Origin of the sequence: Bartonella sp. AS69XJJH, assembly GCF_042195585.1 — a bacterium.
Lineage (GTDB): Bacteria > Pseudomonadota > Alphaproteobacteria > Rhizobiales > Rhizobiaceae > Bartonella.
Genome location: NZ_JBHIOO010000002.1, coordinates 57,672 through 115,342, shown reverse-complemented (window position 1 = coordinate 115,342; position 57,671 = coordinate 57,672). Strand labels below are relative to the sequence as shown.

At 37.5% G+C, this 57,671-nt stretch carries 44 protein-coding genes and 5 pseudogenes (1 of these 49 only partly in view); 24 read left to right on the top strand and 25 right to left on the bottom strand.

Features of this window, described 5'->3' with window-relative positions; genetic code table 11:
* Window positions 1-521 precede the first annotated feature (521 nt).
* The 4 genes from ACFIK6_RS01785 (at window position 522) to ACFIK6_RS01770 (ending at window position 3,775) form a co-directional block, all read left to right on the top strand.
* Window positions 522-1,349 carry an MFS transporter gene (locus tag ACFIK6_RS01785; RefSeq protein ID WP_375677304.1) on the top strand — a complete coding sequence of 276 codons (828 nt, stop codon included), beginning with the start codon at window positions 522-524 and terminating at the stop codon, window positions 1,347-1,349.
* An 11-nt stretch (window positions 1,350-1,360) separates the two neighbouring features.
* Window positions 1,361-2,224, top strand: coding sequence for a phosphotransferase (locus ACFIK6_RS01780; protein ID WP_375677303.1), 864 nt, complete (start codon window positions 1,361-1,363; stop codon window positions 2,222-2,224).
* Between the two features lie 71 nt (window positions 2,225-2,295).
* On the top strand, window positions 2,296-2,910 hold the full coding sequence (locus ACFIK6_RS01775; protein ID WP_375677302.1) for a radical SAM protein: 615 nt from the start codon (window positions 2,296-2,298) through the stop codon (window positions 2,908-2,910).
* Window positions 2,879-3,775: a hypothetical protein gene (locus ACFIK6_RS01770; RefSeq protein WP_375677301.1), complete on the top strand. Its 897-nt coding sequence runs from the start codon at window positions 2,879-2,881 to the stop codon at window positions 3,773-3,775. Before ACFIK6_RS01775 ends, ACFIK6_RS01770 begins: the two co-directional genes overlap by 32 nt.
* Before the next feature lie 683 nt (window positions 3,776-4,458).
* Here ACFIK6_RS01770 and ACFIK6_RS01765 read toward each other — a convergent pair.
* The 7 genes and pseudogenes from ACFIK6_RS01765 to ACFIK6_RS01735 form a co-directional block, all read right to left on the bottom strand.
* Window positions 4,459-4,893 (bottom strand): DUF3987 domain-containing protein, encoded by a 435-nt coding sequence (locus ACFIK6_RS01765; protein WP_375677300.1) that lies wholly within the window; start codon window positions 4,891-4,893, stop codon window positions 4,459-4,461.
* Window positions 4,844-4,993, bottom strand: a complete 150-nt coding sequence (locus tag ACFIK6_RS01760; RefSeq protein WP_375677299.1) for a hypothetical protein — start codon at window positions 4,991-4,993, stop codon at window positions 4,844-4,846. The genes ACFIK6_RS01765 and ACFIK6_RS01760 overlap by 50 nt, the downstream gene beginning before the upstream one ends.
* 5 nt (window positions 4,994-4,998) lie before the next feature.
* A pseudogene (locus ACFIK6_RS01755) lies at window positions 4,999-5,887 on the bottom strand (toprim domain-containing protein).
* Window positions 5,888-5,989: 102 nt separating this feature from the next.
* Window positions 5,990-6,190, bottom strand: coding sequence for a helix-turn-helix transcriptional regulator (locus ACFIK6_RS01750; RefSeq protein ID WP_375677298.1), 201 nt, complete (start codon window positions 6,188-6,190; stop codon window positions 5,990-5,992).
* Window positions 6,191-6,395: 205 nt separating this feature from the next.
* Window positions 6,396-7,566 (bottom strand): annotated as a pseudogene (locus ACFIK6_RS01745) (tyrosine-type recombinase/integrase).
* Window positions 7,567-7,777: 211 nt separating this feature from the next.
* Window positions 7,778-8,395, bottom strand: a complete 618-nt coding sequence (locus ACFIK6_RS01740) for a YfbR-like 5'-deoxynucleotidase (protein WP_375641516.1) — start codon at window positions 8,393-8,395, stop codon at window positions 7,778-7,780.
* 19 nt (window positions 8,396-8,414) lie between these two features.
* On the bottom strand, window positions 8,415-9,260 hold the full coding sequence (locus ACFIK6_RS01735; protein WP_375641515.1) for a YgfZ/GcvT domain-containing protein: 846 nt from the start codon (window positions 9,258-9,260) through the stop codon (window positions 8,415-8,417).
* A 64-nt stretch (window positions 9,261-9,324) separates the two neighbouring features.
* Between ACFIK6_RS01735 and ACFIK6_RS01730 the strand changes: the two genes are divergently transcribed.
* Complete coding sequence (locus tag ACFIK6_RS01730) at window positions 9,325-10,653, top strand: dihydroorotase (protein ID WP_375677297.1); 1,329 nt, start codon at window positions 9,325-9,327, stop codon at window positions 10,651-10,653.
* Between the two features lie 417 nt (window positions 10,654-11,070).
* Here the strand turns inward: ACFIK6_RS01730 and ACFIK6_RS01725 are convergent, their stop codons facing one another.
* A complete protein-coding gene (locus ACFIK6_RS01725; protein WP_375677296.1) occupies window positions 11,071-11,439 on the bottom strand; it encodes a TIGR02301 family protein in 369 nt (122 codons plus the stop codon).
* A 489-nt stretch (window positions 11,440-11,928) separates the two neighbouring features.
* On the opposite strand from ACFIK6_RS01725, the gene cysS reads away from it, so the two are divergent.
* From cysS to pssA, 5 genes are all read left to right on the top strand, one after another.
* Complete coding sequence (gene cysS / locus ACFIK6_RS01720) at window positions 11,929-13,437, top strand: cysteine--tRNA ligase (protein WP_375677295.1); 1,509 nt, start codon at window positions 11,929-11,931, stop codon at window positions 13,435-13,437.
* A gap of 44 nt (window positions 13,438-13,481) precedes the next feature.
* A complete protein-coding gene (locus tag ACFIK6_RS01715; RefSeq protein ID WP_375677294.1) occupies window positions 13,482-14,153 on the top strand; it encodes a DUF421 domain-containing protein in 672 nt (223 codons plus the stop codon).
* A 115-nt stretch (window positions 14,154-14,268) separates the two neighbouring features.
* Window positions 14,269-16,152: an ABCB family ABC transporter ATP-binding protein/permease gene (locus tag ACFIK6_RS01710; RefSeq protein ID WP_375677293.1), complete on the top strand. Its 1,884-nt coding sequence runs from the start codon at window positions 14,269-14,271 to the stop codon at window positions 16,150-16,152.
* 117 nt (window positions 16,153-16,269) lie between these two features.
* Window positions 16,270-16,968 carry a phosphatidylserine decarboxylase gene (locus ACFIK6_RS01705; RefSeq protein ID WP_273723858.1) on the top strand — a complete coding sequence of 233 codons (699 nt, stop codon included), beginning with the start codon at window positions 16,270-16,272 and terminating at the stop codon, window positions 16,966-16,968.
* A gap of 8 nt (window positions 16,969-16,976) precedes the next feature.
* Window positions 16,977-17,816 carry a CDP-diacylglycerol--serine O-phosphatidyltransferase gene (gene pssA / locus ACFIK6_RS01700; protein ID WP_375677292.1) on the top strand — a complete coding sequence of 280 codons (840 nt, stop codon included), beginning with the start codon at window positions 16,977-16,979 and terminating at the stop codon, window positions 17,814-17,816.
* Between the two features lie 70 nt (window positions 17,817-17,886).
* On the opposite strand, the gene ACFIK6_RS01695 is transcribed toward pssA, so the two are convergent.
* From ACFIK6_RS01695 to rpsF, 10 genes and pseudogenes are all read right to left on the bottom strand, one after another.
* Window positions 17,887-18,636 (bottom strand): SDR family NAD(P)-dependent oxidoreductase, encoded by a 750-nt coding sequence (locus ACFIK6_RS01695; protein ID WP_375641507.1) that lies wholly within the window; start codon window positions 18,634-18,636, stop codon window positions 17,887-17,889.
* 2 nt (window positions 18,637-18,638) lie between these two features.
* Window positions 18,639-20,132, bottom strand: coding sequence for an amidophosphoribosyltransferase (gene purF, locus ACFIK6_RS01690; protein ID WP_375677291.1), 1,494 nt, complete (start codon window positions 20,130-20,132; stop codon window positions 18,639-18,641).
* Between the two features lie 75 nt (window positions 20,133-20,207).
* Window positions 20,208-20,789: a CvpA family protein gene (locus ACFIK6_RS01685; RefSeq protein WP_375641505.1), complete on the bottom strand. Its 582-nt coding sequence runs from the start codon at window positions 20,787-20,789 to the stop codon at window positions 20,208-20,210.
* A 142-nt stretch (window positions 20,790-20,931) separates the two neighbouring features.
* Window positions 20,932-22,308, bottom strand: coding sequence for a DNA repair protein RadA (radA, locus tag ACFIK6_RS01680; protein ID WP_375641504.1), 1,377 nt, complete (start codon window positions 22,306-22,308; stop codon window positions 20,932-20,934).
* A gap of 6 nt (window positions 22,309-22,314) precedes the next feature.
* Window positions 22,315-23,238, bottom strand: a pseudogene (locus ACFIK6_RS01675) (DnaB-like helicase C-terminal domain-containing protein); the annotation flags it as partial.
* Window positions 23,239-23,869: 631 nt separating this feature from the next.
* On the bottom strand, window positions 23,870-25,360 hold the full coding sequence (locus ACFIK6_RS01670) for a replicative DNA helicase (protein WP_375641503.1): 1,491 nt from the start codon (window positions 25,358-25,360) through the stop codon (window positions 23,870-23,872).
* 594 nt (window positions 25,361-25,954) lie between these two features.
* Window positions 25,955-26,551 carry a 50S ribosomal protein L9 gene (rplI, locus tag ACFIK6_RS01665; RefSeq protein WP_375677290.1) on the bottom strand — a complete coding sequence of 199 codons (597 nt, stop codon included), beginning with the start codon at window positions 26,549-26,551 and terminating at the stop codon, window positions 25,955-25,957.
* 25 nt (window positions 26,552-26,576) lie between these two features.
* A complete protein-coding gene (locus tag ACFIK6_RS01660; protein ID WP_375656779.1) occupies window positions 26,577-27,557 on the bottom strand; it encodes a hypothetical protein in 981 nt (326 codons plus the stop codon).
* A 148-nt stretch (window positions 27,558-27,705) separates the two neighbouring features.
* Window positions 27,706-27,954 carry a 30S ribosomal protein S18 gene (gene rpsR / locus ACFIK6_RS01655; protein WP_375641500.1) on the bottom strand — a complete coding sequence of 83 codons (249 nt, stop codon included), beginning with the start codon at window positions 27,952-27,954 and terminating at the stop codon, window positions 27,706-27,708.
* Window positions 27,954-28,361, bottom strand: a complete 408-nt coding sequence (rpsF, locus tag ACFIK6_RS01650; RefSeq protein ID WP_273723850.1) for a 30S ribosomal protein S6 — start codon at window positions 28,359-28,361, stop codon at window positions 27,954-27,956. The genes rpsR and rpsF overlap by 1 nt, the downstream gene beginning before the upstream one ends.
* A gap of 329 nt (window positions 28,362-28,690) precedes the next feature.
* Between rpsF and ACFIK6_RS01645 the strand changes: the two genes are divergently transcribed.
* The 7 genes and pseudogenes from ACFIK6_RS01645 (at window position 28,691) to gmk (ending at window position 35,095) form a co-directional block, all read left to right on the top strand.
* Window positions 28,691-29,278 (top strand): undecaprenyl-diphosphatase, encoded by a 588-nt coding sequence (locus tag ACFIK6_RS01645; protein WP_375641499.1) that lies wholly within the window; start codon window positions 28,691-28,693, stop codon window positions 29,276-29,278.
* Between the two features lie 77 nt (window positions 29,279-29,355).
* Window positions 29,356-30,300, top strand: coding sequence for an ACP S-malonyltransferase (gene fabD / locus ACFIK6_RS01640; protein WP_375641498.1), 945 nt, complete (start codon window positions 29,356-29,358; stop codon window positions 30,298-30,300).
* 17 nt (window positions 30,301-30,317) lie between these two features.
* Window positions 30,318-31,055: a 3-oxoacyl-[acyl-carrier-protein] reductase gene (fabG, locus tag ACFIK6_RS01635; RefSeq protein ID WP_375656778.1), complete on the top strand. Its 738-nt coding sequence runs from the start codon at window positions 30,318-30,320 to the stop codon at window positions 31,053-31,055.
* A 261-nt stretch (window positions 31,056-31,316) separates the two neighbouring features.
* Window positions 31,317-31,553: an acyl carrier protein gene (locus ACFIK6_RS01630; RefSeq protein ID WP_004860281.1), complete on the top strand. Its 237-nt coding sequence runs from the start codon at window positions 31,317-31,319 to the stop codon at window positions 31,551-31,553.
* Between the two features lie 101 nt (window positions 31,554-31,654).
* Window positions 31,655-32,917, top strand: a complete 1,263-nt coding sequence (fabF, locus tag ACFIK6_RS01625; RefSeq protein ID WP_375641557.1) for a beta-ketoacyl-ACP synthase II — start codon at window positions 31,655-31,657, stop codon at window positions 32,915-32,917.
* Window positions 32,918-33,003: 86 nt separating this feature from the next.
* Window positions 33,004-34,116 (top strand): annotated as a pseudogene (gene mltG / locus ACFIK6_RS01620) (endolytic transglycosylase MltG).
* A 301-nt stretch (window positions 34,117-34,417) separates the two neighbouring features.
* A complete protein-coding gene (gene gmk / locus ACFIK6_RS01615) occupies window positions 34,418-35,095 on the top strand; it encodes a guanylate kinase (protein WP_375641496.1) in 678 nt (225 codons plus the stop codon).
* A 30-nt stretch (window positions 35,096-35,125) separates the two neighbouring features.
* On the opposite strand, the gene rsmA is transcribed toward gmk, so the two are convergent.
* The 6 genes from rsmA to lptF form a co-directional block, all read right to left on the bottom strand.
* A complete protein-coding gene (rsmA, locus tag ACFIK6_RS01610; RefSeq protein ID WP_375641495.1) occupies window positions 35,126-35,956 on the bottom strand; it encodes a 16S rRNA (adenine(1518)-N(6)/adenine(1519)-N(6))-dimethyltransferase RsmA in 831 nt (276 codons plus the stop codon).
* Complete coding sequence (gene pdxA, locus ACFIK6_RS01605) at window positions 35,947-36,960, bottom strand: 4-hydroxythreonine-4-phosphate dehydrogenase PdxA (RefSeq protein WP_375641494.1); 1,014 nt, start codon at window positions 36,958-36,960, stop codon at window positions 35,947-35,949. Before pdxA ends, rsmA begins: the two co-directional genes overlap by 10 nt.
* Window positions 36,960-37,916, bottom strand: coding sequence for a SurA N-terminal domain-containing protein (locus ACFIK6_RS01600; protein ID WP_375677289.1), 957 nt, complete (start codon window positions 37,914-37,916; stop codon window positions 36,960-36,962). The genes pdxA and ACFIK6_RS01600 overlap by 1 nt, the downstream gene beginning before the upstream one ends.
* A 109-nt stretch (window positions 37,917-38,025) precedes the next feature.
* Window positions 38,026-40,386: an LPS-assembly protein LptD gene (locus ACFIK6_RS01595; protein ID WP_375656775.1), complete on the bottom strand. Its 2,361-nt coding sequence runs from the start codon at window positions 40,384-40,386 to the stop codon at window positions 38,026-38,028.
* Window positions 40,387-41,478, bottom strand: coding sequence for an LPS export ABC transporter permease LptG (lptG, locus tag ACFIK6_RS01590; RefSeq protein ID WP_375641491.1), 1,092 nt, complete (start codon window positions 41,476-41,478; stop codon window positions 40,387-40,389).
* A complete protein-coding gene (gene lptF / locus ACFIK6_RS01585; protein ID WP_375641490.1) occupies window positions 41,475-42,665 on the bottom strand; it encodes an LPS export ABC transporter permease LptF in 1,191 nt (396 codons plus the stop codon). The genes lptG and lptF overlap by 4 nt, the downstream gene beginning before the upstream one ends.
* 394 nt (window positions 42,666-43,059) lie before the next feature.
* Between lptF and ACFIK6_RS01580 the strand changes: the two genes are divergently transcribed.
* The 3 genes from ACFIK6_RS01580 to ACFIK6_RS01570 are packed head-to-tail and all read left to right on the top strand — an operon-like array spanning window position 43,060 to window position 43,941.
* Window positions 43,060-43,506 carry a DNA polymerase III subunit chi gene (locus tag ACFIK6_RS01580; protein ID WP_375641489.1) on the top strand — a complete coding sequence of 149 codons (447 nt, stop codon included), beginning with the start codon at window positions 43,060-43,062 and terminating at the stop codon, window positions 43,504-43,506.
* Window positions 43,506-43,688, top strand: coding sequence for a hypothetical protein (locus ACFIK6_RS01575; protein WP_375641488.1), 183 nt, complete (start codon window positions 43,506-43,508; stop codon window positions 43,686-43,688). Before ACFIK6_RS01580 ends, ACFIK6_RS01575 begins: the two co-directional genes overlap by 1 nt.
* Window positions 43,678-43,941, top strand: coding sequence for a hypothetical protein (locus ACFIK6_RS01570; protein WP_375641556.1), 264 nt, complete (start codon window positions 43,678-43,680; stop codon window positions 43,939-43,941). Before ACFIK6_RS01575 ends, ACFIK6_RS01570 begins: the two co-directional genes overlap by 11 nt.
* Here ACFIK6_RS01570 and ACFIK6_RS01565 read toward each other — a convergent pair.
* Entirely contained in the window at window positions 43,938-45,227 is a 1,290-nt protein-coding gene (locus ACFIK6_RS01565; RefSeq protein WP_375641487.1) for an MFS transporter, read from the bottom strand. The genes ACFIK6_RS01570 and ACFIK6_RS01565 overlap by 4 nt on opposite strands.
* A 570-nt stretch (window positions 45,228-45,797) precedes the next feature.
* On the opposite strand from ACFIK6_RS01565, the gene bafA (ACFIK6_RS01560) reads away from it, so the two are divergent.
* The 4 genes and pseudogenes from bafA (ACFIK6_RS01560) to bafA (ACFIK6_RS01545) all read left to right on the top strand — a co-directional run.
* The gene (gene bafA, locus ACFIK6_RS01560; protein ID WP_375677288.1) at window positions 45,798-51,362 is read left to right on the top strand and encodes a BafA family autotransporter; all 5,565 of its coding nucleotides are present in this window, start codon (window positions 45,798-45,800) and stop codon (window positions 51,360-51,362) included.
* A 362-nt stretch (window positions 51,363-51,724) separates the two neighbouring features.
* The gene (bafA, locus tag ACFIK6_RS01555; RefSeq protein ID WP_375641485.1) at window positions 51,725-54,289 is read left to right on the top strand and encodes a BafA family autotransporter; all 2,565 of its coding nucleotides are present in this window, start codon (window positions 51,725-51,727) and stop codon (window positions 54,287-54,289) included.
* 313 nt (window positions 54,290-54,602) lie between these two features.
* Window positions 54,603-54,860 (top strand): annotated as a pseudogene (locus ACFIK6_RS01550) (Arm DNA-binding domain-containing protein); the annotation flags it as partial.
* Window positions 54,861-55,116: 256 nt separating this feature from the next.
* Window positions 55,117-57,671 carry the 5' portion of a BafA family autotransporter gene (gene bafA, locus ACFIK6_RS01545; RefSeq protein WP_375641484.1) on the top strand. 16 nt of this gene lie beyond the right edge of the window, so only the first 2,555 of its 2,571 coding nucleotides appear in the window; the start codon lies at window positions 55,117-55,119; its stop codon lies beyond the right edge, outside the window.

The window sequence follows — 57,671 nt, the reverse complement described above, 5'->3', positions numbered from 1 at the left end:
GTTACCAAAGAGATTCTAAAAAATATTATTAATTTTATCGATTTTTGTATAAGCAAAAATGTCGATTATATCGGATGCAGCCCGCTCGATACGTCGTCATTTAGTTTTTCTAGAAAAAATAATACAAAGGATCGATCTAAGGCTTCAAGAAACAAAACTCTTCCGCCAAACGCTTCACTTTTTCATTTGAGAGCTGAATTATCAAGGAAAGAATCCCCCCCTCCAGATTTATATAGATAAAAAGTTCCAAGAAAGGAAAATCTCATAGACGTCACAAAATTTTGTAAATTGTATTAATTATTACTTAGGCGAGAATTCTACGTACGTTTCGTCGCCGTTAATGTGTTTATTTCCATTTTCATCCTTGGTATTGGACTATAATGGAGATTTAAAAAATTGCTTTTATTCAGAAGCTTTTGGGAATCTACAAAATTATGAGGCAATAGATTGGTCTGCTCAAAGCGTTTTAAAATCTTTGAAAGAGTCTGGCGCATGTAGCGGATGTCGTGGGAAGGTGTTTTGTGGATAAGGTTAAGCAATTTAAGATTTATAGTGTTAGCAAGTCTACTGCTCTAGTGGTTGCTGTTTTACCACTTTTTTTGTCTGAAAAATTGCATTTGTCGCAAGCGGATATTGTTTTAATCGGTAGTTATTTTTTATTGCTTCCTTTGATATTAGAAGTCCCCTTGGGTTTATTATCAGATGTTTATGGAAGTAAACGCGTTATTTATACTGGGCTGTTTTTCTTTCTTTGCGGTTTTTTAGCTCTTTTTATGAATTATGCATATTTTGCTTACGCCACTTATTTGTTGTGTATTACATTAGCAGCCGCTTGTTTCTCAGGTGCGGAAGATAGTTTACTCTTTTCTGTAGTACCAAAGCATCGCACACTGTTTTCCGTTAAGTCCGAAGTGGCTGCTGTTACCTATAGTGTAACAACGGTACTTATTTTTTTAGGGGGAATACTTTATTATGTGCATCCTGCATTGCCTGTGATTTTTCAAGTCCTTTCATTAATTTTTGCTATTTTTATGTTTTCAAAACTGACGAAGGGATTAGATAGTTTTCATATCAACGCTCATCCGAATATTTTCACAGTTATGTGCGCCAGCCGTAAAGAAGTCAAAAATCCTTATCGCTTCACTCTTATTTTTTTAAGTGCAGTTTCAGCTTTTGCTATTTTGGTTAATAATCGAACTGTTTCTATCGCATTTTCTGATTTTTTGCCATTTCAACCTGCTATTTTGGTTTCGATTATTTTTATCATTGGGAATTTTTTTCAGCAAGTTCCAATATATTGTTTCAGAAGTATTTTTCAAAGTTTCAAAATCCTATTTTTCCCGTCTTAATGATTGGTTGTATGGTAACCATTGCTTTTTTTCTCATGTCATTTCAAATCATTGCGGCTCTTATATTAGGATTTTTACTGCTATGTGTTTTTAAATCTGCTTATCGATCTTATCTGTCGTCTCTTCTTATAGATTCACTGATTGATCCCAAAGCTATCGCGACTGTTTTATCATTCACAGCCATTATTACAGCTGTTGTATCCTTTGCATTCAGTTTTTTATACGGTTATGTTTTTTCAACATTCTGGCAAGCTAATTTGTGGTTGGCAGTGATTATGGCTGTGATTTTTGGGGTGTCTGCTTTAATTATTTTTGTCAGAAAACAAGAAATCATTTGGTTACAGCCTGAAAATGCACAATCGTCAAAACAACATTTCTTGAAACGCAAGCATCAAGAGTTTTGCTATGGGCAAATTTATCCGGAAGCATCGTGCATTAATGAAAACATCAAGGATGGCTCTTTTCGACAAAGTCTCTATCCTGCACCAAATTTGATAACACTTTGCGATGAAGTAGTCGAATGGGAGTTTATCCGAGGTACTGTATTGAGCCAAATGGATTTGCTACATCAAAAGGCGATTATTGATCAAATCAATAAGATCTTTCAAGATCGATTAAGCAAGAATATAATCTTATCACATGGAGATTTACATCCTGATAATATCATTGTTACTCCTGATAGTTCTTTTATGGTAGTGGATTGGGATTTATGTCAAGAAGCCAGTCCGGAATTGGATATCTTAACATTTTTCACCAGTCCGAGATTATCTCTCAATTTAGAAGAACGGATAGACTATATTTCTCATTTGCTGTCTATATCAAAGGATGAAGCTTTACCAATGATAAAAGCGTTTGTGGCTAAAAAAAATTTCTGATCTTTGTCTATACCAAAATATTTTCATGAAACAATTAGTATTGGATTATATGAACTTGAATAAGAAATTTCATGGGCGATAATATTGTAATTTGTAATAAAAATTGCAGTGCGGGGTGCAATTATTGTCCGTATTCGATGGAATGTATGGTGAGAGATGACACGTTGCCTGAATCTTTATATACAATAAATGACATAAAATCTGATTTTATTATTCTTTCTGGTGGAGAGCCTTTTGAGCTCGATTATGATTTACTTCATAAATATACTTGTATGTGTCTCATTTGTAAAAAATATTTTCGGATTGCAACAGGGGGGCACATCTATATTCAACCATATTTGAAGCTATTAAAGAGTAATCCGTTCTTTTTAGGGATACAAATAGGCACAGATGTTATTTCAGAGATAAGAAATCTAGACAGTAAAAAATATAAACAAACGTGGGTGCGTAACATAGAATGTATGAAAAAAGATAGCGTACCATATAGTGTGACGATTACTTTATCGGAGAGATTCGATTTGGCAGAAGTGTTAGCTCTAATACGTATCGCTACTCCCGAGTTCATTTTAGTTAATTTTGAAAATAGAAAAAAGTATGAGAATACATTTCAGTTAAATATGATACGGGATTTTTTTTCTGACTGTGAGATAAAATATGGATATACGCATCAGAGTTTACACCAATAAATATAAACTATCGGATTCTTTTCACAGTTCTTCTGGTGTATTAGTTGAAAAAACAGAACTGATAATTTTATTTACTGCTCAGGATAAAGTTATTTCGCCCTTTGCTATGGAGTTGCCATTGTCACCTAGTCACGGAGAAATGCCGGACGATTTTATAAAATCTATAAATGAACGATCAATAAATAAAAGTAAACACTTTGCAAATTCTTTAAGCTATTTCTTTGGGTTGGAAGATTTTTTTAAAAAAGTTGAAATGGCTAAAATTATTAATTCTGGATTAATGAAATCTATTAAAACGATAGGAATAGGTGCAATTATTGATGATGAGATACGTAATTACGATTTGATAAAATTGAAATCATCGAATCAGTATTTGGATGATACAATTGCAATTGTTAATGAAAACAAAAATGTAAAATTTATTATTGATTTCAATGCAAGTATTAATTTTGAGCAGTGGAATTATTTTATTGATAGGATAGATAAGAATAATTTGTTTGGAATAGAACAGCCTATGAAACTTCCTTCAAAAATTCCAGATTTGGGTTTCTTAAATATCGCTGATGAGACATTCGTGAAATGTGGTTATGAAAAAATTCACGAATATGGCTATAATGCTTTTGTCTATAAGCCATTTGCAAGTAATATTAAAGAATTATATAAGTGTTTTGAGAATAAAAATAACTACGTTGGTATGGTTGGAAGTAATGTTTCTGGCCCTTTAGATTGTAGTTTTTGTAACATCATAAATCATTATATGCCTACCAAATTAGCAGGAAATCGTGCAAGTAATTTTGAAGCGCATCCGTTAAATAATAAAACTGAGGATTTAATGAGAATTCGAGAAAAAAAGATATATCTCTGATGAATTGTTTATTTATCTTGATAAATTTTGCCGAAAGGTATCGGATTTGTATTTTGATATGAATACATTAAAAGAAATTGCTACAAATATATAATATTTCCCACTCTAAAGCAGCGATGTTTCGTGAATAGATATAGGACATACCGATGGAAGAACGATATGGTGCTTGTCTCATGTATCGAAATCTCATATACTAAAAGTGTCAAAGATGGTGGCAAAATTGGCTTTGATTTTTTTAATATTAGCAGTAATTTAAGCGGCAACTTGCCTTTTTTATTCAAGATTTTTGATGAGAAAGAATTATAGGTATTTCAGCTTGATGTAACTCAAAATAAGCGAACGGTATTTTTAAGCTTGATGTTTATTATAAAGCTGAGCTCAACCCCAATCAGAACAGTATAGCAGGTGGCCTTATTATCTTACTTAAAGGGGGCTATAGCTAAGAAGCATACGATTGTTATTATATCGAATGTTCTCAATTTGCATTCGATTAAACTTACAAATCAAGATGGCTTTTATTCTAATATCATCAATACCGAGCTTTATAGATTAAACATTCAAGTCCAATAGTTCGCAGAACAAATGAGCCATGCATCCAAAATGGCAATTACGAGTAATATAAATCCAGATGATATTGTAGCTGATATTCACGTAATACCATCAATACTCCCAAATGACTTCTATTATCGTAAGTTTTTCTTTTCTGAGTTGTCTAAAGTTTCAAATCTCTCTTCAATTTCTTGTCTCTCTTTCTGCTTTAACCAGTCTTTATACCATTGCTTTTGAAGGCAAGTGATAGGAGCTAAAGCGGCTTTCATGGTAGGTGTTTTCATGGTTGAAGGTTGTCCAATAAGAGCGCCCCAGAGATTAGGAACAATTTTCCAATCATCATGCTGTTTTGGAGCAATACGCACGCCATTACCAATGACAGCCGCCAAACCGCATAAAGCAGAGACAGCAATAAAATCCATTGGAGCTTGTTGACGCTCTGAAACGTCATAAATATAGTCCATGAATGGCATTGGAAGCTGTAAGAGGCTAAAAGGCTCAACGGGTAAAAGAGCACTCTCAATCTTGTTGTAATTCCCCCCAACCATTTTGTTGCAAGGCGACTTCATAAGGAATGGCTTTTAAACAAGTATTTTCGTTTAAAGAGACATTATCGTTATCATTGACGGGGGTATTATTCTCTAAAATATTTTGATTATCTTTTGTCATATTACTTACCTTGAATAATAGAGAAAATCATTGAAATCTAAAGCGTTAGGAGCTTGCATGATAAAGACCTCAAAGCCTTGGCTATAAGCACGCTTGGCTAGGGTAAAACCTGCTTTACGACCCGCATCATCGCCGTCCATTGCAATTGTCAGACGTTCTTTTGTATGGGGTAAATTCACACGCATCATGCCACTGGTTGAAAGAGATGCCCATAAATCAACGGGCTCTGATAACAACCCAGACAGAAGAGACAACCCCGTTTCAATGCCTTCACAAATGACCAGATGTTTGGGATTGGATTGACTTAAATGCACAGCACCGCCCATGACAGAACCCAACATGGCTTTTGCTGGTTTCTGATCGGTTTTGCAGCCATTGGCTTGTAAAAAGGTTCTATGAATGGCAAAGGAGCCAGCACCCTTAACAAGAGCAACCAACGCGGGTAGTGTAATCCCTAAAGGGTGTGGACATTTGCTATGAAAGCGTAAATCAGCAGGCAAATCACATGTAATACCCCGCATACGTAAATAGGTTTCTGCTAAAGTATTCTTGATTGGTTGGCATTGTTGCCAAATTGCTTTTGCTCTCTCTGTTTTCTGTTTTGCTCGTTTGAGATCAGCAGAAATCTGTTTGGATAAAGAAAGCGTCTGATCATAAGCTTTATCAAAAAAGGCTTGTTTCCCCAGCAAGCTAATTCTGATGAGCGCTTGTATGATCTCTCTAAAAGAGCAGCCAGCATAACAAGTGAGTAAGAGACGCCCATCATGTCCATGAGAAAGGGATAAGCTAGGCAGCCTATTCATCATGAGCAGGACAACGGGCTATTCCATAATATCCATGCCAAACCCCACGCAAGGCATTTGTGATGCCCCGAGCATTTATATAAGAAAACATGTTTTTTATCCTATGAATATTGCACCATAGGACGGATTATGCTAACTCTAGGGTGATGAGTTTGAGAAAGCCTTGTCCGTCCTTACGTGACAAGGTTTTTTTTTATGCCGCGTCACTTTGACGTTGCTGTTTTGCTTGTTCGATGACATTCAAAAGATTCGATTGTAACCAACGGGATAAAAAACCAAATTTTAGGGGTTTGGGGAGAGAGCCATTGGTAACATGACGGCGGAATGTTGAGACACTCATATGAAGCAATTTTGCACTTTCACGGTCTGTTAAAAGAATATCATTTTCTGTCATACTAAAATCCTTTCTATCAAAATGAGAACAAATCATAACTATTTATTAACCACATTTTGGTTCATTTAGAAAGATGTTTTATTCATAGAAAACAATATTTTATCATATAATTTGTAATGTGATAATTTATGAATCTTATTGAGAAAGAATGAGAGAGAAGAGAGCTAAAGTTATCCACAGATCATGGGGTTATGCACCCCATATCTTAAGATTGACTGGTGACATAAGCCGCCCATTTATCCATATAGACACGGCGCTGTTCTAGATAGTCAGTACGACGATAGGCACGTTCTACTTTACCGCCGACCGTATGAGCTAAAATAGTTTCAGCGACCTCATAGGGGGCATCGGTTGTTTCAGCAAGCCAATTGCGTAAACTAGAGCGAAAGCCATGCGGGCAGGCTTCAAGTCCAATACGTTTCATATATTGAGCCATACACTTCTCAGCGAGGGGTCCCCGACCGGTTGCAGAAAAAAAGAAACCATTGCGAGAAAGCAAGCGCGCTTGTTTTAAAATTTCTAATGCTTCTGTTGATAAAGGCACACGAAATTCTGTTGTAGCATCACGTTGTCCTTTCATATTCTCGAGCCACGGATTGTTCATATATTACCCTCAACTTGATCCTTATGGATATGACACAAAGGATTGGTACGAACCCCTGTAAGAATAAGCAAACGCAAAGCCAGTTGTGTCATAGTTGTTTTTTGACAAAGCGTTTGATAAAAAGCCGGAATCTTTCTCCAATCCATAGCTGGAAAATTTTTCGTTTTATGGCGTTGTTTGCCTAAGAGCGCGCGTGCTTTTTCTATTGCTTGTAAATCAACATTCAAACCTAATGCAGCCGCATGTTTGAGACATATATTAAGACGGTTCAGTGCTTTACGAGCTGTATCAGCTTTTGTATGCCAAATAGGGGCAAGGGTATTACGTATCTCTGTTTGTGTAATCTCAGAAACGGGCAGACAGCCTAATTTGGGGAGAATATGAAGGCGTAATGGTAAAAACCAATGTCCATTTTTACCATCCCCTTTTAATTCAGCTTTACGAGTTTCAAAAGTATCTAAAGCAATATCTTTTAAATAATGGAGATTGCTTATTGCTTCACGCTTTTGTTTATTGCGCTCTTTAATGGGGTCACGACCTTCACGTAAAACAGAACGCCCCCCATTTGCCAATTCACGCGCTTGTTTTAAAGAGACATCTCTTAAAGCCCCCAAGCCCATTTCACGACGACGCCCGTGAATGGTATAACGGTAAATCCATTGAGCACCTCCATCTTTACGCTTATGAAGTAACAAGCCAGCGCCATCATTATATTTGCCAGCCCCCAATGTTGCGACAGTCCTTGGCACTTAAGACGGTTCATAAGAGCCATTTTTACTCCTTTCTTTCCTCATTTTTACCCACACACCAGCCCCGCTTTTGACGTGCAAGAGAATGATTTTGATTGATTCAATATAAACAGATTTGAAATGAGAGAATCCTACGTTATTCGGGGGCCTCATTCAATATGAATAAACAATGAATTATTGTTATAAATCAGTGTGATGTTTCTGTAATGACAAGGAATCAACAATGCGAAGAGGTTATAATCTTTGGGCATCCAAGTCATTAAAGCGCGTTAAAAATGCGTTTTCAATTTGTTGGGTAGAATAGGAGGATAAATCAAGATCATCGGGTAAAATATTATTGGGAGAGCCAAAATAGCGAAGGGCTTCTCCTGTATTAAATCCAGCAAGCGTAATTGCTTCATAATATGCAGCGATACGGTCGGCTTGTTTAATTTTTTTTAAAAGTTTTTGAGAAAGATCAACGGGAAGAGAAAAGCGCATGTGGATAGCATCTTGGATGCCCTTTTCAATGCTTTCATATTGTTTTCCTATGACGGCTTTAAAGGGGGAAATCATATCGCCGATGACATATTCTGGAGCATCATGAAGAAGAGCATAAAGACATTCGTTGCTTCCCGATTGTGGAAAAAGTTTTTGAAATATTTGTTCAACCAAAAGTGAATGTTGAGCAACAGAATAGGCATGCTCTCCTCGTGTTTGACCGTTCCAACGTGCCACACGAGAAAGTCCATGGGCAATATCTTCAATTTCAATATCAAAAGGAGAAGGGTTGAGAAGATCAAGTCTGCGTCCAGAGAGCATTCTTTGCCAAGCGCGTGCTTCTCCATTTTTTAATAATTCAGCTTTAGCCATGCGTATTTTCTATAGTATTTTAAGGAAAGGTAAAATTCATATTTTCAGCAACGTTTATAGTGACAGGAATGTTTTTTACAGTAAAGGGGATGTTATGGTCCATAGAATCTTTGACATGGTCAATACGCATTAAAGCGAGAGCCTCATTTTCTACACACGTTCCCAAGTAGCCAAGCACTTTAGTTCCTGCTTCAATACTAGATTGAGGGGGTAATTCACACTGGCCTTTTACAATAAAAATACGGCGACGTGCTGCACGGCGGTGGTGCATTCGTGAAACAATTTCTTGTCCAATATAACATCCTTTATTGAATGAGAGTCCATTGATTTGATCGTAATTAATATCATGAGGAAAGACTTTACCAATTTCATAGTCTTGATCGCTTTCCGCAATTGCATAACGGATACGCAATTGATTCCATGTGTAATGATATTCTGAAGTCAAAAAAGGTTTTTTGCCATAGATTCGTATTATTTTTTCTTGTTGTGGGAAGCGTTTATCAACAAAACTTGAATCAAAATTTAAAGCTTCTGATTCTTTATTCAAAGAAACTGTAACAAGTTCTTGTAATGGTTGTGTAATTTCTACTTTTTTTTGCAGCTTATAGAGTAACAGACGTTGGTGAAGCGTATCAGCTAAAGGCATTCTGATATCAATCAGGTAACCATCTTCTTTTTTTCCGATAAGAAAATCAGCAAGAACCTTTCCTTGTGGGGATAAAAGGGCTCCAGGAAAAAGTTCCTGTGGGCTGATTTTTTTTACATCTGTCGTGATAAGGGATTGTAGAAAATCTGTTGCTTCTTCGCCTGTAATTTGAATAAGCCTGCGGTTTTTTAAGCAAATGGCATTTTGTTTTTCAATCATGGTTCTTGCCTTTCTGCTCAAAGTTACATAATCGATAAGTGAGCAATATGTAAGGAGCGTGGCTATGTTTAAAACATTTGATACAATTTTTAAAGGTGCAACACTTGTGAATCATGATGGGAGAAGCAAGCGTGATATTGGTATTACAAATGGTCGTATTGCTGAAATAGGCGACCTTACATGTGCATCGGCTAGTGAGGTCATTGATTGTACGGGACTTCATATTTTACCAGGAATTATTGATAGCCAAGTGCATTTTCGTGAGCCAGGAAATGAATATAAGGAGGATTTGGAAAGTGGCTCGTATTCTGCTGTGTTAGGGGGTGTTACGGCAGTTTTTGAAATGCCTAATACCAATCCATTGACAACATCAGAAGAAACATTAAGCGATAAGGTTAAACGCGGATTTCATCGAATGCATTGTGATTTTGCATTTTGGGTTGGAGGAACGCGTGAAAATGCCCATGAAATCTCTGAGTTAGAAAGACTTCCTGGGGCGGCTGGAATTAAAGTCTTTATGGGGTCCTCTACCGGTGACCTTTTGGTTGATGATGATGAAAGTGTACGCCTTATTTTGAAGAATACACGCCGTCGTGCAGCTTTTCATTCTGAAGATGAGGCGAGGCTCAAAGAGCGTAAAATATTGCGTATTGAAGGGGATGCATCGTCACATCCGATTTGGCGTGATGAAGTTGCGGCATTAAAATGTACACAGCGTTTGGTAAAAATTGCCCATGAGACGAAGGCACGGATTCATGTGCTCCATCTTTCGACAGAAGAAGAAATTGATTTTTTAAAAAAACATAAGGATGTTGCAACAATTGAAGTGACACAACATCATTTGACTCTCACGGCTGATGATTATAAGAAGTTCGGTACACTCATTCAGATGAATCCGCCTATTCGTGAGTCGCGCCACCGTGAAGCTCTTTGGTACGGTGTTCAACAAGGAATTATTGATGTCTTAGGCTCAGATCATGCGCCTCATACTCTTGAAGAAAAGCTTAAACCTTATCCCTCTTCACCTTCAGGAATGACAGGGGTGCAAACAACAGCAGCACTTATGTTAACACATGTGAATGCAGGGAAAATATCTCTTGAACGTTTTGTTGATCTTACTTCACATGGCCCTAGTCGTATTTTTGGTATAAGCTGCAAAGGGCGTATTGCTGTTGGGTACGATGCTGATTTAACCATTGTTGATCTTAAGAGAGAAGAAATTATCACGAATAGCTTAATTGGTTCGCGTGCCGGTTGGACACCTTATGATGGTCAAAAAGTTAAAGGTTGGCCTGTTGGGACTATTATCCGTGGTATGCGCGTTATGTGGGAAGGTGAAATTGTCACACCGTCACAAGGAGAGCCTGTTAAATTTATAGAAACTTTGGTGTAACAGATTTAAATTATAAGTATGCCGTAAAATATCATCTTTTAGAGTGTTGATATAGGGTATGTCAGACTCTTTTGCACATAAGTGTTTTTTTATGCGTGGTAAATATTCTTAGGATTGTTTGTAGGAACTATGAAGCAAATTACATACGTTAGAAGCCAAGAGGAATCTTGTTCAACAAGAACCTAGATTATTTACAGAGCAAATTTAGTTAAAAATCTTTGTTCTTTGAGGTATGGGGGGGGGAAGCCAAAGAGCGATTTTGTATGGGAAAAGGCGCTCATACGAATAAAAGCGTATTGAGACATTATTCTTTAAAAATCTCTCTATTTTCAGAGCTGGTTTATTGTTCCTCGCATTTGTGAGAGGAGTATCACTGATATCGCTAAAATTAAGGGAGATACTTTTTGTATAGATTAATTATTTATAATGCATGAGGAGATTTTCAGATAAAATTCTTCCTTCCTCAATGTATCTTTGATTGGCTTCAATGGCTGCTTGTGTACAATGATGATAATTTTCTGAGAAAGCACGATAAGCTTCATTAAACGCTTCATAAAAATAAGCACGTCTTTGTGGAATGGGGTGTTCTGCTTCAATCAGTGCATTCATATAATCATACCATTGGTTTGTTGGAGGCTCGCAAAGATTTTGGAGAGAATGCAATGATCCCAAAATTTCTGCTAATCGGAGTAATTTTTTTTCATAAGGTGGAGATTGTTGCGCAAAGGCTGGCGTTGAAATGACAAGAAATATTAAAATAATGATGTTCATCAATCTATTACGCATTATTTTGATCGCTTTCTTTGAATAAAACTCTGTACAGATAAAATAATTTTGTCATGAGAACGATGTAAAAAAATAGAGTTAATTGCTGCATTATTCTCAATTGTTGATTTAAAATATAGGGCGTAAGAGGCAGTAAGGAACCCGTTGTGGAATTATTGAAAATACTGACAAAGCTTTGTGTAGTTTAAAATTTAAGATTTGCTTCCTGCAAACGATCTATTTTTCACATAGATTTTTGCCTATAGAATTTTTTCTAAGTTCGTTTTGTTTAAAGAGGGAAAGCATCTCTAATGATAGAATGCTTTTGTTCAATCAAATAAAATAGATTGTTTTTATGATAAATGATGAATACAGCCGTGAATACAATGGAAAATGGTAAGAAGAATTTACTATAGGATAAAATTTTTGAGCCTAAACCGCGTAATAGGATAAGTTGAGATAAGATACATCTAAAAGGAGCGGTGCATAATATCGTCCATGGAGTTAATAATGAAAGAGTTGCGATTTTATAATACGCTGACACGTAAAAAAGAAAATTTTACACCAATAGATGCGACAAGAGTACGTCTTTATGTTTGTGGCCCGACAGTTTATGATTATGCGCATATAGGAAATGCACGCCCTGTCATTGTTTTTGATGTTTTATTTCGTTTATTGCGTCATGTTTATGGCAATGAGCATGTTCTATATGCACGTAATATTACAGATGTTGATGATAAAATTAATGCACGAGCAGCTTGCGAATATCCAAACTTGTCACTGAATGACGCTATTCGTCAATTAACAGAACGTACATATTTCCAGTTTCAACAAGATACAATAGCACTTGGTTGTCTATTGCCAACTAGCCAGCCACGCGCAACCGAGCATTTAGAGGAGATGCGCTCTTTAATTGAAAGATTGCTTGAAAAGGGGCACGCTTATAAAGCGGAAAATCATATATTATTTTCTGTAAGTAGCATAAAAAATCCTCCCCATTATGGGGCATTTGCAAATCGTTCTTTAGATGAAATGAGGGCGGGGGCGCGTATTGATGTTGCTGCTTATAAAAGGGAAGAGATGGATTTTGTTTTATGGAAGCCTTCTGTGGAAGGGGAGCCGGGTTGGGAATCGCCGGCCGGAATTCCTGTTTTAGGTCGTCCAGGTTGGCATATTGAATGTTCTGCGATGTCAATGGCAAAGTTATTAGCGCCCTATGGCGGTGGTTTAACCTGTGATGATCCGACCGCTAATGTTTTTGATATCCATGGTGGTGGAGTTGATTTAATTTTTCCTCATCATGAAAATGAGATTGCACAAAGTTGTTCAGCTTTTGGGACGGAGAGAATGGCTAATTTTTGGATGCATAATGGTTTTTTACAAGTTGAAGGCAAAAAGATGTCGAAAAGCTTTGGCAATTTCATAACTATTCGTTCTGTTTTAGAGAATAATTTTTTGGAGTTTAATGGTATTTTAACCGATGAAATGAAGCAAAATTGGGCTGGTTTGTCTGCGCGTTTTTCGATGTTGCAAACGCATTATCGTGAACCATTAAATTGGACTGCGCAGCGTTTAATACAATCGAGCAGCGAACTGTATCGTTGGTATGAATTGCTTCGCAGCAAAAAAAGTGAGATGGAAAACAATGAAGCAATTGATGATACTTTGATAGATGCACTCAGTGATGATCTTAATACTCCAAAAGCACTAACTCTTTTACGAGAGTTTTATAAAGGAGGGAATGCTTTGGCTCTTGCTAATGGGATGAATTTATTAGGACTGTTACGACAAGAATGGATTAAAGAAATAGACTGCCCATTATTTATGAAAAAAACTTTCCTTGATACAAAATTTATTGATCAGCGCATTGCCGAAAGACTACGACTTATCCATAATAAAGAGTGGGAAGCTGCGGATACAATTCGTGATGAGCTTGCAGCCGAGGGGGTTCTTTTAAAAGACAGTAAGGATCCGCAGAGTGGTGAGCGCATAACTTTGTGGGAAATAAAACGATTCTAATTTTCCTATTCCAGCAGCTTACATAAATAAAGGGAGAAAATTTGATGGAATTTTTATATCATTATGGATATATCGCGCTTAAGCTGGCTGTAGGTCTTGTTGCCTTCTTATTTATTTTAAGAACGACGGGGCGGGGGAGTCTTAGTCAGATGACACCCGTTGATTTGGTCAGTAATTTTGTCATGGGAGGTATTATTGGAGGCGTTATTTATAATCAGAATATTAGTAGCCTTCAATTATTGCTTGTTTTATTCATCTGGCAAACCTTGATTACATCTTTTAATTTTTTTGCACGCTATTCAGTTTTTTTTCGTCGTCTTATTGCAGGGCGGAATGTCACATTAGTTTTAGATGGAGTTTTCCAAATGGATAAGATTAAGAACTTAGGGATCAATATTAATGATCTCATTACGATGTTACGTCTTAAAGGGTGTTACTTACATGAAGCTGCTTTTGTTCGTTTGGAAACCAATGGTGATTGCACTGTCATTAAAAAGGACGAGGGAAAGAAATCGACGATTTTAATAGAAAATGGTGAAGTTATTGATGATGGACTTAAAGAGATTGGTAAAACAAAAAAGTGGCTTCAGGCAGAATTGAAAAAAAAGCATGTAAAAGTTGAAAATTTGTTTGCAGCAGAGTGGTATGAAAATACAGATCAAAATAATAAATTGTATAGTGGATTATTTCTTGTTCCTTTTTCAAAAACAGTCTAACTTCAAATAACAAGTGGGGATAGCTTATTGGAAGCGTAATGAAGAGATGAGCCTATAAACAACCGCAAGGGGGTATTTTGCCTGTTTGTGCGGATGATAGAGAAGTAAGGACTTTATGAAACGCAATGAAATGACAAAAACTGTATCATCAGATACAGGGAAAACTCTGCACACACTTTACAATTTATGGCCCTATATGTGGCCAGTAGGTCGGCGTGATCTAAAAATGCGTGTGCTATGGGCAATATTTTATCTTGTTTTGGCTAAGCTCGTTCTCATATCTGTACCGTATTTCTTTAAATATTCTACGAATGTGCTTGATTCAAGCTTTCAGCTACCTGAATGGTTTCCATCCAGTTGGATTATTCCCATCATGCTCGTTTTGGCATACAACGTCGCGCGTATTATGCAGGCTGGATTAAATCAATTACGCGATTCCCTTTTTGCTACTGTTGGTCAATACGCTGTTCGTCAATTAGCTTATAAAACCTTTGTACATATGCATGAGTTATCCTTGCGATTTCATTTGGAACGCCGAACAGGCGGGCTTTCTCGTGTGATTGAGCGTGGAACAAAAGGAATTGAAGCGATCGTAAGATTTTCAATTCTTAGTACAGTACCGACAGTTTTAGAATTTATATTAACGGCACTGGTATTTTACATAAGTTATGGGTGGCATTATCTTCTCATCGTTGTTGCAACGGTTGGATTATATATCTTGTTTACCATTAAGGCGAGTGATTGGCGTATTCGTATTCGGCAAAAAATGAATACAGCGGATACTGAGGCGAATACTCGCGCTGTTGATTCTCTTTTGAATTTTGAAACGGTCAAATATTTTGGTAATGAAACTCTAGAAGCCGATCGATTTGATGCTTCTATGGTAGGTTATGAAAAAGCCGCAACAAAGATTTGGACATCGTTAAGCTGGCTTAATTTTGGTCAGACTCTTATCTTTGGTCTTGGAATGACGGTCATGATGCTGATGTCAGCTTATGAAGTTTTTTATAAGACACAAACTTTAGGAGATTTTGTTTTTATTAATGCACTTTTAATGCAACTTTCCATTCCACTGAATTTTATTGGTTCAATGTATCGTGATATTCGACAAGGTCTAACGGATATTGAAGCAATGTTTGATCTTTTAGATGTTCAGAAGGAGATCGTTGATAAATCGGATGCTAAACCGTTAGAGATAAGCGATGGGACCATTTGTTTTCATCAGGTGAAGTTTTCCTATGATTCGAGACGTCAGATTCTCAGAGATATTGATTTTAAAGTTCCTGGAGGAAAAACAGTCGCCATTGTCGGTCCATCTGGTGCAGGTAAATCAACTATTTCCCGGTTGCTTTTTCGGTTTTATGATGTTGATGCGGGCTCTATCACAATTGACGGGCAGGATATTCGTGACGTAACACAAAAGAGTTTGCGTGAAGCGATTGGCATGGTCCCACAAGATACGGTGTTATTTAATGATACAATTGCCTATAATATTTGCTATGGGCGTCCAAGTGCTACAGATGAAGAAATGCGCAAAGCTGCTGAAATGGCACAAATATCAAAATTTATTGAAATTTTACCGGAAGGTTTTCAGTCTATGGTAGGAGAGCGAGGTCTCAAATTATCAGGTGGTGAAAAACAACGTGTGGCTATTGCACGGACACTTTTAAAAGCTCCCCCACTTCTTATTCTAGATGAAGCAACATCGGCTCTTGATACGGCAACGGAACAGGAAATTCAACAAGCATTGGATATTGTAAGCCGTGGACGTACAACATTGATTATTGCTCACCGTCTTTCTACTGTTATCAATGCTGATGAAATTTTAGTTCTTAAAAGTGGTCGTATTATTGAAAATGGGACGCATACAGAGCTTTTACGTAAGAAAGGTTTATATGCTTCAATGTGGAATAAGCAGCTTGAAGCATCGAAAGCTGAAGAAAAATTACGTAAAATGCGTGAAGAAGATGAGACGAGTGCTGTTAATCGTAAAAAATAAATAGAGCAAAATGTAATCTATATCTTTATATGGAGTGATTGATTAAATACATAAAAAGACACAAGAGGAACAAAAAGATTTGTTGCTTGTTTAAGTTTACGATGAATAGGAAATTATATGAGTATTCTGCAATCTTTCCATAATAGCTTTGTATCGGTTCATAAAGAAGGTTATCCTTTTATTGTAGCGTTTTTTGTTGTTTCGCTCATTCTTGGTTGGATATGGAGTCCGTTGTTTTGGTTTGGTCTCATTCTCACGGTGTGGTGTATATACTTTTTCCGTGATCCAGATCGTGTGATTCCTTTGAATTCAAATTGGGTTATGTCTCCTGCAGATGGGCGTATTTCATTTGTGGAATCATGTGTTCCACCTGAAGAATTAGGATTAGGGAAAGATGAAATGATCCGTATTTCCATTTTTATGGATGTTTTTTCATGCCATATTAATCGTATTCCTATCAGTGGTACAGTAGAGTCTATCGTTTATCATCCAGGTCGATTTACCAATGCTGACTTTGATAAAGCGAGTCAGTTTAATGAGCGTAATGGGGTAGTGATTGATAGCAAACATGGTAAAATTGGTATCGTACAAATAGCAGGAATGGTTGCACGCCGGATTGTTTGCTGGTCAAAAGAAAACGATGCCGTTATAACTGGTGAGCGATTTGGATTGATTCGTTTTGGTTCTCGCCTTGATATTTATATACCAACTGAAATGAAATTGCGTGTTGCAGTTGGACAGACAGCAATTGCTGGAGAGACAGTTTTGGGTTCTTTTGATGATAAGAGCGCCACAACGGATTTCAGATACGATTAGGATTCACAATGAAAAATTTTTCGCCATTTTCTTCATTCAATCCTGAGGGGCAGCATGATGATGTTGCAAATCGGCGGCGTTCACCTACATCAATGCGGTATGTCATTCCCAATATCATTACTATTTTAGCAATTTGTGCAGGAATGAGCAGCATTCGTTTAGCTTTTGAACATCGCTATGAAGCTGCTATTTTAATGGTGCTTTTGGCCGCAGTTTTAGACGGCGCTGATGGTCGCATTGCCCGTTTAATAGATGGTAGTTCATCTTTTGGGGCACAGATGGATTCTCTTGCTGATGTTGTAAATTTTGGTGTTACCCCTGCACTTATTGTTTATTCCTTTATCTTGAATCAAGCAAATCACATTGGTTGGGTTGCTGCCCTTGTTTATTGTGTTGCTTGTTGTTTGCGATTAGCGCGTTTTAATGTGATGTTGGATAACACCAATATACCTAAGTGGCAGAAAAGTTATTTTGTTGGGGTTCCAGCACCAGCAGGAGCATTACTCCTTTTATTGCCTACCTATTTAGGCACTCTTGGTTTGGTTCCCAATTGGGGGTGGGCATTATTTTTTAGTCTTTATACTGTAATTATTGCTTTTCTTTTGATTAGTCGTTTACCAGTATGGAATGCAAAAACAATTGATCAAAATTTAAGGCGCGATATCGTTATACCGTGCATGTTGGTCATTGTTATTTATGTCGGTTTTCTTGCGACTTACACATGGGAAACTTTATTGATTACAGCTGTTAGCTATATGATTTTTCTCCCCTGTAGTTTTATCGCTTATAATAAACGTGCTACTTTAGAAGAGAAAAAGGCTGATGCTAAAGCTATCCAAGAATCATAAAGTACTTCATTCTTCTATCGAGAAGCACAGGAAAAAGAGCGAGTCAAACGATTTACTTCTCATATGATGATCAATCAGGTACGTGATAATCTACAAACCGATTTTTATGGACATTAAAGAGCTTTCCAGTTTCATTTAAATCAGGTGATAACAAATGTACTATCTTTTTTGCGACCTCTTGTGGTGAAGGGAGAGTTTGTGGATCTTCACCGGGCATAGCTTCAGCGCGCATGGCAGTGCGTGTGGCGCCAGGGTTGACACAATTAATCTTAATAGGGGTTTGTTTGAGTTCTTCTGCCCAACAGCGGGCAATCACCTCTAAAGCCGCTTTAGAGGCTGCATAAGCTCCCCAGAAAGGGCGCGCAGCATGCGCAACGCTTGAGGATAACAGGATGGCTCGTCCAGCATCAGATTCACGTAATAAAGGCTCAACGGCTTTCATTAAGCGCCATTGGCTGAAAAGATTTATTTGAAAAACATCTTCAAATACCGTGTTTTCTATATGCGCTATTGGGGAGAGTGTTCCAAGAATTCCTGCGTTTGCAACGATAATATCAAGTTTTTTCCAGCGTTTGGCAATTGAGATAGCAAGAGTATCGATGTTTTCCATATGATGTAAGTCAAGGGGAACAAGGGTTGCATGAGCCCCTTTTTCTCGGATTTGATTATCTAATTCAGTAAGTCCACTGACTGTTCGTGCAAGAGCAATAATATGAGCGCCGCGTGCAGCAAGCTCGAGTGCCAAATAATAACCAATCCCTCTTGATGCGCCAGTAACAAGTGCAACACGCCCATGGAGACTAAAGTCACGTTTTGTCATCATTAATCTCTTGTTTTAAGAACAGATGATTGATGAATTTTGGAGAGATTTTCTTGATCAACCAGATGCGTAGGATAATATCCAGTAAAATAATGGTCAGTAAATTGTGGATCGGCGTTATTCCGTTTTTCCCCTGCTACAGCAAGATATAATCCATCCGTTGAAAGAAATTCTAATGAATCCGCTCCAATAAACTCACACATAGATTTTAAATCTGGATATTGATTTGCTAAAAGGTTTTCAGCTTTAGGTGTATCAATACCATAAAAGTCAGGATAAAAAATCATAGGGCTAGAAATGCGCATATGAACTTCTTTTGCTCCTGCATCGCGAAGCATTCGTACAATTTTAAGGGATGTTGTTCCACGTACAATAGAGTCATCAACCAGAATAACACGTTTTCCTTCAATCACAGGACGGTTTGCCGAATGTTTTAACTTGACACCAAAAGCGCGAATTTGTTGTGTTGGTTCGATAAAAGTGCGACCAACATAGTGATTACGAATAATACCAAGCTCGAAGGGAATTCCAATTTCTTGTGCATAGCCAATTGCGGCAGGCGTCCCTCCATCAGGAACAGGAACCACAACATCACCCTCACAAGGGGCTTCCTGTGCTAAATGGATTCCCATATTTTTGCGTGTTGTATAAACACTTCGCCCTCCAACGATTGAGTCCGGGCGGGCAAAATAAACATATTCAAACAAGCAAAGTTTTTCTGGTTTTGTATTTTCTGGTTTTATAATTTTTTTCGTAATTTCCCCATTTTTTTGTATTTCACATATGATGATTTCTCCATTTTTAACATCACGGACATATTTTGCTCCAATAATATCAAGAGCACATGTTTCAGAACAAAAGATAGGCTTACCATCAAGTTCCCCCATCACGAGAGGTCTAATTCCTGTTGGATCGCGTGCCGCAATAAGCTTTGTACGTGTGAGCGCTAACATAGCATACCCACCTTCTACTTGCCTAATCGCATCAACAAAACGATCAGAGGACGATTCATAACGTGAACGGGCAATAAGATGGAGAAAAACTTCTGAATCTGACGTTGATTGACAGATAGCACCAGAAGCGATGAGTTCACGGCGTAATGTGAGACCATTGGTAAGATTACCATTATGCGCAATAGCAATACCTCCAACTTTTAATTCAGCAAAAAGGGGCTGAACATTGCGTAATGCCACTTCTCCAGTTGTTGAATAACGGGTATGTCCGATAGCACGATTTCCTGGTAAGCGTGCAAGTGTTGTGGGGTTTGTATAGTGATCACCAACAAGACCTAAATGCTTTTCTTGATGAAATATTTTATTATGGTAAGAAACAATCCCAGCCGCTTCTTGCCCACGATGCTGAAGTGCGTGGAGTCCAAGGGCTGTTAATGTTGCAGCATCTTCATGCCCAAGAATACCAAAAACTCCACATTCTTCATGAAGGGTATCATCATCTAATGAAAATTCTTGACAGAAAACATCACTTTTTATCATCATATTCTTTCAGTTGTGATACGGAGGAATCATTAATATCACATTTTACATCATTTAGTTCTCTCTCCTCATGAAAAACTATTCTCTATTTTTTAAAATTATCTTTTCATGAGAGTGTTTCTCATACGTATGTTTATTGCTGTCTTTAAACAAATTTTCTGCCTTTTCAAGAACAGATCCAATATCTTTTGGGAGTATTTCCCAAACTTTTTGTCCCAATGAATCTAAAATAGGCCTTGTTTTTGCATTTTTTAACCAATTCGCTTGAAGCTCAGGTTTAATCAGTGCATTAATCAGCAACATACCGATGACCATGATCAGTAAACCACGAAGTGCTCCAAAAATAAAACCAATAGCACGGTCAAGGATACCAATTCGACTATCAATAATAAAATCAGAGATCTTCATTGTAATAATTGAAGTAATAATGAGAACAATAATAAAAATTGTGACTAATGTTGTGATCAATGCAATCATTTTATTAGAGAGATAGTGTTCAAAGAAAGGTAAGACAGGTTTGAATAAAAACAGTGTCGTAACAGCTGCAACTGCCCAAGAAATCAACGATAACACTTCACGTGAAAAGCCTCTAAGCATAGCAAGAAAAGCGGACAACAGGATGATTACTACGACAATTCCATCAAGGATTGTTATGATCATTTGTTTGTTCCTTATACATAAAATTGTGTTCTTTTAAGTCTGTGCGCAAATATGTTTTTTGTTATGCCATTTTTTGTTCTTATAGCAAGGATCTTTTGTATTTTATAGAGTTTTTTCTATATTATCATATCTGTGGTGCAGATCATTTTTTACTTACGGTAAGAGTAGCAACGAGTTCGGGAAGGTCGGAGAAAGTTTTTTGTTGAAAATTGGGCGACTTCATCATTTCGGTTGTTGTTGTGGGGTGAAAGGCTCCTTGAAAGCCGAGTTTTTTTGCTTCATTGATGCGCTGTGCTGAATGTGAAACAGCGCGGGTAGCTCCTGAAAGACTGACTTCACCAAAATATACATAATCCGTTGGCAATGCGATATTGGCAAGAGAAGATACCAAAGCAGCGGCTACAGCTAAATCAGCAGCGGGTTCTGATATGCGATATCCACCTGCCACGTTCAGATAGACATCATGCTGTCCAAAACGAATGCCACAATGGGCTTCTAAAACGGCAAGAATCATAGAAAGACGATTTCCATCCCATCCGACAACCGCACGTCTTGGTGTTCCAAGGGAAGAAGGAGCAACAAGCGCTTGAATTTCCACGAGTATCGGGCGTGTTCCTTCCATTCCTGCAAAAACAGCAGCGCCTGGGGCTTTTTCATTACGTTCCCCTAAAAATAATTCGGATGGATTTATCACTTCGCGCAATCCTTTATCAGACATTTCAAAGACACCAATTTCATCTGTTGGTCCGAAGCGATTTTTTACAGTTCTAAGAATGCGATAATGATGCCCTCCTTCACCCTCAAAATAGAGAACGCCATCAACCATATGTTCAACGACCCGAGGACCAGCAATTTGTCCATCTTTTGTAACATGTCCAACAAGAACAACGGCGGCTCCTGTTTTCTTGGCAAAGCGAATCATTGCCTGAGCACCGATACGTACTTGTGTGACAGTGCCAGGTGCTGAATCTGCTGTATCTGACCATAGGGTTTGAATCGAATCGATAATCACCATATCAAGGTTTTTATGTTCGCTTAAGGTTGCCAGAATATCTTCAACATTGGTTTCAGCAGCAAGTTTCACCTCTGTATTGTTCGCTTCAAGCCTTTGCGCGCGCAGACAAATTTGCGCAATAGCCTCTTCACCTGAAACATAGATAACATTATATCCTTTGCGTGATAAAGCAGCAGCTGTTTGTGTCAGCAATGTTGATTTACCAATACCCGGATCACCTCCAACAAGGAGTGCTGATCCACGAACAAAGCCCCCACCGGTAACACGATCAAGTTCAGCAATACCAGAATGAATACGTGGAGCATCTTCGATATTTCCAGAAAGAGATGTGAGTGTGACAATGCGTCCTTTACGAGCATTTTGCTTAGGACCGCTTCCGATTCCGCCATTTATAGTTTCTTCGATAAGGGAATTCCATTCTCCACAAGCACTACATTTTCCTGCCCAACGAGAATGGACAGTTCCACAATTTTGACAGATAAATTGAACACGATTACGCACCATGTTGATTTAACCAATTTGCTCTGGAAGATAATCAATATCTTCCAGGTCGCTGAATCGTGTGAAAGAAGACTGAAAGGCAAGGGGCACGATCCCTGTTGGTCCATGACGCTGTTTCGCAACAATAACATCAGCTTTTCCAAAAACTTTGTCCATTGTTTCTATCCATTTCATATGTTCAAGGCTACCGAACTTTGGTTCTTCATTTTTGAGATAATATTCTTCACGATAGACAAATAAAACGATGTCGGCATCTTGCTCAATAGAACCAAATCCACCTAAATCTAAAAGTTTTGGGCGTTTATCTGTTCTGTTTTCAACTTGATGTGAAAGTTGTGAAAGAGCAATAATAGGGATATTTAATTCTTTGGCTAATGCTTTTAATTCTGCAGTGATTTCTTGAATGCGATATTCAGATGTGTATTTTAAATCACTTGTCATGAGTTGGATATAATCAATAATTAAGACATCCAAACCATGTTGTCGCTTGAGACGCCGCGCACGGGCAGCTAATTGCGTAATTGATATTCCCCCAGTTTGATCAATATAAAGTGGTGCCTTTTGTAGTTGGTTCACGGCACGAATAATTTTTGAAAATTGTTCATCAGAAATATTACCCCGCCGAATATCAGAAGAAGAGACTTCTGTTTGTTCAGAAATAATACGTGTTGCAAGCTGTTCGGAGGACATTTCAAGTGAAAAGAACCCTACAATGCCACCTTCATTTTCTTGGATATTGGCATTACGATTATAAGCATTAGCAATATTAAAGGCAATATTGGTAGCTAGTGAGGTTTTACCCATACCAGGGCGGCCCGCAAGGATAATTAAGTCAGATGCTTGTAATCCTCCCATTTTTTCATCAAGTGTTTGAATGTGAGTGGCTATCCCTGATATTTGCGAAGAGCGTTTTTTTGCAGCACTTGCTATATCAATAACTCTTTTGATTGCATTATCAAGACTGTTAAATCCACTATCACAGTCTTCTTTTTTTTCTAGCATAATTATATACCTTTTCTTTGTTAGATATCAGTTTTTATGCAATTTTATATCAAAAATATTTTGCATGTTGTAAATTTTTCTTTGTACTGTAGTATTTAAAACACAGCTTGTTTTTTTATATGCGGTAATTAGGGTAGTTTTTTTCAGATAGATTAGAAAATATTTTTGTTTAAAAATTAGAGATTTTTCTATGAAGAGGAAATCTTCTGATATTTTCATAATAGCTTGCCGTACACAATAGCAGCAATTATTTTTAAATTTAATAACGAGAAAATGGGTGTCTTGCAAGAAGGAGACTTTGTAAAAGAAGGAACAATATAGCAAGGTTTAAATTAGCTATGGATTTTAATATATGTACCCCACTTATAACATTGTTAAGAGATGTGTTATCATTTCATTCAAGAGGAATGTTATTAAATAGCAAATAACGGAGGCTAGAATCATTGAAAATAATTCTTTGTAAGAAATTTCATTCTTGATAAGAGCTACATTTTTTTCTAATGGGAAGAATGGTTTAACAATTTTGGCAGATAAATTGAATACGATTACGCCCCATGTTGATTTAACCAATTTGCTCTGGAAGATAATTGCTATCTGCCAGATCACTAAAGCGTGTGAAATCAGATTGAAAGGCAAGTGGCACGATCCCTGTTGGCCCATGGCGCTGTTTCGCAATAATAACATCAGCTTTTCCCATAATTTTATCCATCTCATCTTGCCATTTTTGATGTTCCAAGCTACCTAACTTTGGTTCTTCATTTTTGAGATAATATTCTTCGCGATAGACAAACAGAACGATGTCGGCATCTTGCTCAATTGAACCAGATTCACGTAAATCTGAGAGTTGTGGACGTTTATCTGTTCTATTTTCTACTTGACGTGAAAGTTGAGAGAGAGCGATAATAGGAACATTCAATTCTTTCGCTAATGCTTTTAATCCTGTGGTAATTTCTGTGATCTCTTGAACACGATTTTCTGATGAACGCTTTGAACTGCTTGTCATGAGTTGGATATAGTCAATAAACAGGATATCTAAACCATGTTGTCGCTTGAGACGCCGCGCACGGGCAGCTAATTGCGTAATTGATATTCCCCCAGTTTGATCAATATAAAGTGGTGCCTTTTGTAGTTGGTTCACGGCACGAATAATTTTTGAAAATTGTTCATCAGAAATATTACCCCGCCGAATATCAGAAGAAGAGACTTCTGTTTGTTCAGAAATAATACGTGTTGCAAGCTGTTCGGAGGACATTTCAAGTGAAAAGAACCCTACAATGCCACCTTCATTTTCTTGGATATTGGCATTACGATTATAAGCATTAGCAATATTAAAGGCAATATTGGTAGCTAGTGAGGTTTTACCCATACCAGGGCGGCCCGCAAGGATAATTAAGTCAGATGCTTGTAATCCTCCCATTTTTTCATCAAGTGTTTTAATATGGGTGGCTATCCCTGATAATTGTGAAGAGCGCTTTTTCGCAGCACTTGCCATATCGATAGCTTTTTTGATAGCCTCATTAAAATTTTCAAATCCACCTCCATATTTCCCTTTTTCGGCTAGCTCAAATAACTGATTTTCAACAGTTTCAATTTGTTGGGTAGGCGTGAGCTCCACAGGAGCATCAAAAGCTGTATTGACAACTTGAGTTCCAAGGTTAATCAAAGACCGTCGGATAAAAAGATCATAAATGACGCGTCCATAATCTTCAGCGTTAATAATAGTGACTGCCTCTGTGGCTAAGCGAACAACATATTGGTATACAGTAATATCTCCAATTTTTTCTTCCATTTGGATATAGGGCTTTATTGTAACTGGATCTACACGCTTTCCTGTTTTAATAAGGTGAGATAAAACATGATAAATTTTTTGATGCAATGGTTCAAAAAAATGTTCTGGTTTCAGAAAATCTGAAACGCGGTCAAGAGAATCATTGTTGATAAAGATGGCACCAAGCAATGCCTGTTCAGCTTCAATATTATAAGGAAGTTGCCGAAAAGAAGGAGAATCTTCTTTTTTTGAAGAGCCTACATTAACAACGTTAGTTTCTTCCATAATATTTTTCCACTAAAAATCTAAGTCTAGCTACTTTAGGCGATAAATTGAAAATCGTATAATTAAAAGAATAGAGCGACAAATCTTCATTTTAAGTTAAGATTATATAATTTTTCAAAACCATCATTTCGTTGCTCATTGATCATTTGTGTATTATTTATGTTACGTCTATCTATTTTATTTTATAATATGTGATTTTAAAGTGGAAGTTTTGCTACTCTAAATTTAAGTATTTTGAAGTTACATGACCTTAAAATTCCAATATCTGTGTAAGCAGAATTACTTTTTTATAACTGAAATTATTTCAGATCATGTGAGGATACAATCAACTTACCGTTCATACAAGCCTTACCCTTAAGGGTAGAGCTTTAAATTATTTTTGCTTTATATGCTGGAAAACAAAAGACATTTCTTCTTAGCGATACTATCATTCTCAGCATGTAATGCCTTTGAAATAATATATTTCTAATTCTTTCATAAAAATTAGGTTCTTTATGTATGATAGCCATAAAATACTCAATTTTAAAGTGTGAGTATTTTATGAGCAATATTTAAAATGAAATAAAAATATAAAACAGAAAGCGAAAATAGCAATTAAGCTTCTTGATGAGAACTGTTTATATCGTTGTCATTAATTTCTTCTTCTAATAATTCTTCCTGACTTTCTTCTAATAATTCTTCTTGAATATTATATATTTCTTTAGCCGAAGTGAGAGTTTCACCTTCTGCTTGGCGTTGTGCTTCACTGGTAGAACGTGCAACATTAATAATCACAGAAATTTGAACCTCAGGATGTAAGCTAAGAGTGATAGTGTGAAGACCGATCATTTTTATTGGATGGTTAAGTTCTATTTGATTTCTCCCAATAGAAAAGCCTTCATCTGTTATAATTTCAGCAATATCACGTGTTGAGACAGAACCATAAAGTTGTCCTGTTTCACCAGCTGAACGAACAACAATGAATGATTGTCCATCAAGTTTTTCAGCAATTTTTTGCGCTTCGCTTTTGCGTTCAAGATTACGTGCTTCAAGTTGTGCACGTTGTATTTCAAAATGTTTTTTATTAGCTTCATTTGCGCGTAAAGCTTTACCTTGAGGCAAGAGAAAATTACGTGCATAACCATCTTTAACTGAGACAATATCACCCATCTGACCAAGACGAGGAATGCGCTCAAGTAAAATAATATCCATAGTTTTTCCTTTCGAACAAATAAATTTAGTGGAGTTTTTTGCGTGATTGAAAATTGTATTGAATAGCAGCCCAAATTCCCATCAAAATCATCATGAAAGAAATAGGTGGAGTAAAAACAACTGTTAAAATAGCAATATAAACAAGAGAAAGTATAATAATCCGACCGTTTACCCCTTTTGTAATATTGTGAAGATATGCTAGACCGCTAATTAATATGATGACAGTGTATGCAGTACTAAAGACACAGGCACTCAAGTTAAGAGAAGCGCTCAACTCAACCATCGATGCTATGCAAACAATAATGAAAATAACAATTCCAGAAATTGGAAGGCGGAGAGTTTGGCTCCAATCATCACGGGGTCTTTTCAGCCATTTCATGTGTTGTGCTGCTATCATGGAAAAGTAAAGGTTACCAATGAGAAAAACCAAACTATAAATAGTCAAAGAAACAGCAGTAAAAGTTGCTGTATGCGTTATTAAAAACTCACTAAAAGCGCGTATATCGGCTTCTTTTATTGTCTGTGATTGTTGCAGAGTTTGTGCTATGTTTTCGGTGATTTTTTTTGCAATGAAGGGTGTGGAAGGACGGGTTTGAACATAGAGCCCAATGAAAGTTGCTATAAGAGCGATAAAATTAGTTAAATGAAAAATAACCGATGATAATGGATACCATATTAGTTCGTTTTCTTTTTGCGCTGGACGTGCAAGCCCAAGAAGCCAAGAAGCATAGACAGCAGGAAGGAAAAATAACAACATAAAGCCAAGAGCAATATAGGCATTAGTGGTTACGATAAGAACAATAGTGGCACTTATGAGGGCAATGAGACTGGCTAATGTTCCTTGACCGAACGCAACAATAAAAATTGGCAATGAAAGAAAGCAGCCAAGAAGAAGAGAAAAGGGGGGCACGACATTTGCAACACTGATGATTGCCATTCCTATCACAACAGCAAATAATCCTGCCAAAATACCGGTTAATATCTCATAGGTACGATTTTTTTTCATTTATTGCTGTCCTGCTTTCTGCAGTTAGGGGCATGTCAATACCCCAACTTTGACATTCAATAGCTTAACATAGGATATAACAAGCTATTTTTTAACCATATAAGAAAGGCAACTGGAGAAACTCTCCAGTTGCATAGCGTATTATCGTTTACTTTATAACGTACGGAAGTAAGCCTAAAAAGCGAGCACGTTTGATAGCATTAGCTAATTCACGCTGTTTTTTCTGGCTAACAGCAGTAATCCGTGAAGGAACAATTTTTCCACGTTCGGAAATATAACGCTGTAACAACTTGATGTCTTTATAATCAATTTTAGGAGCGTTTGTCCCTGAAAAAGGACATGTTTTACGACGACGATTAAAGGGACGACGTGCAGAGTTTTGATTAGTATCAGTCATCATTCTACCCCTTCTATAGCATTTTCACGTTGACGACGTGGAAAACGAGGACGCTCTTCATCGTGTCCAATATGACTATTGCGATCAAGGTGTGAGAGCATAGCAGATTTTTCTTTTTCGTGTTTTTCTACGCGAATAGTCATATAACGCAAAATATCCTCATTGATGCGCATCTGACGCTCCACTTCAGCAATTGCTGAAGCTGGTGCATCAATATTGACCAAGACATAATAAGCTTTACGGTTTTTACGAATACGGTAAGCAAGAGGACGAAGTCCCCAATTTTCTATACGCCCAACTTTCCCACCATGCGCTTCAATGACACCTTTGTAGAGACTCAAAAGTTCATCAACTTGCTGCGGTGCAATGTCTTGTCGGGCAAGGAACATATGTTCATAAAGAGCCATTGTTTTGCCTTTCTTCAATTAAATCTTACCGGTTTTAGCGCAAAGCCTCTGCGACTTGTCTTTTTGGGAAATCCAAAGAAGAAAGGACGCGTTTACAATTTGAGACATCCGAGAGCGGAGACACGGGAGGCCGGAAACATTGTATTTCCTACTGATATTTTACAGCCCTCCGTTCAACCTCCAGCTAAAGTGCCGGCAACGAATATTTCATATCTACAGGTTATCTTTTAAAATAGCAAGTTTATGCACATAAAAAAATTGATTTGTTAAATCTTGATATATTTCCCTCTTCTATAAAAAGATAGCACTGTAACATAAAGGAGAGAAAAATGGACTTTTTAAACCAGATTGATGTTACACTCTTTAAAATGTTTGTCGACGATCATCAAGCTTGGTCGATTGTGATTTCGTTTAGTATTTTTTGTGCAAAGTTTTTAATTTATATTATTCCTCTCCATCTTTGTGCGTTGTGGTTTTGTGGTGGGGAAAGAGAACGACGTGTCGCGCTAAGCATTTGCATGAGTATTTGTGCGGCTCTTTTCACAGGTTATCTCATTTCTCTTTTTTATTTTCGTCCTCGCCCATTCGTGGTAGGGCTGACGACACCGCTTATTCAACATCGTGCAACAGCTTCTTTTCCTAGTAATCATGCCTTGACCATTGCGTCTTATGCAGCTAACTTTTATTTTTACCAATACAAAGTTTCTTTTAAATTTGCCACGGTGTTTTTGTGCTTGATCTGTTGGGCGCGCGTCTTTGTGGGTGTACATTATCCCTTTGATATTTTAGCAGGTGCAATTTTAGGAAGTCTCATAAGTTTGGGTGTTATTCAGTTTATAGCACCCTATTTTCCTAAGTTTTTATATCAAATTCCGCCCTTAAAATATAATTTTAAGTGTGGTATTCGTTTTAAATAAAGGGCTTTATCTTGATTTGTGCGGATGAATAAGGTCAAAAGAAAATAATTTAATTGTACAATTTTAGGAGTTGATAAATGGGTGCAGCTTTTATTTTTCCAGGGCAGGGGAGTCAACTTGTTGGTATGGGAAAGGCGCTTACAGAGCAATTTATTGCCGCACGGATGGTTTTCGAGGAAGTTGATGATGCTTTGGGTGAGAAATTATCAAAGATTATTTTTGAAGGACCAGCAGATGTTTTAACGTTAACAGCAAATGCACAACCGGCATTAATGGCTGTATCCATGGCGGTCATTCGTGTGATGAAACAATTAGGGCTTCGTATAGAAGAAAAGGTAAGGTTTGTTGCGGGGCATTCTTTAGGCGAATATTCGGCTCTTTGTGCTGCTGGCACATTTACTCTCACAGATACGGCAAGACTTTTGCGTATTCGTGGCAATGCTATGCAGGCTGCTGTCGCGGTTGGTGAAGGTTCTATGGCAGCACTGATTGGTTTGGAAGAGCACATTGTGGAAGAAATTTGCGAAACTGTTTCTGGAGAAGGACTATGTCAGATTGCCAATGATAATGGTGGTGGGCAAATTGTTATTTCCGGTAAAGCAAAAGCAGTTGAGGCAGCGGTAGAGATTGCATCAACAAAAGGTGCAAAACGTGCACTTCTTCTTCCAGTTTCTGCACCTTTTCATTCATCTTTAATGCAACCTGCTGCTGATGCCATGAAGAAAGCACTTTTGACTGTTAACAAAATTCCCCCTATTGTTCCTTTGATTGCCAATGTTTCTGTTGCACCTGAGAGCAATCCAGAGCGTATTACTACTCTTCTTGTTCAACAAGTGACTGGAAGGGTGCGGTGGCGTGAAACGATAGAATGGATCGCTGCTAATGGGGTTGATACGCTTTTTGAAGTTGGTTCTGGAAAAGTATTAACAGGTTTAACGCGCCGTATTAACAAGGATATAAAGGGGGTAACAATTGGAACAGTTGATGAAATAGAATCAGCGCTAGGCATACTTGGCATTTAATCTATAAGGAGTAAAAAATGTTTAGATTAACAGGGCGTAAAGCTCTTGTAACGGGGGCTTCAGGAGAAATTGGTGAGGCAATTGCACGCTGCTTTCATGCACAAGGAGCCATTGTTGGACTTCATGGAACACGTGAAGAAAAGCTTAGAGAAGTGGCTGCAGAATTAGGGCAGAATGTTTTTGTGTTTCCCGCTAATCTTTCTGAACGCCAATCGATTAAACAATTGGCTGAAGTTGCAGAGAGAGAAATGGATAACGTCGATATTTTGGTTAACAATGCGGGAATCACTAAGGATGGTCTTTTTGTGCGTATGCAAGATAAAGACTGGGATGATGTTTTAGAAATTAACCTAACAGCTGCTTCTCTTTTGACGCGTGAATTAATACATTCTATGATGCGCCGCCGTTATGGAAGGATTATTAACATTACATCTGTTGTTGGTGTTGTGGGAAACCCTGGACAAACGAATTATTGTGCTGCAAAAGCAGGCTTGATAGGTTTTTCTAAAGCATTGGCACAGGAAATTGCTTCGCGAAACATTACTGTCAATTGTATTGCTCCAGGATTTATTAAATCTGCAATGACAGACAAGCTTAATGAAAAGCAAAAAGAAGCCATTATGGCTGCAATTCCAATGAAGCGTATGGGAAGTGGGCAAGAAATAGCCGCTGCTGCTGTTTATTTAGCAAGCGATGAAGCAGCCTATACGACAGGTCAAACACTCCATATCAATGGTGGAATGGCAATGATTTGAGTATTTATTTTATTCCACATTGATTTATGAGTTGTATTATTTTAGATAGTAACGATTGAAATAGAAAGATGCATCTATTTCTTTAATATGGTCGTTGATCAATTGATGTCGAAATGTCAGATTGGTTCATTTTGTAGGGGATATCCACAGGATGTTTTAAATCATTACTAAAATCTTTTAAAGTAATGTATCTATTGCTTGATTAGATGAACCGATATAGTTAACCAAATTATAGGAAAATATAAATTCGAGGATTTCAACATGAGTGATACAGTAGAGCGCGTTAAGAAAATTATCGTGGAACATCTTGGGGTTAATGCTGATAAAGTTGTAGAAAATGCAAGCTTTATCGATGATCTAGGGGCTGATAGCCTTGATACGGTTGAACTCGTTATGGCTTTTGAAGAAGAGTTTGGGGTAGAAATTCCAGATGAAGCTGCTGAAACGATTTTCACAGTTGGCGATGCAGTCAAGTTCATTGATAAAGCTTCTGCGTGATTACTAAAGGGCAAAGGCATAAATTGCTTTTGCCTATATTCTTCGGAGCTCTTCTGAAAAGAGAGCTTTGAGAGATGAAGTTTGGTTCAAGGTTAGAAGTTATGAGACGTGTTGTTGTTACTGGTTTAGGATTGGTATCTCCATTAGCTGGTAATATTGAATATAGTTGGAAACGACTTCTTGAAGGAAGAAGTGGTGTCCGACGTATCACTGAGTTTGATGTGTCAGATTTGCCATGCCAGATTGCTGCGCGCATCCCCTTAGGGGATGGAACAGAGGGGACCTATAATGCTGATTTGTATATGGAACCTAAAGAGCAACGTAAAGTTGATGCATTTATTGTTTATGCAATGGCTGCTGCCAACCAAGCGCTTGCAGATGCCGAATGGTTTCCTAAGAGTGATGAAGATCAGATTTGTACAGGTGTGTTAATTGGTTCGGGAATTGGAGGAGTTGAGGGCATTGTTGAAGCTGGTTATACGCTTCGTGATAAGGGACCACGTCGTGTTTCTCCTTTTTTTATTCCAGGTCGTTTGATTAATCTTGCTTCTGGTTATGTGTCTATTCAATATGGTTTACGGGGGCCTAATCATTCTGTTGTAACGGCTTGTTCGACAGGGGCGCATGCGATTGGTGATGCGGCACGTTTAATTATGTTTGGTGATGCAGATGTCATGGTGGCAGGGGGGGCTGAATCTCCGATAAATCGGATATCTCTTGCAGGTTTTGCGGCGTGTAGAGCTCTTTCTACTTGTCGCAATGATGATCCTGAACGGGCGTCACGCCCTTATGATACTGATCGTGATGGTTTTGTGATGGGGGAAGGAGCGGCAGTTGTTGTTTTAGAAGAGCTGGAACATGCCCAAAAACGAGGAGCGCGTATTTATGCTGAGGTTATTGGCTATGGTTTATCCGGTGATGCTTACCACATTACAGCGCCTTCAGAAAGTGGTGAAGGGGCTCAGCGTAGTATGATAGCTGCTCTTAAGCGTGCACAGGTGCATGTGAGTGAACTTGATTATATTAATGCTCATGGTACATCAACGATGGCTGATTCCATAGAGCTAGCGGCTGTTGAGCGTGTTTTAGGGAATTATGCACCACAAGTTTCTATGTCATCAACGAAATCATCTATCGGGCATTTACTTGGTGCTGCCGGTGCTGCTGAGGCTATTTTTTCTGTTCTAGCTATACGGGATAATATAGCCCCAGCGACACTTAATCTTGACAATCCATCGATTGAAACAAAAATCGATCTTGTACCACACAAACCGCGTGAACGAAAGATTGATACGATTCTTTCTAATTCTTTTGGATTTGGTGGAACAAATGCATCGTTGGTGATGCGACGTTTTAGGGGATAATAAGTATTTTTATTTAATTTCTGCTTTTGAGTTTTCACCTTTATTATAAGGTGAATGAGAAATTATAATATTGTCCTTAATCGCTATTGAGGAGTTATGTCCAATATGGAAAATTATTAAAGGACGTAAGTGATTCCTCTTCAAACCATTGAGCAGATAGTTATGACATGTTAATACATAAAAAACGAAAGAAATCATCTATCGTCCGTAATCCGTTGGTTATTCTCGGTCATTTTTTTCTTATGCTGATTGTGATTATTCTTTTCGCCATAAGTATTCCTCTTTATATTGGAAAGAGTATTTTTGAAGAAAAGGGAAAAATTGAGGAAGAACAAATTGTTCTTATCCATCCTGGTACCGGAATTCGTGAAATTGCTTCATTGCTAGAAAAACGTGGTTTCATTCGATCATCAGATATTTTTGTTTATGGGGTTGGTTATCACCAAAAAACAACGCATCTGAAGGCTGGTGAATATTTAATTCCGGCTCATGCTTCGATGCAGGATATTATGGATATTCTTGTGAAAGGAAAATCTATTGAGTATACATTTACAGTACCTGAAGGTTTAACGGTTCAGCAAGTTTTTGATCGATTAGCTGCGAATGAAATTTTGATTGGAGACCTTCCAAACATTTTGCCTCCAGAAGGCTGTTTAATGACGGATACTGTTCGTTTTATTCGGGGGACAACGCGTAAAGAGATTGTAAACAGATTGCGTGAAGGACAGACAAAATTAATTCATGCTATATGGGCTACGCGTTCCCCTGATTTACCTATTAAATCAATTGATGAATTCGTTATATTAGCCTCAATTGTTGAGAAAGAAACAGGCATTGCAGCAGAAAGACCAATGGTTGCTGCGGTATTTTATAACCGCCTTACAAAGCATATGCGTCTTCAATCGGATCCAACAGTAATTTATGGTCTCTTTGGAGGAAAAGGAAAACCATCCGGTCGTGCGATTTATCGTTCAGATCTTGAGAAGGAAACACCATATAATACTTATAAAATTAATGGGTTGCCCCCAACAGCTATTGCAAATCCAGGTCGAGATTCTTTGAAAGCGGTGGCACATCCACCAAGCAGTGATGCACTTTATTTTGTTGCTGATGGTTCAGGAGGGCATGTTTTTTCTCGAACTTTAGAGGAACATAATATGAATGTTCGCAAGTGGCGAGAATTAAAGGCAAAACATTGAATTTATAATGATAACACATTTTTTTTGCATCGTAAATGAGAATCCAAAATATAGTAAAATTTTTCTATTTAAACTTTTTATGAGAATGATAAAAAATCATTTTCTTGTCTGTCATAAGTGAGATTAGCATATGGATAAAAATATTTAAAAAAGCAGTGAATATACTGCTCAATAACTTACCTCAAAAAAGAGCAGAATAACATCGAGAATTGCTAAGAAAACACATTGATTAGGGGAAAGATTGAGATAATGTATAATTCAAATTTTGGAGAAACATTTATGAACAAAGTAGAGTGATGTAATGACAGTCTTTGAAAGTAAATTGAGTGCTATAAAAATAAATCAGCGCCGCGGTTTTTTATTTATTCTCTCTTCACCTTCAGGTGCTGGTAAATCAACAATTTCTCGATTACTTCTAAAAGATGGACAATTAGAGCTTTCCGTAAGTATGACCACAAGGAAAAGGCGTCCTAGTGAAGTAGATGGACTGCATTATCACTTTATTTCAAAGGAAGAGTTTGAATATAAGCGTAATAGAGATGAATTTATTGAATGGGCAGAAGTTCACGGAAATTATTATGGCACTTTACGTGAAACTGTTGAAAACGCACTAAGTACTGGCCGTGATATGTTATTTGATATTGATTATCAAGGTACCGAACAGTTGCAAAAAAAGATGCTAGGGGACACTGTATCTGTTTTTATCCTTCCACCATCAATGAAAGAGCTTGTTTCGCGTTTACATCGTCGAGCAGAAGATAGTCAAGATATCATCAATTTACGATTGGAAAATGCACGAACGGAGTTAAAGCATTGGCGTTCTTATGATTATGTTGTGATTAATGAAGATTTAGATCAGTCTTTATCTTTTATTAAATCAATTTATTTGGCTGAAACCGCAAAACGCGAGCGCTGTTCTTATCTTGGTTCTTTTGTTGATGGGCTTATTGCTGAAAAGATCGATAAATGTCTTGATTAAAAAAGATTGCATAACAAAAAGTGCAATTTTTTAGAGCACGAGATGCGCTAAAGTTACAAATTCGGAAACCGAGAGCGTTTCAGCACGGCGCGTTCCATCAATTCCAGCTTTTTCTAACAATACTTCACCTCCAAGTGTTTTGAGATTTTGACGAAGCATTTTTCGTCTTTGTCCAAAGGCGGTTTTTGTGACGAGGCTTAGCTTTTGTGCTGAGCAGGCAAGAGGTTGTGTTCGTGGAATAATATGAACAACGGAAGAAGTTACTTTAGGTATTGGTATGAAGGCTTGAGGGGGCACGTCAAAAGCAATTTTAGCAGTGGTACGCCAGCCAGTTAAAACACTAAGACGTCCATAATGAGTAGATTGAGGTTCAGCTGTAATCCGTTTGGCAACTTCACGTTGAAACATCAATGTCATTGATTCATAAAAAGGAGGCCATGGTTCAGTCAAAAGCCAATTTAATAAGAGTTGTGTCCCAATATTATAGGGAAGATTTGCAATAATGCGAGGTTTTTCTGGGCTTATTTCAAAGAGTTTTGTGAAGTCTTGCTTCAGTGCATCATTACAAATAATTTTTAATTTTTTAGGATAGTGCTTTTCTATTTCTAAGAGAGCTGGTATGCAGCGCTCATCGCGTTCTATTGCTGTTACAATGGCACCCTTTGCTAGCAAGGCACGTGTGAGACCTCCAGGACCTGGACCAATTTCAAGAACAGGTTTTCCTTCTATATTGCCTGCATGATGAGCAATTTTAGATGTTAAATTAAGATCAAAAAGAAAATTCTGCCCCAAAGATTTATGCGCTTGTAATCCATATATATCAATGACTTCACGCAGAGGAGGGAGATTATCTATTGGCATGGTATTAAACTATTTTCGGCAAGTTGATTTGCAAGTTTAAGAGCAGCAATAAAGCTTTCGGGAGAGGCTATCCCTTTATCAGCAATGTCAAAAGCAGTTCCGTGATCTGGAGACGTGCGAATAAAAGGTAGACCTAACGTGACATTAACAGTGCTATCAAAGTCTAATGTTTTAACAGGGATAAGGGCTTGATCATGATACATACAAATGGCAACGTCATATGCCTTTCTTGCGCATTCATGGAACATTGTGTCGGCAGGCAGCGGGCCTGCAATCTTGAGTCCTTTCTTTTTAAGAAATTCAATGGCAGGAGTGATAACTTCAATATCTTCTTTTCCCATTGCACCTCCTTCTCCAGCATGAGGATTAAGACCAGCAACAGCTAGTCGGGGTGACGTTATTTTAAACCGTGTTTTTAAGTCACATTCAGTAATAAGTACCGTTTGAATAATCAAATCACGGGTAAGCTGTGAAGGAACATTTTTAAATGGAATATGAACAGTTATTGGTACTGTTTTTAATCGAGGACCTGCTAACATCATAACTGGATGATAATATTTATGAAAAGCTTTATGGGCTAAATCGGCTAAAAATTCTGTATGACCTGGAAATTGAAAACCGGCATCATAAAGATTCTTTTTTGCAATAGGACAAGTGATAAGTGCACATGCATGGCCATTTTGAATCAATTGAACACAGCGTTTAATTGCTTCAATGATTCCAGCGGCATTATTCGATGAAGGTATACCTAATTGATCACTTTGTTTGTTTTTTAACGGTATGATAGGAAGAGCGTTTTGAAAATTTTTTGCGGGATTATCGATTAGAACAGATTGCACCTCAACATCAATCTGTAAAAAACGAGCGCGTGAACGAATAACATCGGGATCAGCAAGAAGTACAAAAGGTGGAATTTGGCGCGTAACACGCAAATTCCACGCTTTTAGTACTATTTCAGGACCAATTCCGGCAGGATCACCACCGCTAACAATAAGAGCAGCCATTATGAATTTTGAATGCGCGCCACTCGCCGCAGCTCTCCTAAATATTTGTTGCTTAATTCTTCAAGTTTTTGCGGGCTTCTTTTTTTACTATCTTGAAGAGAAAATATCAGTCGAGCGACATAATCATCAGAAACTCTTTTTATTTTGCAGACAGCAATTGCTTCAATTCCATCAGATGTTTCTTGTAATTTTGTCATTTTTCCAGCAGGCGTTTCAAGAATAGCTTGTTCCCATGCATTAGGAAGTTGTGGCTCCAAAAACTTTCCTAAGTGGCGGATAGTAACGTCTAAAATACCTCTTGCTTGATTGTGAGCATTGGCACATCCACGGAAATGTGCGCGAAAATTACTTGCTTCTCTTTGACGTCTTTCAAAGATCTCTGAACGACGATGTGCAGGAATGACAAAAACAATTCGCTGTAATGTATATTCGTTGGTTGAAGGTTTTACACCACCATTTTTTAATATTCTGCGTACAGCTTCTTGTTCGCTAATCATACCGGTTTCAGCTTGATAGCGTGCGCTAACAAGACGCCCCCATCCTATTTGTCCACGGATGTAATCTTTAAAGTGTTGCACAGTGATCTCAGTTTGGATCAGAATCTGGTTGAGCTGATCAATCGTCATATTATTTTGTGTCGCAAAATTCTCAAAAGCTCTATCAACTTCATCATTGCTTACTTCAATATTACGACGTTTTATTTCAATATTTTTTAGCTTTTCGTCAATAAGCTCTTTTTTAGCCTGTGCCACCAAATTGCCTTGCTTTTGTTGTAATCTGAGAAAAGCAAGGCGTCTTTGTATATCATAATTTGTGATGGGGTTGCCATTAACTGTAACAACAATAGAAGTCTGCGCAAAGACTGTCGGAATCAAAAATTCATTTATTAGCAGGCTGCTTACGTTCAAAGACGCAATATAAAATAAAGCAAGAAAACGCTTTTTCAATTTATTCATGTAAATAGGCTTTCGCATTGTTTATTAATTCTCATCAACAACTTAAAATACACGCTTTCTTTCATAAAAACAATGATAAGTTAAATGACTGATACATTCCCTTTATAAATTAATCTATCTTTTTTCCGATATCTGCAATCGTACGCAATGAAAGAGAGAAATTAAAGTTTTGCAAGGGTGTTTTTCTGCCTGGATTCGTTACCTGTTGATAACCGAATGTTAACCCGAAACATTCATCCAGATAACTCAAGCTAATTCCTCGCTTTATAAATGTACCAGATACTAAATCATAACCGGCGTTGCTATTAATGGACCAATAATCTGCCAATTTAAGTCCTGTTTGAAAAGAAATTTCTTGGCGCTCTTGAGAATATTCATAATCTGGTTGCTTTGCGATATAGGCATATTGTAGAGACGCCCAAAAATTTTGCCATTTTTGTGATGCTTCGATTTCACTACGGCGGATTTTTCCTGTTTTTTTGTCAAAGCGTCCACGCGTTTCTAAGGAAAAACCACTTTTATGGGTTGTACCAAACATTGCAACATAGTCTGAACGTTTTGCCTCTAAGCTAGAATGAATACCGACATTGAGAAAGTCCTTTTCTGCAAAAGAATTCTTTCCTGCTAGATGAAAGGATTGTCCAACAAGACCATAAAGAGACCAATTGTCATTAAAGCTTCCAGAATATCTTAGACCTATATTGGCTCTTGTACCACCTTCTACACGATCATAACCAGAAAATTTGTCTCGTTGAAAGAGAGTGGTTGCATCAAAGACAAAGCTTTGAGCATCTTCATTAGGAATTTGTCCAATATATTGTTCATTATTGCGTATAAAAATTTGTGCGGTTGGTTCTATAATATGTGTAGAATGATCAGCTGTAATGAGGAAGGGATAGCGTAGTTCCAACCCTGCTGTTGCCATGCCACGAATTTTTGAACCATGAATTGCGGATAAGGCATTGTTTTCTATAGAAGCTGTATGATTTTTGTTTGCATTGGTTGTAATGATATCAGCTCGTAGAGAGAGAAGGGGGGTTAAGATGAGTCCGTTGTGCGTGTTGATGCGCTTTTTCCACTGAAGCTCGTTTGTTAAACGCAAACTATTTCCAGCCATACCAGAAAGTCTTACTGTGTTGAGAGGGTTTCCGTTCTGGTCGGGTGAATTGAAGTCAGCATGACGACGATAAATTGATTGCATATTACTATGGAAGGTAAGCTCTCCATTATAAATGGGTTCATCTGGTGTGAAAAAATAATCGATGCGTGGTAGGACCCATGCTTGCCGAGAGTGACGTTCATAATGAGGATCATTCAATATTGAATCTTGAACTTTAAAATGATAAAAACGCATATCAAAATAATTTTTTCCTGCAAGACCATTCAGATAGATCTGAGAAAGTTGTGTAGGATTGTTATAGTTTTCAAGCTTATAGGCACGACTAAAATGCCGATCTGATTGAGCAAGAATATCCCATCCATAAGTCCAGTGTGAATTAATACGAAAATCCCCCTTTGTCGCCAGCATATAACGGTTTTTATGTTGAGCATCAATCGTGTCGTTATCGAATCTATGCGGTTTCATTTGATATATATGAGCAAAGCGAATATTATAACTGCCCATTTTAAAACGTTGACGCCATTCCCCTTCGGTTAAAAGCCCTTGTTGGGTATAAATGGTAGAAGAAAGGGTAAAATCATAATGAGGGGCGAGATTCCAAAAATAAGAATTCTTTATCCCCATACCGAGATAATCAGTATAAAAAAAGTGAGGAGTAAGCAAACCGCTAGCACGCCTGACAGTTGGATCATAGATCTCAAAATTTGGAAATTTTATAATTGGTACACCAAAAACTTCAAAACTGCTATTTTCAAACCGAATTTTTTTGACGCTATTATTCCATATGATCTTTCTTGCTTTAATTTTCCATAGGACGTCTCGATCTGGTTTATAAGAGCAAGGTTCACAGGCTGTATAGGTTGCATTTTCAAAGACTGTTATGTGATTGTGTTTGCGTGTAGCATTTTGGGCTGAAAAGTGAACGTTGTTGGCTGTATCAATACGTAAGGCATTTACAAAACCCTCGCCCAGATCTTTGGTCATATCAATTTGGTTGGAATAAATTTTATTACCATCCTTTTGAGTAATTTCAACGTTCCCTTGTGCTATAAGCCGCCCTGTTTTTTGATTGTAAATAATTTTTTGAGCGACAACTTTATTGCCATCATATTCGATTTGGACATTACCGTGTGCAGAAACAGTGTTTTCATCACGATTGTAGATGAGTTCATCCGCAGAGAGCAAAAGAGGAGATTCCGGATTTTGAAGGCGACTTTGAGAAGGAGATAGAAGGCTTTGAGCGTGCGCACAATAGGACAAAGCACCTCCTAAAATAACCCCCATAGCACTTTTAAAAGCGAGAGCACCTAATTTTGTTAAAATAGTTTTTTTAAGTGTTAATGCTTTCACTTAGCCATCCTCTTTATGAAGTAAAAAAGAGATTCCTAAGAATAACGCAATAACAACGGGTGTCCAAGCTGCAATAATTGGTGGAATATATCCAGCATTACCAAAAGCTTGAACAAGTACGGAAATAACATAAAGCATAAACCCAGCTATTACGCCACCAAGAATCAACATTCTAGATTGCCCAAAACGTGTAAAATTTAAAGATACAGTTGCTGCAATGAGGGTCATTGCTACAAGCAATGCTGGTAATGCAATCAAAGATTGGAAATACATATCAAAATTATTAGCAGAATAGCCAAATGAACGTGCAATCATAATTTTTTTTGGCAATTGGTAAAATGGAATGGTTGCGGGATTCACTAAACGTTCCGTTAAAAATTCAGGTTTTAGATTGGTTTTTATTTGCAACACGGTAAACTTTTCAGGAGGATGCCCTATTTTATAGATTGTTCCATTTGTTAATAGCCAAAATCCATTAGTCAAGGTTGCTTTTGGGACGTTAATCCAATTTTTGACGGTTGCGTTGTCATTGTATTGTACAAAGGTTGCATCGAGAAGAGAAAGCCCTTGATCGGTGATAGATTTGGCACCAATGGTTGTTCTGCCTAAATTTGTACGCTGTGTTAACCAGTGAATACTTGTATTGTGAAGAGGTGTTAGTACATTGTTATTGCGCCATTCAGTCATCTTTTTTTCTGCTTGAGAAAATCCCCATGCAGCAAGTGGATTAATGAGAAGAATTGAAAATAATCCCAAAAGAAAAGCACCAAAACAAGCTGGCATAAGAAATTGCCATGCAGAAACACCGATTGAACGAGTCACCACAAGTTCAAGTTTTTTGTTGAGCGAGATAAGCGTTGCCATTGCAGAAAAGAGTGCAATGAAAGGGATAAGTTGTTGCATGATAAAAGGGATGCGTAAAACAGAGAGGAAAAATGCATCTTTTGCTGTATAATGCGGAAGGGAAGATAGCCTACCGGAATTCTCTGTGAAATCGATTAAAAGAGCAAGAACAAAAATGCTTCCCCAGAAATAACAAGTTATTTTAAGATAACGTATAAAAAAATATCGTCCAAGTGTCCACCCAATCATGATATTTCATCCGAGGAATCTTGAGATTTTCGATGTTCAAATTTGTTCATTATTTTTTGAAAAGCGATTTGAAGTATCTCATTAACTTTTGTGGGAAGCCCAATTTTATGATTCGTTAAAAGCATAAAAAAGACAAATGCACTTGTTCCTATGGGCATAATATAAAGGAGAGGAACGTATGCAAGATCGTTCTTTGATTTTTCTGCGAAAAAATATCCCATCCAATACACCAGAAAAGAAAGGGCAATTGCCGAGAGATTTGCGGAATGACGCGCTTGTCGATGGGAGCGTACATCCCCTGCCGCTGCTAATGCAATAAGTGAAAAAACAATAGGGTAGAGCCATTGTGTTAATCTGCGGTGAAATTCAGCTTTATATTGGAGTGGTTTTCGTTGATAGTAGGGATCTTTTGGGTCAGGGTTTTGTAAATAAGAAAGAGACCGATCTTTTGGATAAAGAGTAGGTGTTTTATCACTGGGGATAAACTCTCCTAGGCTAAAAGTATATGAGCTAAATTGCACGATTGAAACACTGTTATTTTGATGGTTGACTCTTTCTATTTCACCGTTATTGAGAACCAGAAAACTGCCGTTTTTATTGCTCACAATGGATGCGTCTGTTGCATAATAAAAAAGATCAGTCTTAGGATCACGCTGGTCGGCAATGAAAAGGCGTTCAAGTGTTCCATTTGGATTTCGTTCGCCAATTTCTATGTAAAGGTTATTGGCGAGTTTTTGAAAGCTCCCTTCACTAATGAATAGATTAATAAGATCAAAATGAGCGCTTGCTAGCATTTGTCGCATATGAAGACGCGCTTGAGGAACAACAAAATTAGCTATAGAAAAGGAGATACAGGATGCAACAATAGCAAGAAGAAGGATAGGTTTCCAAACAGTACTTTTAGGAAAACCAGAGGCATTTATGACAGCAAGTTCTGAGTCTTGATGCATTGCTGAGAGGATGGTTGTAACTGCGATCACTAATGCAAATGGAATGACAAGAAAAATAACAGAAGGAACCAATGAGAGTGAAAATTGTAAGACTGTAAGGAGTGTTTGTTTACTTGTTGTGAGAAAGTTTATCCGTGCAAGAATTTGTATAGTCCAACTAACGCCCACTGCAGCAATCATGACAGAACTAAACAAAACAAGGACACGTTTCAGGATGTAGAACTCAATAATACGCATAAATTGGGAAAAATCCTCAGTTTTTAATTCGATAGCAAATATTTTTACTGCTTTCGGTTAAAATGTAATAAAGTTTGAAAAAATATCCTTTCATGAATTGGATATTTTACCAAATAAATAATATAAAATTGCCTATGAGGTCCTCTTTAAATTTTCCGCACATTATATTTTATTTTCAACTATAGTCTACAAAGAATCTAGAAAATAACTTAATTTTTTTTATTAACGTTGAAAATAAAAACTTTTGTCTTTTAAAGGACACGTGCAAAAAGGTGATGCATCTTAATCAAAAAAGAGGGTTTATATCTTGAACCGTTTCCTTTGTATTAGGGATATAGAAGTTTTTCTAAAAAGATGTTAGCTTTTTTATAAAGAATGATGAAGGCTTAAGAGGTTGGATATTTTATTCTATCATTTGACGCAGTCAACGCTAAAAGATATTTTGCCGACGCTTGTAGAGCGTGCATTGGCTCGTTTTTGTAAGGTAACAATACAATGTGTAAGTGAAGAACAACGCGATTCTATGGATATGCATTTATGGGTTTATGCGGATGAATCATTTATTGGACACGGAACTGAGTGTGATCAATATTCAAACTTTCAGCCTGTATTTCTGACAACAGGACAAGAAAATCCGAATGATTCAAAGGTTCGTTTTCTCATAGAGGGAGCTGTTTGTTCGGATATTGATGCTTATCAACGGCTTGTCGTGATATTTGATGGTAGCAGTGAAGAGCAGTTGAATCTCGTTCGTACACAGTGGAAAAAATATAAAATGGAAAATCATAATTTAACGTATTGGCAACAGACTGAAGATCGTCGTTGGGAAAAACAGGTTTAATGCGTCTCATCTCTGTTGTTCTGATTTTTATAGGATTGCTGGGAATAGTAAATCCAGCACTTTTTATTACGGAAGGCTCAGGGGGAGGACGTTGGGTTTTTATTGTGATTTTTCTTTTAGGCATGCTAAAGATATGGCCTATAATTAAAAAAATGAAACGCCATAATGATGATGATTATTGATCGAATTTTGCTTGTTTTATGGGCTGTGATGTTGGCCTTCTTTTGCGTTTCGTGGTTGGGGACAACGCATATCTTATCAGAAATGTTTGCTGTTGCTTATATGAGTAATATTGCAGATTTTTTATTTTTCTTTTTGAGTGCCTTGTTCGCGGGAATATTGTGGTGGAAAATACCGCAACCCCTGTCTTTAAAAACGAAACTGGCAGCATTTTTGCCGCCAGTCCTTATTTTACTTTTCGTTATTATATTTTAGTTGGATATTTCATCATCTGTAAATCCGACGAAGCAAATCAGTGAAATAAAAGAAGCAAGAAGCAAATAATAACCGATATAAGATGTATCGAAATGTTGCACCAGATATTCTGCAATATAAGGAGCGAGAGATGCTCCTATGATAGCAGATAAATTGAAAGTGATAGAAGAACCGGTATATCGAATTGCTGTTGGGTATGGTGAAGCCAAAACAGCACCAAGAGGACTGTATATCATTCCCATGAGAGACAAACCAATAACAGACATTGCAAGGACCCCTATAACTCCAGAATCTAAGAAATAAGGAATTGCGAAAGAATAAATACCGGTGATGATTGTAATCGAAATCATCAAAGTTCTACGTCTAATACGGTCAGCGAGTCTTCCAGTGATGACAGTAAAAATCCCACAAAAAATAGCACCAACAATTTCGATTTGAAGAGCTTGATGAAATGGCAATTGCAAATGGTTTGTTGAATAGCTTAATAAATATGTAGTAACCAAGTAAAACAAAACAAAAGTTGCCATACCAGAAAATATTCCAAGAAATAGGATTCGTGGACATTTTAAAAAGACATCTATGATAGGAACTTTGACATGCTCTTTGCTTTCAAGAGTTTTTTTGAATTGAACAGTTTCATTGATTGAAAGACGGACCCATAATCCTATAATCATAAAAACAACTGAAGCAATAAAAGGAATACGCCATCCCCAGGCTAAAAGTTCTGCACGATCAAGGAAATGCAACAGACCTAAATAAACAGCAATAGATAAAAACAAACCTATTGAAACGCCTAATTGGGGGAACATCGCATACCAGCCGCGCTTTTCTGGAGGGGCATTTTCTGTTGCGAGCAGAACAGCTCCTCCCCATTCTCCTCCTAATCCAATTCCCTGTCCAATACGGCACAAGGTTAAGAGGAAAGGGGCAAACCACCCAGCTATTTCATAAGTGGGAAGAAAACCAATAATGACTGTTGAGAGACCCATTGTGAGAAGAGAAGCGATAAGTGTCGCTTTTCTTCCAATTTTATCTCCAAAATGCCCAAAAACAACTGATCCAAAAGGGCGGGCAAAAAAGGCTGCTCCAAATATTAGGAAAGATTGTAAAATGGCAGTCTGATCATTTTGTGTTGGAAAAAACACATGAGGAAATATAAGAGCTGCGGCAGTGCCAAAGACATAGAAATCAAAGAATTCAATTGTTGGGCCAATAAGGCTTGCAAATAAGATCCGACGAGGGGAGTTTCTGTTGCTTGTAGCTTTCATTTCTGAGTTTATAGACATGAATAGAATGTCCCTTTCAGTATATGACAAATCAAATGACGAGTTAACTGACTATAACTATAGAAATTTCAAATCAGTGTCGAGTCAATATTATGACACTTCGTTATATATTAGAACAAAGATTATGGATGATGAGTATGAAGAAGTATTCTATATATTATCCAAATTGAATAAAATAAAGACACTGCTTTAAATGCTGTAGAATATGGCAATAGATGGGCATAAATGCAGCTCTCATTCACATTGCTGTTTCCTTTAAAGCTTGATGCCATTTTTATCCATTAAAGAATCAACCTTATTCGCAGATCAGTGTTTAGTGTCTCAAAAGATTAAAAAATTTTTCATGGATGTAATTACAACACTTTTAAAGTGTATCTAAAGCAAATTAAATCTTTTAGTTGCGTATGGATTTTAAAACACATGGTGTATATTTGATCTGTCAGAGCTTAATCCATCGAATGCTTTGTTATCTTAAAAGACATGAGGTTGAGCAATTACATTATGTTGTTTTGGTCTATGCACTTTTTTCTAAATGGGGAAATTTAAATTTGAAATTATGGAGTGCGAATAATGCAGCGCAAATTTAAATTAAGTTTTTATGCATTAATGACCAGTGGTTTTTTTATCAAGATTGCGAGTGCAGATGGAGGGGCGATACCAAGAGAAAAGTTATTCATTCCAGTAAGTATCAGTGAACATCTAGAAGAGACAAGAAAGTTGTTATCGGAAGTGAGGGGATTAAAAGAAAAAAAGGGGGGATCAAAAAGGATAGAGAATAAACAGATAGTAGAAGGAAGGACGTTTTCAGAAGAGGAAAGGAAGAGATTAGAAAACCTATTCTTTGAAGTACTCACAAATTCAATAATAAGTGATGGTGCTACTGTCTATATTACAAACCGTGACTCTGAAGATTCTGAAGTAAATAGCTTTAATTATGAAGATGCAGGCTATTCCATCAATAATACGGTTCAAGAAGGTGGAAAACTCTATATTGATGCAGCAAGTGTTAGCAGGGATACGACAATTGAGAGTGGTGGGATTGAGTTTGTACAAAACCTGAGCATTTCAGAATATGCCACTGTTAAAAAAGGTGGTAAACAAATTGTTGAGAGTGGTGCAAATTCAGAAGGTACTAAAATTTATGGTGGTGATCAGATTATTTTTGGTAAGGGAATCTTGGGAGATGGTTTGTCACGTAAAGATAAAGAAAGTAGTGCTTATAACACCGAAATTTATGCTGAAGATGGAATGCTAGGAATACAAAGTGTCTATAGTGGGGGGATGGCTATTGACACAAAGGTTATGAAAGGAGGTATCCAGAATCTTGATGGTAAAGAGAATTTTAATAATGGATTCTTAGGAGACACTGATACAGCTGGTATAGAAAATGAGGATTTTACAATCAATGAGGGGGCTTTTGCACTTAGTACCGAACTTTTTAAAAATGGTGCGCAGAATATCTTAGCAGGAGGGAATGCAAGCGAAGTTACTTTATATGATAGAGCTACTCAGAAGATATATGATTCTGGATACGCGGATAATCTAACAATTAATCATCAAGCACAATCATGGGTTTTTGCTGGTGCAATATTAGATAAGGATACAAATGTTAATGATTTTGGCACCCTCTATCTTTATGCTGGGAATGGTGAAGCGGTTACGGAAGTAGAAAAGCTTATTTTAAATGGAGAAGATGCCAAGCTATACATTATTGCTGTTGAAGATAATGGCAAAAAATCTCAGGTTAATATCCAGAATGTAACTGGAAGTGGCAGGGTTATTTTTACGTCTTCTGGAGCTGATAAGCATTACTCTAAGCTTAATATTGATGATCTATCAGGTTCTTTACATTTTGATTTTAATGTAAACTTCGCCAAGCATCTTAGTGATTATCTTGTCATTAAAGAAAGTGATTCAGGTTATCATACAGTCAGTATTATTGATTCTGGAGGTGAGGTTACAGCCCCTTCCCACAAAAAGCTTAAATTAATTTCCGATCATAGTGGAAACGCTCATTTTACTCTAACAAACACTTTTGGTGAAAAAATCAGAGCTATTGATGCCGGAACCTACATGTACAGTTTGAAACAGAGAAAAAATGAGAGCAATGGTAAAATTTGGTATTTAGATGCGAATTATGCCCTTGATGAGACAAATACCTCTTTATTTTCTGATTTTAGCTTGCAACCATCTGCTATGGCTTCATTATCAAATGATCTCACAGAACGCACAATTGAAAAGGGAATGATTGTTACGATTGCTGATCCTAGCTTCAATAGTAACAGTGAGAAAGTTGATAGCAATGGAGAAACTTCAATTAGTAATATAGTTAAAGATGGTGGAAAGCTCTCCATTTATAACGGTGGTTTTAGTTTGTATACGACAATTCAAAGAGGCGGTACTGAGCTTATCAGAACGCAGGGTCTTTCACAGGATAGCACAGTTAAGAGAGGGGGAAAGCAAAAGGTTGAAGATGGGGGGAAAGCTGAAGGGGCTAAAATTTACGGTGGTGAGCAGTTTGTTTCAGGAAAGTCTGATATCAAAGGTGAGATGGTAAGGAGTAGCGCTTATGACACTGTCGTTTCTGGTAAAAATGGAGTGCTAGGATACCAGAATGTGTATGATGATGGAGAGGTTTTTAGCACAAAGATCATGGAAGGGGGGGGACAAAATCTTTTTGTGGAAGAAGATCTAGACCATTATAGCAGTTTTGCATTTGATACGAAGATCTTTTCTGGTGGAGAACAACACGTTTTAGCGGGAGGAATCGCGATTGGTGTTCTCTTACAAGGAAATGCTTTCCAAGCAATAGATTTAGGGGGCTATGTAAAAGATTTAACGATGAAGGATCAAGCACAATCGTGGTTACATTCTGGTGCAACATTAGAAGGAAACACCATGATTCATGATTCTGGACGAATTTATCTTTATGCTGGTGCTGAGCGATCTCGTACTGAAGTAGAAAAAATTGTTTTAAATGGCAAAGATACCACATTATACTCTATTGCTTCCAGGATGGATGGTGAAAGCTCTTTGATTGAGGATTTAAGCGGGAATGGACGCGTTATTTTTACTTCTACCGTGTTTAATCCACATTACTCTAAACTTGAGGTCGGTAATCTTTCAGGTAATTTACATTTTAGGTTTAATACTAATTTTGCAGAACAGCGCGGTGATTATCTTCTTATAAAAAAAGGAGCAGGTCATCACACTATAAGCGTTATCGATTCTGGTGTTGAAATGACCAATTCTCTTCTACAAAATCAGAACTTAGTTTTGGAGCTTGATTTAATTCATGATCAAAGCGGAAATGCGCATTTTACTCTGATAGATTTTTTGGGTGAGGAGATAGCTACTGTTGATAATGGAGTCTACATGTACGCTCTCAAGAAAAGAAATCATAACGGTGGAAAGATTTGGTCTTTATCGACACCATCTACATCGGAAAAAATTTCTACTCCTATCTTTCCTCCATCTCATACGGAGTTGCCTATAGATAAATCTTTTGAGCAAGAAAAGTATAGTTCTCCTTCGGAAGATTCTATAGCCAATTTTGATACAGGTGATTTCAGTTTTTATGCAGAGGATTTCATTACTGCTACAGGTGAAAAAATTTTGCAAAACTCCATACTCGGTGACAATAGCATAGTTTATATTGCTGGTGATGGAGAAATGGATGATTTTAAATTATCCATTAATAATACAGTTCCAGAAACTGCAACACTCTATGTTGAGACTGGTGGTTTTAGTAAGAATACAACAATTGAAAATGGTGGTTCAGAGATTGTAGGGGAACAGGGGATCTCAGAACTTACGATTATTTACGAGGGTGGAAAACAAAGAGTGGAGGGAGGAGGATCTGCATTGAGAGCTGAAATTTATGGTGGGGAGCAGCTTGTTTTCGGAGATGGTTATGTAAATGGTGGAATTGTGGGGAGCAGCGCTTATAACACGACACTTTATGGTCAAGGTGACACGCCGGGACAGCAGAGTGTATATGATGGTGGGATGGCTATGGGGACAAAAGTGATGAGTGGAGGAATACAAACTCTTGCTAGATGGTTCGCAGATGATGATGATTTTATACAAAAGAGTGGTGGATTAGCCGTGAATACTGAGGTTTTCGCGGGTGGGGTACAGCGGGTATTAACAGGGGGAGAGGCGGATATTGTGACTTTACACCGCCATGCTGCCCAAGAAGTTCATGTCGGTAGCATTGTAAAAAATCTAACAATTAAAGAAGGAGCCAATTCATGGGTTTTTGCTGGTGCGATGTTGGAAGGAAAAATAAAGATTCATGATTTGGGGCAAGTCCATCTTTATGCTGGAAATAATAGTTTTTATACTGAATATAACAATTATCAGACAACAGTAGACGATATTAATTTAGAGGGAGAAAACGCTAAATTATACTCTATTTCTACTGGATACGGAAATACAGAAACCTATATCAAGAAGCTAAGCGGTGTGGGAAATATTATTTTTACTTCTACAGAATCCGATTTACATTACTCTAAGCTTTATATTGATAATCTTTTTGGGAGTCTACATTTCGATTTTAATGTCAGCCTTGCAGAAGGAGAGGGTGATTATCTCTTTATCAAGAATGGCCGTGGTTTTCACACAATAAGTATTTTAGATTCCGGTATTGAAATTGTTGATCCTTCTTCAACAGAACTTGATTTAATTGTTGATCAAAGTGGAGGAGCACATTTTACTCTGAGAAACTTTTCTGGTGCAAATATTAAAACCATTGATGGCGGAACCTATACGTATGGTTTAAAACAGAGAATTGATGAGGCTGAGGGTGAAAAGGTTTGGTATTTATCTGCAGTATTTATTGATAATGTTTCATTTCTCAATAGTTTGCCACGTAGTAGGAGCAGGTCTGCGCGGCATTTAAATCAAAATCAACAGGTTTCTTTTCTTTCAACGATTGCAGCATCACAAGAGCATGCTATTAAATTGCCACATCGAAGAAAAAACCGCCAAAAATTAAGGCAAAAATCTCCAGCTTCTGTATCTCTGACTGTTTCAACTCTTGGAAGTCAAGTTATTGAAGGGGCATATCCAGAAAGTTCTCTTCATTTTTCAGATAGAAAACAACAAACTGCTGTTTCAGAATCTTCTCAATCTTTAGCCGATCAAATGATTTTGCGTTCAGTTGATACAGAACAACCTTCTCCACAATTGAGAGAGGCACTTTCAGTTTCTCAGTTTTTAACAACGCCTTCTACAGATGCGGTATTGTCTATGTCTGTTGCTCCAGCGATGGTGTTTCACAATGAAATGCAAACCGTGCGTGCGGGCAGAGGAATTCTAGATAAAAGTAAAAAGAATGCAGCTTTATGGACCTATGCGATCAAGTCTAAAGAGAGTATTGCTACAGAGCATATAGATTTTAAGTTGGATCAGACAGGTATTGTTTTAGGGATCAATAGTGTAAGCGAGTGGGAAAATGGAGAGTTTTATATAGGTGGTTTTGGTAGTTATGACCGCGCACGCATTGCGCATGCACGGGGTGGTATGAGCGGTATCAATACTTATGGCATTGGCGCTTATGTCACTTATTTGGATTATAGTGGATGGTATCTCGATGGTATTTTAAAATACAATCATTATCAGAATACTCTAAAGGCAGTTTCAACGAATGGTTTAGGGATTGAAGGAAGTTATAGGCAATGGGCGGTGGGCACCTCCTTTGAAGCAGGTTATCGACTTAAGACGTCAAAGAGCAGTTGGTTGCAGCCTTATGGACAATTTACATGGTTGCAAGTTGAGGGTAAAAAAATCAAGTTATCGAATGACATGACAGGTGACATGCGTCCATTCACTTCATTACGCAGTGAGGTTGGCATGTCTTTGGGATATGAATTTGGTTCTCACATGGCTTCCTCATCACTTGCGTATATTACAGCAGCATGGTTGCGTGAGAATAAAGATGACAACCATACATTGATTAATCAACGGCATTCATTTACCACAGACTTATCGGGGAATGCAGGTAAGTTAGGAGTAGGTTTGAGCAGTTTGGTGAGTGAGAAGTTAAAGTTATATGGTGAGGCACATTATATTAAAGGACGTAAAACAAAACAGTCCCTTCAGGGTATTTTAGGTGTACGCTATAGTTTTTAATTATATGGTTATTTTTTAGTTATCTTTAAATGTATGATTGTTTTTAAAGGTCTTTAATGAAAGCTCATAGAACAATTTTTCAGAGCATGCAGGTACGCTTTTCATGATAAGCTGTATACCCTTATATACTTTATTATGCATTGCTTTTTTCTTTGATAAGAAAACTCCGAGAAAATGCTAAAGAAGCACTATAAAAACGCCCTTATATTCTTGATCAAAAAAGTATTAAAAAAACTGTAAAGAACAGTTTTTTACGAGATAAGGAGGATTTTTAAGAAGGATTGTTTACAATCTAAGGTTGAAAATATGTTTTGTAGAGCTAATTACGTTTAGTGTCTATGCAGGCGTGAAGGGGGGAGGATATGGCTCTACAATATAAATGGAAACGACATTGTTGGATACTCATGTTGAGCAGCTGTTTTGTGCAAGCTGCTGCTGCAAATGAGGGTGATACAGCACTTTTTTGTCAATCTTCAAGTTATGAAAATGATAAAGTATTTCAAGATCAATACAATGAGGATATGAAAACAGGTAGATGCATACTTGGAGCCTCTAATGATGCCATGATAAGAACGCGCAATGAATTAGACTTTTTAAAAAAGCCTAGCGATTTTGTTGAGGATAAGGGCGTTAGAGTGTTTGCGATTCAACAAGAGCTTGACAGCAGTCATCGTGACAATGTTGGATATAATGCACAACAACAAAATATTGCGTTTCTTAAAAAACCTGAACTTATCTTTATTAAAGATGGGGCAATGTTAGAAAATTATGTCCTTGATAATGAAGGTAAAGCATACATTTCAAATGATGGTGAGAGTGATAGTCCAGGGCGATCCATTAATAACACAGTAAGGAATGGTGCAGAGCTTTATGTGTATGCAGGAGGGCTCAGTGAGAATAGTAAAATTGAACATGGTGGAATTGAAAATGTTCAGGCTTTAAAGGGGAAACAAGGTTTTTCGAAAAATGCTGTTGTTGAAGAAGGCGGGCACCAAAGTGTTGGAAATGGAGGAAAAGTAGAGGGGACTAAAATTTATGGTGGCGAGCAGCTTGTTTTCGGCGAGGGGGATATTGGAGGAGAGGTTAAAGGGAGTAGTGCTTCTCATACTGTCATTTATGGTCAAGATGAAACTCTAGGCCACCAAAAAGTATATGATGGCGGAAAAGTTTGGAATACGAAAGTTATGCGAGGGGGTGTCCAAGAGGTTGGCAAAAAGTCTCAAAGTGCAAAAAATGGTGGTTTTGCATTTGACACAGAAGTTTTTGGTGGTGGTAAACAACGTATCTTAAAAGGCGGTCAGGCTATTGGAGTCACTTTAAATGAGAGTGCTATTCAGGAAATATATACTGATGGATCTGTAAAAAATCTAACAATGAATGATCAAACAAAATCATGGGTGCATGCTGGAGCAACATTAGAAGGCAAGACACAGGTAAACCATTCTGGGCAGATTCATCTTTATGCTGGGAATGATCAACATCGTACCACAGTAGAAGATATTATTTTAAATGGAAAAGATACAAAACTGTACTCTATTACTGATGAGTTTGATGGAAAAAGTTCTTTGATACAAAAATTAAGTGGTGAAGGGAGTGTTATTTTTTCGTTTACAGGTTCTGATCCATATTATTCTCAGCTTCATGTGAATAATCTTTCAGGAAATTTACATTTCGCGTTCAATACGACGATTGCCCATAATCGTGGTGATTATCTCTTGGTTGAGAAAGGCTCTGGAAGACATACAATAAGTGTTGCTGATTCTGGAGTTGAAATCACGGATCCTTTTTCAAATAAGCGTGATTTAATTACGGATAAAAGTGGTGGAGCGCATTTTACACTAACAGATCTTAAGGGTGACAAAATTAACGCCATTGATGGTGGAACTTATATGTATGATTTGAAAGAAAGAAAGGATGAAAATGGAAAAGTTTGGTTTTTATCGGCAGATCGTCTCAGTGGACCAGAAACCTCTATTCCAGATCCGACAAATCCTTTTTTCCCTGGTGAAACATCAACAACCCCCTCTACAGATGCAGTGTTAACATTGTCCGTAGTTCCTGGACTTATTTTTAACAATGAGTTGCAAATTGTACGGAATGGTAGAAAAATTTGGGACAGAAATAAGAAAGATATCGAACTATGGACTTATGGGATTAAGAGCAGAGAACGTGTTGCGACAGGCCATACACACTTTAAGCTTGGGCAAACAGGTTTAGTCTTTGGTGCTGATCAGTTGAATGAATTAAGGCATGGAGAGTTGTATGTCGGTGGTTTCGGTAGTTATGATCAAGCACGTATTTCTCATGCACGAGGTGGTGACAGCGATTTGAGCTCCTATAGTATTGGAACTTACGCAACTTATTTTGATCATCGTGGATGGTATATGGATGGTGTTTTGAAATATAATTATTACCGAGATAATTTGAAAGCCATCTCAACGAATAATTTAGCTATTCAAAGTCATTACAATCAGTGGGCGATAGGTGGATCATTTGAGATTGGTTGTTATTTTGAACCGGCACAGAATACTTGGATGCAGCCTTATATCAAGCTAACAGGTTTGCAGGTTGAAGGTAAAAAAATAAAACTTTCCAATGGAATGATAGGTGATCTAAGCCCATTAACTTCATTCCGCAGTGAAGTTGGATTAACTGCAGGGCATGAATTTTTTGTGAATTCAGAAACTTCATTAACAGCTTACATTATGGCAGCTTGGTTGCGTGAGAATATAAATAATAATTATACGACAATTAATAACCAGTATAAATTTATTACAGATTTATCAGGCAGTGCGGGTAAATTGGGAATTGGTTTAAACGGTACGGTCAATGATAAACTAACACTTTATGCGGAAGCACATTATCTAAAAGGACATAAGATTAAGAATGCTCTTCAAGGTATTTTAGGATTACGCTATAGTTTCTAAATATGTATGTGCACGGCTGATTAATTTTACAAATGTAATTGCTTTGCAAGATTAAACAGATAACGCTCGATTTTGTCTTCTCGAGAGTGTAGAGATCTTCTCAAACAGTAAGGATATCTTTATACTCGCCTTTGAAGGCAACATACTGAATTTATAATAATAATTCATTTCTATGCATGTTGAATGAGAGTCCCGAGTATCATAGGATTCTCTTATTCCAAATCTGTTTATGTTGAATCAATCAAAATTATTACTTGGCACATCACAAGCAGGATGAACGTGTAGATAAAAACTATACGAGAAAGGAGTAAAAATGTCTCTTATGAATCGTCTCTAGTGTCAAGGGCTGTCACAACATTGGGATGACAAAGTGTATGATGATATCGGCTCGCTTCTTCATAAGCGTAAAGATTGGGGGCTCAATGGCTTTACCGGTATACCCATTCATGGATGACGTCGCAAAATAGGTTTGGGTGCGTTGAGAGGTGTCTCTTTAAAACAAGCGCGTGAATGTACAACCCAATGGCGTTCTGTGTTCCGTGAAGGACGTGATCTCGTTAGGCACGAGCATTTTTTTCATCTAACTTCAAATATTGCAAATTGTTCCTTGAACTCAAGTTAACAATTTGAATTTTATTCATATTTTCTGCCTTAAGTTAGAACTTTCTAACTGCTCATAAAGAAACAACTTAAAGTTGTTTATGTTAAAAAATACACTTTAAAAGTGTTTTTAAACATAAATAAAACACATTACGATACAATCTAGGGCGAGTTACCTACGTAGCCGTGGGATATTTTTCTGAATAATTGAGAGTGGAGTGTCGATAATGCAGTATAAACATAAGTTAAGTTTCTCAGTATTGATGATCAGCAGTGGTCTTGTACAAGTTGCAAGTGCAGTTGAAAGCAGGAATGGAGAGTTAACAATAGTAGAACATGTAGGAAGTGGAGCAGAGATACCAAAAGGATCAGCACTCATTACAAATAATTTTCCCAGTAGTAAGAGTAAAATTGGAGATGGCAGTGTTGAGATTGTTGAAAATGGAGCAACTTCTGTAGGTTCCACTATTGAAAAAGGAGGGATGCAAATAGTTACACGCGGAGGAAATGCTATAGATGCTAAAATCCTTGGTGGTAAGCAGTTTATTCATGAAGAAAAAGGTCTTGATCTTACAAGCGAGGAGAGAAAAAGTAGTGCATATAATTCCACAGTTTCTGGTGGTGGAGGGGCAGTGGGACAGCAGAATGTGTATGATGGAGCGTGGGTTTGGAATACGAAAGTGGGAAATAACGGAGAACAAAATCTTTACTCGGGAGAAAGAAAAGAGGGGGGGAAATCAATATATGCTGAGGTCTCTGGAAATGGGAGACAGCACGTCTTAGCGTTAGGAGAATCTTATGCTACTACTTTGAAAGATCACGCTATTCAAGTCGTATACCCTCAAGGGTTTGTGGATGGTCTGACTATTAACAGCTCTGCTAAATCGTGGCTCCATGTTAGGATACAAGATGTCCTTGGAGAAGTAAGGGTCAATGATCACGGAGAACTTTATTTATTTGCTGGTGATAGGACAAATCATACGACTAAGAAAAAAATTCCTATAGAAAGAAGAGCTGAAGAAACAATATTTGAGGTTGGTGAACGAAATATAGGAGAAAAACCTCAGATTGAAATTGAAGATTTAGGGGGGCAAGATGGGACTGTTATTTTTACTTCTATCCCGTATGATCCACGACATATTTCACTTCATGTTGAGAAACTTTCAGGGAATTTACATTTTCGATTTAATATTAGTGCTATGGGGGATTCGAGTGATTACTTGTCGATTGATGAGGGCGCAGGTAATCACAAAATAAGCGTTGCAGATTCTGGTCGTGAAATTACAGGTCTTCTCTCACAAAAGAATAGTTTGGTCACAGGGATTAATTTAATTACTGATAGAAGCCACAATGGAGGCGCTAATTTTACTCTGGCAGATTTTTCGGGTAAGGACATTACAGCTTTTGATGGTGGAGCCTATCAATATCAATTGCTGAAAAGAGATAGATGTGCTGATTCTAGTGGTAGTGCTACAATTTGGTATTTAGGAAGAGCCTCTGAAGGTACGACACGTTCGAACACTGAAACACAGTGTGTAAACAAGAAAACGAAGGTTCCTCTTGCATTATCTGATCAAGGCGCTTCTTCTAGAGGAAAAAATACAGGCTCTCGTAAACCTACTACAAAACAACCAGCTAAACCACGACCTCCACGTCATTTAAGAGGGGTACAGAATGTCTCTAGTGTTTCTGTATCTCCCTCTCAAGAAAATCAAACTCTTGTAGCGTTACCTCCATCAGGTCTTCATCCTCTTTCTGATAGAAAACAACAAACTGCTGTTTCAGAATCTTCTCAATCTTTAGCCGATCAAATGATTTTGCGTCCAGTCCATAAAGGACCACCTTCTCCACAATTGAGAGAGACATTTTCAGTTTCTCAGTTTTTAACAACGCCTTCTACAGATGCGGTATTGTCTATGTCTGTTGCTCCAGCGATGGTGTTTCACAATGAAATGCAAACCGTGCGTGCGGGCAGAGGAATTCTAGATAAAAGTAAAAAGAATGCAGCTTTATGGACCTATGCGATCAAGTCTAAAGAGAGTATTGCTACAGAGCATATAGATTTTAAGTTGGATCAGACAGGTATTGTTTTAGGGATCAATAGTGTAAGCGAGTGGGAAAATGGAGAGTTTTATATAGGTGGTTTTGGTAGTTATGACCGCGCACGCATTGCGCATGCACGGGGTGGTATGAGTGGTATCAATACTTATGGTATTGGCGCTTATGTCACTTATTTGGATCATAGTGGATGGTATTTAGATGGTATTTTAAAATATAATCATTATCAAAATACTCTAAAGGCAGTTTCAACGAATGGTTTAGCAATTGAAGGAAGTTATAGGCAATGGGCGGTGGGCACTTCCTTTGAAGCAGGTTATCGAGTTCAGACGTCAAAGAGCAGTTGGTTGCAGCCTTATGGACAATTTACATGGTTGCAAGTTGAGGGTAAAGAAATCAAATTATCGAATGACATGATGGGTGACATGCGTCCATTCACTTCATTACGCAGTGAAGTTGGCTTGTCTTTGGGATATGAATTTGGATCTCGCATGGATTCCTCATCAGTTGCGTATATTACAGCAGCATGGTTGCGTGAGAATAAAGATGACAACCATACATTGATTAATCAACGGCATTCATTTACCACAGACTTATCGGGGAATGCAGGTAAGTTAGGAGTAGGTTTGAGCAGTTTGGTGAGTGAGAAGTTAAAGTTATATGGTGAGGCACATTATATTAAAGGACGTAAAACAAAACAGTCCCTTCAGGGTATTTTAGGTGT

What these genes read in the sequence shown, in the direction of transcription:
- ACFIK6_RS01710 (WP_375677293.1), top strand. Translation starts at nt 14,269, where the DNA reads ATGAAACGCAATGAAATGACAAAAACTGTATCATCAGATACAGGGAAA.
- ACFIK6_RS01570 (WP_375641556.1), top strand. Translation starts at nt 43,678, where the DNA reads ATGATTATTGATCGAATTTTGCTTGTTTTATGGGCTGTGATGTTGGCC.
- ACFIK6_RS01630 (WP_004860281.1), top strand. Translation starts at nt 31,317, where the DNA reads ATGAGTGATACAGTAGAGCGCGTTAAGAAAATTATCGTGGAACATCTT.
- lptG (WP_375641491.1), bottom strand. Translation starts at nt 41,478, where the DNA reads ATGATTGGGTGGACACTTGGACGATATTTTTTTATACGTTATCTTAAA.
- ACFIK6_RS01750 (WP_375677298.1), bottom strand. Translation starts at nt 6,190, where the DNA reads ATGACAGAAAATGATATTCTTTTAACAGACCGTGAAAGTGCAAAATTG.
- fabG (WP_375656778.1), top strand. Translation starts at nt 30,318, where the DNA reads ATGTTTAGATTAACAGGGCGTAAAGCTCTTGTAACGGGGGCTTCAGGA.
- ACFIK6_RS01780 (WP_375677303.1), top strand. Translation starts at nt 1,361, where the DNA reads ATGGTAACCATTGCTTTTTTTCTCATGTCATTTCAAATCATTGCGGCT.
- radA (WP_375641504.1), bottom strand. Translation starts at nt 22,308, where the DNA reads ATGGTGCGTAATCGTGTTCAATTTATCTGTCAAAATTGTGGAACTGTC.
- ACFIK6_RS01775 (WP_375677302.1), top strand. Translation starts at nt 2,296, where the DNA reads ATGGGCGATAATATTGTAATTTGTAATAAAAATTGCAGTGCGGGGTGC.
- pdxA (WP_375641494.1), bottom strand. Translation starts at nt 36,960, where the DNA reads ATGGCTGCTCTTATTGTTAGCGGTGGTGATCCTGCCGGAATTGGTCCT.
- lptF (WP_375641490.1), bottom strand. Translation starts at nt 42,665, where the DNA reads ATGCGTATTATTGAGTTCTACATCCTGAAACGTGTCCTTGTTTTGTTT.
- ACFIK6_RS01565 (WP_375641487.1), bottom strand. Translation starts at nt 45,227, where the DNA reads ATGTCTATAAACTCAGAAATGAAAGCTACAAGCAACAGAAACTCCCCT.
- bafA (WP_375677288.1), top strand. Translation starts at nt 45,798, where the DNA reads ATGCAGCGCAAATTTAAATTAAGTTTTTATGCATTAATGACCAGTGGT.
- cysS (WP_375677295.1), top strand. Translation starts at nt 11,929, where the DNA reads ATGAAAGAGTTGCGATTTTATAATACGCTGACACGTAAAAAAGAAAAT.
- ACFIK6_RS01740 (WP_375641516.1), bottom strand. Translation starts at nt 8,395, where the DNA reads ATGGCTAAAGCTGAATTATTAAAAAATGGAGAAGCACGCGCTTGGCAA.
- ACFIK6_RS01575 (WP_375641488.1), top strand. Translation starts at nt 43,506, where the DNA reads ATGCGTCTCATCTCTGTTGTTCTGATTTTTATAGGATTGCTGGGAATA.
- ACFIK6_RS01765 (WP_375677300.1), bottom strand. Translation starts at nt 4,893, where the DNA reads ATGAAGTCGCCTTGCAACAAAATGGTTGGGGGGAATTACAACAAGATT.
- ACFIK6_RS01705 (WP_273723858.1), top strand. Translation starts at nt 16,270, where the DNA reads ATGAGTATTCTGCAATCTTTCCATAATAGCTTTGTATCGGTTCATAAA.
- ACFIK6_RS01670 (WP_375641503.1), bottom strand. Translation starts at nt 25,360, where the DNA reads ATGGAAGAAACTAACGTTGTTAATGTAGGCTCTTCAAAAAAAGAAGAT.
- ACFIK6_RS01600 (WP_375677289.1), bottom strand. Translation starts at nt 37,916, where the DNA reads ATGAATAAATTGAAAAAGCGTTTTCTTGCTTTATTTTATATTGCGTCT.
- rsmA (WP_375641495.1), bottom strand. Translation starts at nt 35,956, where the DNA reads ATGCCAATAGATAATCTCCCTCCTCTGCGTGAAGTCATTGATATATAT.
- purF (WP_375677291.1), bottom strand. Translation starts at nt 20,132, where the DNA reads ATGATGATAAAAAGTGATGTTTTCTGTCAAGAATTTTCATTAGATGAT.
- ACFIK6_RS01730 (WP_375677297.1), top strand. Translation starts at nt 9,325, where the DNA reads ATGTTTAAAACATTTGATACAATTTTTAAAGGTGCAACACTTGTGAAT.
- ACFIK6_RS01735 (WP_375641515.1), bottom strand. Translation starts at nt 9,260, where the DNA reads ATGATTGAAAAACAAAATGCCATTTGCTTAAAAAACCGCAGGCTTATT.
- pssA (WP_375677292.1), top strand. Translation starts at nt 16,977, where the DNA reads ATGAAAAATTTTTCGCCATTTTCTTCATTCAATCCTGAGGGGCAGCAT.
- rpsR (WP_375641500.1), bottom strand. Translation starts at nt 27,954, where the DNA reads ATGACTGATACTAATCAAAACTCTGCACGTCGTCCCTTTAATCGTCGT.
- ACFIK6_RS01645 (WP_375641499.1), top strand. Translation starts at nt 28,691, where the DNA reads ATGGACTTTTTAAACCAGATTGATGTTACACTCTTTAAAATGTTTGTC.
- ACFIK6_RS01760 (WP_375677299.1), bottom strand. Translation starts at nt 4,993, where the DNA reads ATGACAAAAGATAATCAAAATATTTTAGAGAATAATACCCCCGTCAAT.
- ACFIK6_RS01715 (WP_375677294.1), top strand. Translation starts at nt 13,482, where the DNA reads ATGGAATTTTTATATCATTATGGATATATCGCGCTTAAGCTGGCTGTA.
- rpsF (WP_273723850.1), bottom strand. Translation starts at nt 28,361, where the DNA reads ATGGCTCTTTATGAACATATGTTCCTTGCCCGACAAGACATTGCACCG.
- ACFIK6_RS01695 (WP_375641507.1), bottom strand. Translation starts at nt 18,636, where the DNA reads ATGACAAAACGTGACTTTAGTCTCCATGGGCGTGTTGCACTTGTTACT.
- ACFIK6_RS01660 (WP_375656779.1), bottom strand. Translation starts at nt 27,557, where the DNA reads ATGAAAAAAAATCGTACCTATGAGATATTAACCGGTATTTTGGCAGGA.
- ACFIK6_RS01685 (WP_375641505.1), bottom strand. Translation starts at nt 20,789, where the DNA reads ATGATCATAACAATCCTTGATGGAATTGTCGTAGTAATCATCCTGTTG.
- gmk (WP_375641496.1), top strand. Translation starts at nt 34,418, where the DNA reads ATGACAGTCTTTGAAAGTAAATTGAGTGCTATAAAAATAAATCAGCGC.
- bafA (WP_375641485.1), top strand. Translation starts at nt 51,725, where the DNA reads ATGGCTCTACAATATAAATGGAAACGACATTGTTGGATACTCATGTTG.
- fabF (WP_375641557.1), top strand. Translation starts at nt 31,655, where the DNA reads ATGAGACGTGTTGTTGTTACTGGTTTAGGATTGGTATCTCCATTAGCT.
- rplI (WP_375677290.1), bottom strand. Translation starts at nt 26,551, where the DNA reads ATGGATATTATTTTACTTGAGCGCATTCCTCGTCTTGGTCAGATGGGT.
- ACFIK6_RS01770 (WP_375677301.1), top strand. Translation starts at nt 2,879, where the DNA reads ATGGATATACGCATCAGAGTTTACACCAATAAATATAAACTATCGGAT.
- fabD (WP_375641498.1), top strand. Translation starts at nt 29,356, where the DNA reads ATGGGTGCAGCTTTTATTTTTCCAGGGCAGGGGAGTCAACTTGTTGGT.
- ACFIK6_RS01725 (WP_375677296.1), bottom strand. Translation starts at nt 11,439, where the DNA reads ATGCGTAATAGATTGATGAACATCATTATTTTAATATTTCTTGTCATT.